The sequence below is a fragment of the Bradyrhizobium sp. WSM4874 genome, from assembly GCF_055811835.1.
In genome coordinates this window covers 225962-281917 of the sequence record NZ_JBVVPR010000003.1, presented here as the reverse complement: position 1 = coordinate 281917, position 55956 = coordinate 225962, and the positions used below count along the sequence as shown (strand labels likewise).

The 55956-nt window shown below is 64.2% G+C and carries 52 protein-coding genes and 1 pseudogene (1 of these 53 running past the window's edge); 29 read left to right on the top strand and 24 right to left on the bottom strand.

What is annotated here, in order from left to right:
- Window positions 1-50: 50 nt before the first annotated feature.
- Window positions 51-1379, top strand: coding sequence for a glycosyltransferase family 87 protein (locus tag AC0L3P_RS05130; RefSeq protein WP_473301169.1), 1329 nt, complete (start codon window positions 51-53; stop codon window positions 1377-1379).
- A gap of 53 nt (window positions 1380-1432) precedes the next feature.
- Window positions 1433-2827, top strand: a complete 1395-nt coding sequence (locus AC0L3P_RS05125; RefSeq protein ID WP_354206843.1) for a M20/M25/M40 family metallo-hydrolase — start codon at window positions 1433-1435, stop codon at window positions 2825-2827.
- A gap of 218 nt (window positions 2828-3045) precedes the next feature.
- Here AC0L3P_RS05125 and AC0L3P_RS05120 read toward each other — a convergent pair whose 3' ends face one another.
- Together AC0L3P_RS05120 and AC0L3P_RS05115 are read right to left on the bottom strand one after the other, a co-directional pair.
- Complete coding sequence (locus tag AC0L3P_RS05120; RefSeq protein ID WP_275167785.1) at window positions 3046-3825, bottom strand: class II aldolase/adducin family protein; 780 nt, start codon at window positions 3823-3825, stop codon at window positions 3046-3048.
- Window positions 3826-4011: 186 nt separating this feature from the next.
- Window positions 4012-5661 (bottom strand): glycosyltransferase family 39 protein, encoded by a 1650-nt coding sequence (locus tag AC0L3P_RS05115; RefSeq protein ID WP_354206841.1) that lies wholly within the window; start codon window positions 5659-5661, stop codon window positions 4012-4014.
- A gap of 312 nt (window positions 5662-5973) precedes the next feature.
- Between AC0L3P_RS05115 and AC0L3P_RS05110 the strand changes: the two genes are divergently transcribed.
- Both AC0L3P_RS05110 and AC0L3P_RS05105 read left to right on the top strand, forming a co-directional pair.
- Complete coding sequence (locus tag AC0L3P_RS05110; RefSeq protein ID WP_354056234.1) at window positions 5974-6846, top strand: DUF308 domain-containing protein; 873 nt, start codon at window positions 5974-5976, stop codon at window positions 6844-6846.
- A gap of 170 nt (window positions 6847-7016) precedes the next feature.
- Window positions 7017-7433: a Ros/MucR family transcriptional regulator gene (locus AC0L3P_RS05105; RefSeq protein ID WP_473301168.1), complete on the top strand. Its 417-nt coding sequence runs from the start codon at window positions 7017-7019 to the stop codon at window positions 7431-7433.
- 5 nt (window positions 7434-7438) lie between these two features.
- On the opposite strand, the gene AC0L3P_RS05100 is transcribed toward AC0L3P_RS05105, so the two are convergent.
- Both AC0L3P_RS05100 and AC0L3P_RS05095 read right to left on the bottom strand, forming a co-directional pair.
- A complete protein-coding gene (locus AC0L3P_RS05100) occupies window positions 7439-7870 on the bottom strand; it encodes a SufE family protein (protein WP_473301167.1) in 432 nt (143 codons plus the stop codon).
- Between the two features lie 68 nt (window positions 7871-7938).
- Window positions 7939-8364, bottom strand: coding sequence for a DUF5330 domain-containing protein (locus AC0L3P_RS05095; protein WP_275167780.1), 426 nt, complete (start codon window positions 8362-8364; stop codon window positions 7939-7941).
- Window positions 8365-8747: 383 nt separating this feature from the next.
- Here AC0L3P_RS05095 and AC0L3P_RS05090 point away from each other — a divergent pair, with 383 nt between their 5' ends.
- From AC0L3P_RS05090 to AC0L3P_RS05080, 3 genes are all read left to right on the top strand, one after another.
- Window positions 8748-10664 carry a PAS domain-containing sensor histidine kinase gene (locus AC0L3P_RS05090; RefSeq protein WP_473301166.1) on the top strand — a complete coding sequence of 639 codons (1917 nt, stop codon included), beginning with the start codon at window positions 8748-8750 and terminating at the stop codon, window positions 10662-10664.
- Window positions 10657-11352, top strand: a complete 696-nt coding sequence (locus AC0L3P_RS05085) for a peptidoglycan-binding domain-containing protein (protein WP_473301165.1) — start codon at window positions 10657-10659, stop codon at window positions 11350-11352. The genes AC0L3P_RS05090 and AC0L3P_RS05085 overlap by 8 nt, the downstream gene beginning before the upstream one ends.
- Window positions 11353-11421: 69 nt before the next feature.
- Window positions 11422-11766: a DUF1491 family protein gene (locus AC0L3P_RS05080; RefSeq protein WP_275167775.1), complete on the top strand. Its 345-nt coding sequence runs from the start codon at window positions 11422-11424 to the stop codon at window positions 11764-11766.
- A 144-nt stretch (window positions 11767-11910) separates the two neighbouring features.
- On the opposite strand, the pseudogene AC0L3P_RS05075 reads toward AC0L3P_RS05080, so the two are convergent.
- Window positions 11911-12911, bottom strand: a pseudogene (locus AC0L3P_RS05075) (DUF2336 domain-containing protein).
- A 253-nt stretch (window positions 12912-13164) separates the two neighbouring features.
- On the opposite strand from AC0L3P_RS05075, the gene AC0L3P_RS05070 reads away from it, so the two are divergent.
- Both AC0L3P_RS05070 and AC0L3P_RS05065 read left to right on the top strand, forming a co-directional pair.
- Window positions 13165-13353 (top strand): hypothetical protein, encoded by a 189-nt coding sequence (locus AC0L3P_RS05070; protein WP_007593508.1) that lies wholly within the window; start codon window positions 13165-13167, stop codon window positions 13351-13353.
- A gap of 15 nt (window positions 13354-13368) precedes the next feature.
- Window positions 13369-14130: a hypothetical protein gene (locus tag AC0L3P_RS05065; RefSeq protein WP_275167773.1), complete on the top strand. Its 762-nt coding sequence runs from the start codon at window positions 13369-13371 to the stop codon at window positions 14128-14130.
- 112 nt (window positions 14131-14242) lie between these two features.
- Here AC0L3P_RS05065 and AC0L3P_RS05060 read toward each other — a convergent pair whose 3' ends face one another.
- The 3 genes from AC0L3P_RS05060 to AC0L3P_RS05050 all read right to left on the bottom strand — a co-directional run bounded on the left by AC0L3P_RS05060 (window position 14243) and on the right by AC0L3P_RS05050 (window position 16505).
- Complete coding sequence (locus AC0L3P_RS05060) at window positions 14243-14836, bottom strand: amino acid synthesis family protein (protein WP_473301164.1); 594 nt, start codon at window positions 14834-14836, stop codon at window positions 14243-14245.
- A gap of 9 nt (window positions 14837-14845) precedes the next feature.
- Complete coding sequence (locus AC0L3P_RS05055) at window positions 14846-15709, bottom strand: fumarylacetoacetate hydrolase family protein (protein WP_473301163.1); 864 nt, start codon at window positions 15707-15709, stop codon at window positions 14846-14848.
- A 94-nt stretch (window positions 15710-15803) separates the two neighbouring features.
- Window positions 15804-16505, bottom strand: a complete 702-nt coding sequence (locus tag AC0L3P_RS05050) for a GntR family transcriptional regulator (RefSeq protein WP_473301162.1) — start codon at window positions 16503-16505, stop codon at window positions 15804-15806.
- Window positions 16506-16616: 111 nt separating this feature from the next.
- Between AC0L3P_RS05050 and AC0L3P_RS05045 the strand changes: the two genes are divergently transcribed.
- The 3 genes from AC0L3P_RS05045 to AC0L3P_RS05035 all read left to right on the top strand — a co-directional run bounded on the left by AC0L3P_RS05045 (window position 16617) and on the right by AC0L3P_RS05035 (window position 19582).
- On the top strand, window positions 16617-17609 hold the full coding sequence (locus tag AC0L3P_RS05045; protein WP_473301161.1) for a zinc-dependent alcohol dehydrogenase family protein: 993 nt from the start codon (window positions 16617-16619) through the stop codon (window positions 17607-17609).
- A gap of 16 nt (window positions 17610-17625) precedes the next feature.
- Window positions 17626-18531, top strand: a complete 906-nt coding sequence (locus tag AC0L3P_RS05040; RefSeq protein WP_473301160.1) for a VOC family protein — start codon at window positions 17626-17628, stop codon at window positions 18529-18531.
- A gap of 73 nt (window positions 18532-18604) precedes the next feature.
- Complete coding sequence (locus AC0L3P_RS05035; RefSeq protein WP_473301159.1) at window positions 18605-19582, top strand: tripartite tricarboxylate transporter substrate binding protein; 978 nt, start codon at window positions 18605-18607, stop codon at window positions 19580-19582.
- A gap of 12 nt (window positions 19583-19594) precedes the next feature.
- Here the strand turns inward: AC0L3P_RS05035 and arsC are convergent, their stop codons facing one another.
- From arsC to AC0L3P_RS05020, 3 genes are read right to left on the bottom strand one after another with little or no spacing between them, the layout of a single operon-like run.
- Window positions 19595-19996, bottom strand: coding sequence for an arsenate reductase (glutaredoxin) (arsC, locus tag AC0L3P_RS05030; protein ID WP_473301158.1), 402 nt, complete (start codon window positions 19994-19996; stop codon window positions 19595-19597).
- Window positions 19993-20697: an aquaporin gene (locus AC0L3P_RS05025; RefSeq protein ID WP_473301157.1), complete on the bottom strand. Its 705-nt coding sequence runs from the start codon at window positions 20695-20697 to the stop codon at window positions 19993-19995. The genes arsC and AC0L3P_RS05025 overlap by 4 nt, the downstream gene beginning before the upstream one ends.
- A complete protein-coding gene (locus AC0L3P_RS05020) occupies window positions 20690-21052 on the bottom strand; it encodes an ArsR/SmtB family transcription factor (protein WP_473301156.1) in 363 nt (120 codons plus the stop codon). Before AC0L3P_RS05020 ends, AC0L3P_RS05025 begins: the two co-directional genes overlap by 8 nt.
- A gap of 124 nt (window positions 21053-21176) precedes the next feature.
- Here AC0L3P_RS05020 and AC0L3P_RS05015 point away from each other — a divergent pair, with 124 nt between their 5' ends.
- The 3 genes from AC0L3P_RS05015 (at window position 21177) to AC0L3P_RS05005 (ending at window position 24215) form a co-directional block, all read left to right on the top strand.
- Window positions 21177-21494, top strand: a complete 318-nt coding sequence (locus tag AC0L3P_RS05015; protein ID WP_354056201.1) for an ArsR/SmtB family transcription factor — start codon at window positions 21177-21179, stop codon at window positions 21492-21494.
- Between the two features lie 53 nt (window positions 21495-21547).
- Complete coding sequence (locus tag AC0L3P_RS05010; RefSeq protein ID WP_473301155.1) at window positions 21548-22918, top strand: NAD(P)-binding domain-containing protein; 1371 nt, start codon at window positions 21548-21550, stop codon at window positions 22916-22918.
- A gap of 115 nt (window positions 22919-23033) precedes the next feature.
- Complete coding sequence (locus AC0L3P_RS05005; protein WP_473301178.1) at window positions 23034-24215, top strand: MFS transporter; 1182 nt, start codon at window positions 23034-23036, stop codon at window positions 24213-24215.
- Window positions 24216-24236: 21 nt separating this feature from the next.
- Here the strand turns inward: AC0L3P_RS05005 and AC0L3P_RS05000 are convergent, their stop codons facing one another.
- Complete coding sequence (locus AC0L3P_RS05000) at window positions 24237-25289, bottom strand: Cj0069 family protein (protein ID WP_473301154.1); 1053 nt, start codon at window positions 25287-25289, stop codon at window positions 24237-24239.
- A 527-nt stretch (window positions 25290-25816) separates the two neighbouring features.
- Here AC0L3P_RS05000 and AC0L3P_RS04995 point away from each other — a divergent pair.
- Genes AC0L3P_RS04995 through AC0L3P_RS04985 form a run of 3 tightly spaced genes read left to right on the top strand, consistent with a single transcriptional unit; the run spans window position 25817 to window position 27930 of the window.
- Entirely contained in the window at window positions 25817-26725 is a 909-nt protein-coding gene (locus AC0L3P_RS04995; protein WP_473301153.1) for a DUF1259 domain-containing protein, read from the top strand.
- Between the two features lie 15 nt (window positions 26726-26740).
- On the top strand, window positions 26741-27400 hold the full coding sequence (locus AC0L3P_RS04990) for a hypothetical protein (protein ID WP_275167759.1): 660 nt from the start codon (window positions 26741-26743) through the stop codon (window positions 27398-27400).
- Between the two features lie 29 nt (window positions 27401-27429).
- The gene (locus AC0L3P_RS04985; protein ID WP_473301152.1) at window positions 27430-27930 is read left to right on the top strand and encodes a GlcG/HbpS family heme-binding protein; all 501 of its coding nucleotides are present in this window, start codon (window positions 27430-27432) and stop codon (window positions 27928-27930) included.
- A 103-nt stretch (window positions 27931-28033) separates the two neighbouring features.
- Here the strand turns inward: AC0L3P_RS04985 and AC0L3P_RS04980 are convergent, their stop codons facing one another.
- Entirely contained in the window at window positions 28034-28273 is a 240-nt protein-coding gene (locus AC0L3P_RS04980; RefSeq protein WP_275167758.1) for a YjiS-like domain-containing protein, read from the bottom strand.
- A 369-nt stretch (window positions 28274-28642) separates the two neighbouring features.
- Between AC0L3P_RS04980 and AC0L3P_RS04975 the strand changes: the two genes are divergently transcribed.
- The 4 genes from AC0L3P_RS04975 to AC0L3P_RS04960 all read left to right on the top strand — a co-directional run bounded on the left by AC0L3P_RS04975 (window position 28643) and on the right by AC0L3P_RS04960 (window position 34179).
- Window positions 28643-29008, top strand: a complete 366-nt coding sequence (locus tag AC0L3P_RS04975; protein WP_275167819.1) for a hypothetical protein — start codon at window positions 28643-28645, stop codon at window positions 29006-29008.
- 102 nt (window positions 29009-29110) lie between these two features.
- Window positions 29111-29503, top strand: a complete 393-nt coding sequence (locus AC0L3P_RS04970; RefSeq protein WP_275167757.1) for a FixH family protein — start codon at window positions 29111-29113, stop codon at window positions 29501-29503.
- Between the two features lie 84 nt (window positions 29504-29587).
- Window positions 29588-31012: an efflux RND transporter periplasmic adaptor subunit gene (locus tag AC0L3P_RS04965; RefSeq protein WP_473301151.1), complete on the top strand. Its 1425-nt coding sequence runs from the start codon at window positions 29588-29590 to the stop codon at window positions 31010-31012.
- Window positions 31009-34179 (top strand): efflux RND transporter permease subunit, encoded by a 3171-nt coding sequence (locus AC0L3P_RS04960; protein ID WP_473301150.1) that lies wholly within the window; start codon window positions 31009-31011, stop codon window positions 34177-34179. The genes AC0L3P_RS04965 and AC0L3P_RS04960 overlap by 4 nt, the downstream gene beginning before the upstream one ends.
- Before the next feature lie 1239 nt (window positions 34180-35418).
- On the opposite strand, the gene AC0L3P_RS04955 is transcribed toward AC0L3P_RS04960, so the two are convergent.
- Genes AC0L3P_RS04955 through AC0L3P_RS04945 form a run of 3 tightly spaced genes read right to left on the bottom strand, consistent with a single transcriptional unit; the run spans window position 35419 to window position 38892 of the window.
- A complete protein-coding gene (locus AC0L3P_RS04955) occupies window positions 35419-36003 on the bottom strand; it encodes a DUF1254 domain-containing protein (protein WP_473301149.1) in 585 nt (194 codons plus the stop codon).
- Window positions 36000-36578, bottom strand: a complete 579-nt coding sequence (locus AC0L3P_RS04950; RefSeq protein ID WP_007593444.1) for a DUF1214 domain-containing protein — start codon at window positions 36576-36578, stop codon at window positions 36000-36002. The genes AC0L3P_RS04955 and AC0L3P_RS04950 overlap by 4 nt, the downstream gene beginning before the upstream one ends.
- Before the next feature lie 25 nt (window positions 36579-36603).
- Window positions 36604-38892 (bottom strand): transglycosylase domain-containing protein, encoded by a 2289-nt coding sequence (locus AC0L3P_RS04945; RefSeq protein WP_275167753.1) that lies wholly within the window; start codon window positions 38890-38892, stop codon window positions 36604-36606.
- A 294-nt stretch (window positions 38893-39186) separates the two neighbouring features.
- Between AC0L3P_RS04945 and AC0L3P_RS04940 the strand changes: the two genes are divergently transcribed.
- The 3 genes from AC0L3P_RS04940 (at window position 39187) to AC0L3P_RS04930 (ending at window position 40960) form a co-directional block, all read left to right on the top strand.
- Window positions 39187-39702 (top strand): YcgN family cysteine cluster protein, encoded by a 516-nt coding sequence (locus AC0L3P_RS04940; protein WP_275167752.1) that lies wholly within the window; start codon window positions 39187-39189, stop codon window positions 39700-39702.
- A gap of 167 nt (window positions 39703-39869) precedes the next feature.
- Window positions 39870-40547 (top strand): matrixin family metalloprotease, encoded by a 678-nt coding sequence (locus AC0L3P_RS04935; protein WP_473301148.1) that lies wholly within the window; start codon window positions 39870-39872, stop codon window positions 40545-40547.
- A complete protein-coding gene (locus tag AC0L3P_RS04930; RefSeq protein WP_473301147.1) occupies window positions 40520-40960 on the top strand; it encodes a hypothetical protein in 441 nt (146 codons plus the stop codon). The genes AC0L3P_RS04935 and AC0L3P_RS04930 overlap by 28 nt, the downstream gene beginning before the upstream one ends.
- A 221-nt stretch (window positions 40961-41181) precedes the next feature.
- Here AC0L3P_RS04930 and AC0L3P_RS04925 read toward each other — a convergent pair whose 3' ends face one another.
- Entirely contained in the window at window positions 41182-41745 is a 564-nt protein-coding gene (locus AC0L3P_RS04925) for a TetR/AcrR family transcriptional regulator (protein WP_473301146.1), read from the bottom strand.
- A 128-nt stretch (window positions 41746-41873) separates the two neighbouring features.
- Between AC0L3P_RS04925 and AC0L3P_RS04920 the strand changes: the two genes are divergently transcribed.
- The 3 genes from AC0L3P_RS04920 to AC0L3P_RS04910 all read left to right on the top strand — a co-directional run bounded on the left by AC0L3P_RS04920 (window position 41874) and on the right by AC0L3P_RS04910 (window position 44859).
- On the top strand, window positions 41874-42572 hold the full coding sequence (locus tag AC0L3P_RS04920; protein WP_473301145.1) for a glutathione S-transferase family protein: 699 nt from the start codon (window positions 41874-41876) through the stop codon (window positions 42570-42572).
- A gap of 55 nt (window positions 42573-42627) precedes the next feature.
- A complete protein-coding gene (locus AC0L3P_RS04915) occupies window positions 42628-43002 on the top strand; it encodes a tautomerase family protein (RefSeq protein ID WP_473301144.1) in 375 nt (124 codons plus the stop codon).
- 276 nt (window positions 43003-43278) lie between these two features.
- Window positions 43279-44859: an MDR family MFS transporter gene (locus AC0L3P_RS04910; protein WP_473301143.1), complete on the top strand. Its 1581-nt coding sequence runs from the start codon at window positions 43279-43281 to the stop codon at window positions 44857-44859.
- On the opposite strand, the gene AC0L3P_RS04905 is transcribed toward AC0L3P_RS04910, so the two are convergent.
- From AC0L3P_RS04905 to AC0L3P_RS04890, 4 genes are all read right to left on the bottom strand, one after another.
- Window positions 44742-46565 (bottom strand): alpha/beta hydrolase, encoded by a 1824-nt coding sequence (locus tag AC0L3P_RS04905; RefSeq protein WP_473301142.1) that lies wholly within the window; start codon window positions 46563-46565, stop codon window positions 44742-44744. The two genes, AC0L3P_RS04910 and AC0L3P_RS04905, sit on opposite strands and share 118 nt — an antisense overlap.
- 18 nt (window positions 46566-46583) lie before the next feature.
- The gene (locus AC0L3P_RS04900) at window positions 46584-49085 is read right to left on the bottom strand and encodes a GAF domain-containing sensor histidine kinase (RefSeq protein WP_473301141.1); all 2502 of its coding nucleotides are present in this window, start codon (window positions 49083-49085) and stop codon (window positions 46584-46586) included.
- Window positions 49086-49199: 114 nt separating this feature from the next.
- A complete protein-coding gene (locus tag AC0L3P_RS04895) occupies window positions 49200-50918 on the bottom strand; it encodes a thiamine pyrophosphate-requiring protein (RefSeq protein WP_473301177.1) in 1719 nt (572 codons plus the stop codon).
- A 130-nt stretch (window positions 50919-51048) separates the two neighbouring features.
- On the bottom strand, window positions 51049-51468 hold the full coding sequence (locus tag AC0L3P_RS04890) for a hypothetical protein (RefSeq protein WP_354056176.1): 420 nt from the start codon (window positions 51466-51468) through the stop codon (window positions 51049-51051).
- Between the two features lie 197 nt (window positions 51469-51665).
- On the opposite strand from AC0L3P_RS04890, the gene AC0L3P_RS04885 reads away from it, so the two are divergent.
- Window positions 51666-53111 carry a hypothetical protein gene (locus tag AC0L3P_RS04885; RefSeq protein WP_473301140.1) on the top strand — a complete coding sequence of 482 codons (1446 nt, stop codon included), beginning with the start codon at window positions 51666-51668 and terminating at the stop codon, window positions 53109-53111.
- 1 nt (window position 53112) lies between these two features.
- Here AC0L3P_RS04885 and AC0L3P_RS04880 read toward each other — a convergent pair whose 3' ends face one another.
- The 3 genes from AC0L3P_RS04880 to AC0L3P_RS04870 all read right to left on the bottom strand — a co-directional run.
- Window positions 53113-53796 carry a class I SAM-dependent methyltransferase gene (locus tag AC0L3P_RS04880; protein WP_473301139.1) on the bottom strand — a complete coding sequence of 228 codons (684 nt, stop codon included), beginning with the start codon at window positions 53794-53796 and terminating at the stop codon, window positions 53113-53115.
- Window positions 53797-53804: 8 nt separating this feature from the next.
- On the bottom strand, window positions 53805-54800 hold the full coding sequence (locus AC0L3P_RS04875; RefSeq protein WP_473301138.1) for a glycosyltransferase family 2 protein: 996 nt from the start codon (window positions 54798-54800) through the stop codon (window positions 53805-53807).
- 176 nt (window positions 54801-54976) lie between these two features.
- Window positions 54977-55956 carry the 3' portion of a hypothetical protein gene (locus AC0L3P_RS04870; RefSeq protein ID WP_473301137.1) on the bottom strand. It continues 583 nt past the right edge of the window, so the window shows 980 of its 1563 coding nt (coding positions 584-1563); the start codon falls outside the window, past its right edge; its stop codon occupies window positions 54977-54979.

The following is a 55956-nucleotide window of genomic DNA, read 5'->3' as shown; positions in this document are numbered from 1 at the left end:
CAAGCGTCCGTCGGTCTGCTAGGTGCTATGGCCCCTGACTGGACCACACCGTGACCTCACCTGAATCTTTCGTTCGACCCGGCGCATTCCGAAACCTGTCGTTGCGTGCGCCGCTTGACCTGCTCTTCCTGCTCTGCTGCTTCATCCTGGCTGCCGACGTCCTTGGTCCCGAGATCTTCGGTCACGGCAAGACCAAGGACTACGGCCTATGGTACTGGGCCGGGCAGCAAGTCTTGAAGGGTGGGCCGCTCTATCCCGGCGACATCCGTGAGTACTTCGAGTTCATCTACCCACCGCTGCCGGCGATCCTGCTGGCGATCCCGAGCTGGTTCGGCAAGATCGCGCTCTACAGCGTGCTGTCGATCCTGAATATTGCGGCGTGGTGGTACACCGGGATGCTCTCCAATGCCATGACCGGTTCGGGCCGCAGGCCCGGCCCTTGGCTGGAGGCGCTGCCCGCTCTCGTCACCGTGACTTTCGTGTTCGACATGTTCGATCTTGGCCAGCCGAACCTCGTCCTGCTGGCGATGATGCTCTACGGCTTCTGGAGCTTGCAGCATCAGCGCTCCTGGCTCGCAGGCTTCATGTTCGCGCTCGCCACCGCCATCAAGGTGTTTCCAATTGCGGTGCTGCCCTATCTGGTCTGGCGGCGAAACTGGGGAGCCGCCGTCGCGACAGTCGCCTTCACCGGCATACTTCTCTATGTCGTGCCGGGCCCCATTCGCGGCTTCGAGCGCAACGCCGCCGAGGTCAAGACCTGGTATCAGGGCATGGTCGGATCGAGTTCGGAAAAAGGATTTGGCCAGCGCGACGAGCAGAACTGGTCGTGGGTGAACCAGTCACTCATTGCCGTCACGCACCGGCTGGTCCGGCCCATCAACTACAATCAGGAGGACCCCAGCAAGCCGCCGCGCACAATGAATGTCATCGACGTCGATTACAGGACGGCGAACTGGATCGTGCTGGCGCTGTCGGCGTTGCTCGGCCTAGGCTTCGTCGCGGTCATGCCACGGCAAGCGCTGCGTACGGCGCGCTCGGACGCCGAGGAGCTCGGCATCCTGTTCTGCCTGATGACGGTGGCGTCGCCCCTGGCGCGGCAATACTACTTCATGTGGCTGTTCTTCCCGATGACGGTGCTGATGCATCGTGCCGCCTTCGACGAGCGGGCCAACGTGCGCCTGGGAACCTGGCTCGCTCTTGGCGCCGCCGGCATCCTCATGCTGCTGGCGCTGCCGTGGTTTCCCAATGTCTTTCAGGCCTGGGGCAATAACCTCGTCGCCACGGCGATCCTCGCAGCTAGTCTCGCATGGCACATCCGGCATCCGCCGGTTGCGGCTGGCCCCGACGCCGCGGCAGCGCTAAAAGCCGATAGTTCTTGAGAAGACATCTTGAGCCCCGACGTCTTGGGATTCGAACGCAGGGAATACGACCAATGGCAAATGCGCAGCTTCAATCCGTGCTCGACCACATCGACAAGGAGTTCGACAACAGCCTGGAGCGCCTGTTCTCGCTGTTGCAGATCAAGTCGATCTCCGCTGATCCGGCCTTCGCGGCCGATTGCAAGGCAGCGGCCGAGCATCTTGCCAGGGACATCGCGAGCCTCGGCGTTGCGACTGAAGTGAGGTCGACCGCCGGCCATCCCGCGGTCGTCGGCAAGAGCGTCGCGGGCGGCCGGCCGCATGTGCTGTTCTACGGCCACTATGATGTGCAGCCGGTCGATCCGCTCGAGCTCTGGCACCGTCCGCCGTTCGAGCCCGTTGTGACCGACCATGCCGACGGCCGTAAGATCATCGTGGCGCGCGGCGCCGAGGACGACAAGGGCCAGGTCATGACCTTCGTCGAGGCCTGCCGCGCCTGGAAGAAGGTGACGGGATCGCTGCCGATCGACGTCACGTTCCTGATCGAAGGCGAGGAAGAAGTCGGCTCGAAGAACTTCGTGCCCTTCATCGAAGCCAACAAGGACGAGTTTAAGGCTGACTATGTCCTGGTCTGCGACACCGGCATGTGGGACCGCGACACGCCGGCGATCACGACCTCGCTGCGCGGCCTGCTCTACGAGGAGCTCAAGATCACCGCGGCCAATCGCGACCTGCATTCCGGCGTGTTCGGCGGCAGCGCGATGAACCCGATCCGGGTGCTGACCAAGATTCTCGGCGGGCTGTTCGACGATGACAACCGTATCACCATCCCCGGCTTCTATGACGGGGTGAAGGATACGCCGCCGGACATTCTCGCGCAGTGGAAGAAGCTCGACTTCACGCCGGACACGTTCCTCAAGCCTGTTGGGCTATCGATACCGGCCGGCGAGAAGGGCAGGCTCCTCGTCGAGCAGGCTTCCACGCGTCCGACCTGTGATGTCAACGGCATCTGGGGCGGTTATATCGGTGAGGGCTCGAAGACGGTGATCCCGTCGCACGCATCGGCCAAGGTGTCATTCCGATTGGTCGAAGGGCAGGATCCGCAAAAGATCCGCAAGGCGTTCCGTGCGTACGTGACGGCGCGCATTCCGGGAGACTGCAAGGTCGAGTTCGGCGACCACTCTGCCGGGCCTGCGATTGCGCTCGACTGGAACATGAAGCCGCTCGCCGCGGCCAAGACCGCGCTGACCGAGGAATGGGGCAAGGAGACCGTGCTGATGGGATCGGGCGCCTCGATCCCGATCGTTGCGGACTTCAAGCGTACGCTGGGGCTCGACTCGCTGCTCGTCGGTTTCGGCCTCGACGACGACAACATCCACTCGCCGAACGAGAAGTACGACCTCCGCAGCTTCCAGAAAGGCATCCGTTCCTGGGCGCGCATCCTCGCGGCGCTGGCCGAGGTGAAGTGACTGCGTAGGGTGGGTTAGCCCCGCGGCTGCGCGAAGCGCAGTCGCTGGGCGTAACCCACCAACTTCTTCCCGCGATCACGGAAGCATGGTGGGTTACGCTTCGCTAACCCACCCTACGAAGCGCACCAAATAAAAACGCCGCCCGGAATTGGGCGGCGTTTCATTCCAAAAGGCGTAGAGGTTCGTTGACCGCTACCCTACATCAAATCCGGAAAATCTCAAGACCGGTATCCCGGAAGCTCGCGGTCGAGCTTGCGCAACAGCGGCGGCCACACGAGGTTGGTCGCGCGTAATTCGGCACGGTCGCGGTTGGCGAGCAGCTCGGTGTTCTTGTCGATCGCGACATCGTCGACCGGATACACCGGCGTGCCCAGCGCGCGTGTACGCACCTGCATCGAGCAGGCGCGCTCGAGGTGGTACATGCGCTCGAAGGCCGAGGCGACCGAGCGGCCGACCGTCATCGTGCCGTGGTTGCGCAGCAGCATGTGGTTGTGGTCGCCGAGGTCCTTCTGCAGCCGCGGCCGCTCGTCGTGGTCGAGCGCGATGCCTTCATAGTCGTGATAGGCGAGGTCGTGGGTGACGAGCTGGGCGGTCTGGTTCAGCGGCAGCAGGCCTTCGGCGCTGCTCGAAACCGCGGTGCCGTCGAGGGTGTGGAGATGAAGCACGCACATCGCGTCCTCGCGCACCTCGTGGATCGCCGAGTGGATGGTGAAGCCGGCGGGGTTGATGCTGTACTCGCTCTCGGAGAGCTGGTTGCCGTGTAGATCGACCTTGACGAGGCTCGACGCCGTGATCTCGTCGAACATCAGCCCGTAGGGGTTGATGAGGAAATGATGGTCGGGGCCGGGCACGCGCGCGGAGATGTGGGTGTCGACCAAATCGTCCCAGCCGTAGAGTGAAACGAGGCGATAGCAGGCGGCGAGATTGACCCGTTGCTGCCACTCGGCCTCCGTCATGTTCGACGGCACTTCCTTCAGGCGCGCTTCCGCTGGCGACATGGCTGATCTCTCCGAACATCGTTGTTGCGGGGAGGGAGGGTAGTCTCGGTGGTAGCTGGCGGCAAGGCGCTGAAAGCGCGGCAGTCCAGCGTAGCCCGCATGGAGCGAAGCGGAATGCGGGACCGGTCCCTGGATTTCGCTTCGCTCCATCCGGGCTACGGCACTCCGGCTCGGGAGAGAAGAATCTTACGGCGCAGGGATCGAGAGCAGGCTGGAAATGCTGCTGCCGCGGATGTCGTAGACGCGGGCGAACACCACGTCGTCGCGCTTGATCTCGACCAGCACGGGCGCGGTGAGGCCCTTGCAGTAGAATTCACCGAGCGTCATGGCGAAATCGGCGGCATTGGAATCCCAACCGATGGTGAAGTCGGGGCCGAGCGCGACCTGGGCGGGACGCTGCGGACCGCACACGGCGACTTTCCACTTGCGGTTACGCGGCGGCACTTCCTGGCGTTCGACCAGCTGCTCGCGCAATTCGTCCGAGGCCTGCTTCAGCGCGAGACCCCAATAATCCAGCATGAAGCGGTCGTCGGCGCCGCGCACGGTGCCGGCGATGTGGTTGAAGTGGGTGTATTGATAAGGATGCAGCCGGATCATCTCGGCGAGCGAGAGCGCAAGGCCAAAACAGAAGGTGGCGAGCACGACCGGCTGCCACGTACGGTGATTGGCGCGCAGGCGCTCCATGGCCCAGCCAAAGGCGACTCCGCCGAGCACCGCCATCGGCGGGATCACGAAGACGAAATGGCGGATGCCGTTGTACAGCGCCGGCCGCTTCACCATCGCGATCACCAGCGGCAGCGTCGCTGCGAGCGTGAGCATCAGCAGGATGGTTTTGCGGCGGGCGGGAACCTCGCGACGCGGCAGCAGTGCGAAGGTGCCGATGACGGCGCCGAACATCAGCACCAGCATCACCTCGGGCAACTGAAGTGCGAACAGCGTCGGCAGGTAGGACCAGGGCATGTCGGGCACGGATACGATCGCGCCGTCGAACATCTCCTTCCAGGGTTTCTCGAAGAAGTGCGAGAAGTAGGTCAGCGCCTCGAAGGGATTGCCGGGCTCCATGATCGACCACGGCCAGATCAGCCCCATCACGAGGTAGCCGAGCACGAGGCCAGGCAGGAGCACGTAGACGACATAGGCGAAGCGTCGGATCGACTCGCGCAGGCCCTCGCTGCGCAGTTCCTCCAGGAACAGCGGCATGAAGCCGATCACGGCATAGACCAGCGCAAGTCCGCCCAGGATGCGGGTGCCAAGCGAGAGGCCGGCACCAAGGCCGACGATCAAGATCGTGCGCGGCGAAGGCTGCGGATATTCCTCGGCGAGCCGGACGAGGCCCAGCATCAGGATGATCATGGCCACCGCGAAGGGTGCATCCTTCGGGTTCATGAACATGTGGCCGTAGAAGATCGGGCAGAGCGCGAGCAGCAAGAGTGAGGCAAGTCCCGCAAGGGGCCCCCCGATACGGCGGCCGAGCCGCCACGTCACCGCAAGTCCGACCACGCCGACGACGGCGCCGACCAGACGGCGCGTCTCGAACAGCTCGAGCGGAATCACCTTGTGCAGGAGGGCCGCGACCATGTCGAAGCCGCCGCCATACATGTAGAGATTGGCGAACGAGAGTGCCGCGGTGTCCTTGAAGCCGGAACCGAACATGCGCAGCAGCAGGTCGGCATATTCGGCGTGGGTGTAGTCGTCCCAGCCGAGCCCGTAGTCGCGGAAGGTCAAGCCAGCAATGACGGCGACCGCAGCCAGCACCAGCATGGCGAGATCGTCGCAAGTCCGTTCAACCGAGCGCCGCAGAGGCGTGTCGATCGCCGAAGTCGTGATGGATGTCATGGCTATTGGTGACCCGGAATCCCCTCTTGGCCCTGCTGGTGCGCGCGGGCCACTTCCCCGGAATCCCTATAGCGCAGTTCCATTACCAAGTAATTGGGCATTATGGCTAATTCCTGATGCAGCGCAGCAAATCCGACCAACTCCTGAGCAGCTTAAAAGTAGCGAGCCGTAGCTGAAGGGAATGTGAATAAGTCCCTGATTTCCTTTCCTTTAGGAACGCAGGCTATAATTCGACGTTGGCGTGGAACACCGGATGACGGTATCGTGGCGTGACGAGTGTCGCGTGTGGATGCGCGGCCGGGGGTGAGTTCGATGACCTTGGCTTTGTTGATCGCTGGGATTTTCGCCGTTTTGGCGGGCCTCCTTGCGATCCTGTTCGGCTTCACCGTCAGAGAATTCAGTCTCGGTAGTACCCTCATAATCTCCGGCACCATCGGCGTCTGCTCCGGACTGTTACTGGCCGGCCTCTACGTCGTGGTCGCGGAACTGAAGGGCATTGCCCGCCGGCTGGCAGGATCAATCGCACCATCGGACGTTCGGGTCAGGCCCGTGCTGCCGGGTCTCGGGATCCCTGGAACGCCCGGCCTCGCGCCTGAGCCGGACGCAGAGAAGATCGAGCCGGCGCCGCCATTGCCGACCGCAGGACCGCCGCCTTGGCAGAACGAAGCCGCCGCGCGCGAGCGTCCGCGCGCCGAGCCTCCGCCAGCGCCCGAAGCTCCGAGCCCGCCCGAGGTTCCGGAACCGCCGCGCCGGCGCAACCTGCTGTTCGCCTCGACCTCCCGCAAGGAGCGCGAGCGCGCGGAGGCGAAGACCGGCGAGGGCTTGCCGCCGCTGCCGCACGCTGAGCCCTCAGCGGAGCCTGCCGCCCCGGAGACGCCCCCTGCCAGCTTCGACGACGCCTGGCCGAAGCCGGACCGTGTGAGGTCTCCGGAGCCGCCGCCCGCCGCGCGGCGCCCGCCACCGCGCTCGCCATCGACCTTCGCGGAGGCCGCCCCGCCAGCTGCACCCGAACCGGCGGCAGCCGCCGAGCAGGCGCCCGTGACCGTGCTCAAATCCGGCATCGTCGACGGCATGGCCTATTCGCTCTATTCCGACGGCTCGATCGAAGCCCAGATGCCGGAGGGGATGATGCGCTTTGCCTCGATCGACGAGCTGCGCTCCCACCTCGACCAGCGGGGCGCTTGAGAGCGGGCGCAGACGAATCTGCAGCCAAGTAAAGCGCTGGCGTTCTTGTTGCTTCGTCAGTAAATCAGCACATACTCCTAGTCGTTCCGTTTCAGCCGAACGTATCGTTGATACGGAATACTTTGGCGTCGTCAATCCCATGCGACGCAAAGTGGAGAAAGGTCGGGCCGATGTCGGATGCCGGGGCTAAGAATTTCATTGAGCTGACGGCGGGCATCGTGTCGGCCTATCTCAGCAACAATCCGACGCCTGCAACTGAGATTCCGAACCTGATCAGCCAGGTGCACGGCGCGCTGGTGCGCGTTTCGTCAGGCCGCACCGAGACGGCGCCGCTCGAGCCGGCGAAGCCGGCGGTCTCGCTGAAGAAGTCGATCGCGCCCGATTATCTGGTCTGTCTGGAAGACGGCAAGCGCTTCAAGTCGCTGAAGCGCCATCTGCGCACCCAGTACAACATGACGCCGGAGCAATATCGCGAGAAATGGGGCCTGCCGGCCGACTATCCCATGGTCGCGCCGAACTATGCGGTGGCCCGCTCGCAGCTTGCGAAGCAGATGGGACTGGGACAGCAGCAGCGGAAGCGGAAGTAGAATTTCTACGACGCTTCCGCGAGCGCCTCTTTCGCGTCGGTCTTGATGCGCTCGACCATCGAGCGCAGGCCGTTGGAGCGCTGCGGCGTCAGATGATCGCGAAAGCCGAACTCGTCGAAGACGGCAATGGCGTCGGTCGCAAGAATCTCCTGCGGCGTGCGGCCGGAGTAAAGCGACAGCACGATCGCGACCAGCCCGCGCACGATGTGGGCGTCGCTGTCGCCGCGATATGTCAGGATCGGCGCGCCGCTATCGCGATGATCGATCAGCTTCTGAAGCCAAACCTGGCTGACACAGCCATTCACCTTGTTCTCGGCCGAATGCTCGGCCTCGGACATCGGTTCCAGGGTGCGGCCGAGCTCGATGACGTACCGATAGCGGTCGTCCCACTCATCCAGAAGCTCGAAATTATCCCTGATTTCGTCGATCGTCGTCATGCTGGCCCAAAGTTCCCGTTCAGGCCAATATAGGGACGCAAAGCGCCGAAATCGATAGGGTTTGGGCGCTAATTCGCTGTCGCGGGCGCCGGGCCGCGCCATTCCAGCGCGAGGTCGTCCTGGGACAGGGTGTCACGCGGCGCCTCGCTCGCAGCAAGATCGCCTTCGCCGGCCAGCGCGATCGAGCCGGTGTGGTCGGGCGCCTTCTTGTCGGTTTTCTCGAGCTGCTCTTTCTTGTCGTTGATGATCTGGTAGATCTTCTTCGCGCCGTCCTGCGCACGCTGGCCGATGATGGTCGCGGCCTGTCCGCCGACCTCGCAGGCCGCCGGCTGGCGCTTGCAGAACTGGGTCATGTCGGAGACGGCTGCGGTCGCAGCCTGCACCGCGTCGGCAGCGCCGATCTGCGGCAGCTTGTCCGATTCCGGCGTCTTGTCCCGCGGCAGGAGCACCAGCACCAGCCCGAGCCAGAATGTGATGCGAAGCAGAAAGCGCATCTTGCGACCTGTATGTTAGAGCCCGCCGCGGCGATCTCCGCGGATGTCGGACCTAGCAACTCTCGATAAATCGCAAGTGATTGCCTTCCGCTTAATTCGCGGAAAATTGACTCAAGAATCTTTGCAATCGACGGTGTCGTAAATTTTCGATTGACGTCCGTGCCGCGAACTCTGCCGGCCACCCGTCCACCATTTCGAAACCATGCGGATCACGGTGAAACCCTGTGTTCACCATCCCTGCTGATGACGTCGTCAAATCGCCTAAAAAGCCGTGCGATGACGCGGTGTCCGGCGGCGCGCCGCGCTGCCTTAGTGTTCGTTTAAGGTCGCTCTGACACGGTGGCTCAACGATAAGGAGGCGTTCCGGCGCGTCTTCCCGACGAATGAGCCGAAGCGCGAGACCCGTGACAGTTTTGAGTATCATCCGCGATTGTCTCGATGCGCTGCTGCATCCCTCCGCGCGTTACGACGCGCTGACGCGAGCGCGCCATCGTGCCTTCATGGCCCCGCGGCTGCTCGGCAGCCTGGCCGCCTTTGCCGCATTCCCGGTCTATCTCGCCATGCGCGGCGCGCCGAGCGCGATCGAGGTCGCGGCGTTCGCCTGGCTGATTGCGCCGATCCTGCTGTCCTGGTTCCTGTCGCGCACCGGCCGTTACGAAGGCGCGCATGTGCTGTCGTCGCTGGCGCTCTCAAGCCTGATCATGGCGGTTGCGGTGACGACCGGCGGCATCGAATCATTTGCCGCGATCTGGCTGGTCGTGGTTCCTCTCGAAGCTGCGCTGTCGGCCTCGCGCCGCGTCGCGGCCTTTGCATCGCTGCTGGCGCTGTCCTGCGCCGGCATCCTGATCCTCGTCGGCCAGCTCGGCTGGCTGCCGATTGGCGACACCAGCGCCGCGGAACGCGGCGTGCTGATGGCGTTCGGCGTCGCCTCGGCGACGCTTTATGCCGCGGGCCTTGCCTTCGGTGCGGAATCGCTCGCGCGCACCAGCGTTGCGCTGCTGTCGCGCGAGGAAGAGCGTTACCGCCTCCTGGCGCGGAATATGAGCGACGTCATCTCGCGGCATCAGCGCAACGGCGCGGTGCAGTTCATTTCACCGGCAGTGGAAGCCATGCTCGGAGTGCCCGTCCCGCAACTGCTCGGCCACGGCCTGTTCGATCGCGTCCATGTCGCCGATCGCCCGGCGTATCTGACGGCGCTGTCCGATGCCGCGCGCGGCGACGTGCGCAGCGTCGAGTTCCGGTTGCGCCGGGAGCGTGCCGGCTCGGAGCGCGGCCAGGTTGATTTCATCTGGGTCGAGATGCGCTGCCGCCCGCTCGACCAGGATATGGGCCGCGATGCAACGCGCGAGGCCGATGTCGTCGCCGTGATGCGCGATGTCACCGACCGCAAGCTCGGGGAACAGGCGTTCGACGAGGCACGCAGCGCTGCAGAGGCGGCCGACGCCGCCAAAACGCGCTTCCTCGCCACCATGAGCCATGAGCTGCGCACGCCGCTCAACGCCATCATCGGCTTCTCCGAGATGATCACGCAGGAGCAGACCTTGATGCTGGGCGCGGCCCAGCGGAGGGAATACGCCCAGCTCATCAACGATTCCGGCCAGCATCTGCTCTCGGTCGTCAACGGCATCCTGGACATGTCCAAGATGGAATCGGGTAATTTCGAGATCGCGTCCGAGCCGTTCGCGCCGCGTGCATCATTGATGCATTGCTGCAATCTGCTGGCGCTGAAGGCGCGGGAGAACGGCGTCGATCTCGTCACCGATGCGCCGCAGGACCTGCCAGTCATGACCGGCGATCCGCGCGCCTTCAAGCAGATCGTGCTCAACCTCGTCGCCAACGCCGTCAAGTTCACCGAGCGCGGCGGTCAGGTCACCGTCACGGCGGCGGTCTCGGGCTCCCAGCTTGCGCTGCGCGTCAGCGACACCGGAATCGGCATCGCGCCTGACGATCTCAAGCGCATCGGCGCGCCGTTCTTCCAGGCCGGCAAAACCTATCAGCGCCGCCACGAAGGCACCGGCCTCGGACTTTCGATCGTGAAGAGCCTCGTGGCGTTGCATCTCGGCGAATTGACAGTACAAAGCAGGCTCGGCGAGGGCACTGCCGTCACCGTCAAGCTGCCGCTCGTGTACACGCCGCAGGCCAAAAGTTCTGAGGCCAAGATGTCCGACAGCAAGGCGAGCGAGAACAAGATCGCGACCTTGACGCCGGTGCTGCGCCAGGAACTTCAGCACAAAGAACTTCAGGACCATGCTCACGACCAAGTTCAGGACCAACCCGCTCTGGTGAAGAAAAGTGCCTAAGAAGTCTGCCAAGGACGAAGCCGCTCCGCGCCGCCGTGGCGCCAAGGCTGCGGTCATCGATGTCGAGACCGAGCGCAATCTCGTGCTGCGCGTGCTGCTGCATAGCCCCAAGGATACGCTGGCCGGTCTCGTCGCCGTTGCCGCCATCGGCGCGATCGTTGCCAATGCGCTGTTCCTCCAGACCGGCCGGCATCCGGCGCCGATGTTCGGCACCGTGATCAATCTTCCCGCACCGTCCTCCCTGGCGCTGTCAAATCCCTTGCCCCGTCCGCGTCCCGTCGGCGCCGATACCTCGCCGCTCGAGCCGAGAGCGACGGAGTTTCGTGCCGAGCCCCGAGCTGCGGACAAGCCGCCGGAGAGGCCCGTCGATGCGACCGCATCGACGCCGCGCTCGGGCGACCCCATGACCAATCTGGTCAAGCAAACGATTTCGGCGCCGCCCTCCGTCGCGCGTCCGCCGGCGCCGATCCCCGTGCAGCAGAGCCCGGCCGCGCGGCGCATCGCCGGCGTGCAGCGCGCGCTGTCCGAATATGGCTACGGCAATTTGAAGATCACGGGCGCAATGGGCGCCGAGACCCAGTCCGCGATCCAGAAATTCGAGCGCGAGCACAAGATGCAGGTCACCGGGCAGGTGTCCGACCGCCTGCTCCGCGAGCTCGGCGCCGCGATCGGCCACCCCGTCGAATAGTCGTTGCGCTTCGCCGAGACCGAAGCCTCAAGGCTGGTGCTCATTACAGCACTGGCTTATCGTACGACCATGCGTTTGAAATCAAACATCTGGGTCTCAGCCTATCTGCGCCGGTGCCAGACCGAGGGCGTGTTCGGCGCGGTGCGCCGTCGCGGCGCGGAGGAGGCGGGTGCGGTGTTCGTGAAGGTTTCGCTGCTCGACGGCAATGCGATGCTCTACGTGCCCGCGCCGCAGACCTCTTATGACGACGGCCGGCCGGTCGATCGCTTCTTCGTGCCGTTTGCGCCGCAGCCGATGCCGGAGCCCGCGGTGGAGGAGCGCCTGACCAAGGAGATCCGCTTCGACTCCGACATCTGGATCGTCGAGACCGAAGACCGCGCCGGGCGGCATTTTCTCGAATTAGCGAAGACCTGATCAGGACGCTGTTGCGTCGTCATGGCCGGGCTTGTCCCGGCCATCCACGATCTTGGTTGCGCCACCGATGAACGTAGATGCCTGGGACAAGCCCGGGCATGACGAGCTTGTGGAGCAAGCGACGGTATCAGGTCGCACTCGCCTCTAGCGATCCGATGATCCGCTGGTGCCGATCCGCACCGCGGGCGCGGAGCCGGGCTGCACGCCCGGGCGCGTCTGGCTTGCGCCCGCACGCGCGCGCTGGCGCTCGCTGTCGTGCAGCGACGGCTGGTACTTTGCGCGGTTGACGGCGAGCGTCGAGCCGCGCCAGGCGGCCAGCATCACCAGCGCCGAGCGGTCGCTGAGCCGATCGTAAAGCCGCGACAGCCGGTACACGTCGGTCACGGAGTTGCCGATCTCCGGCTTGAAGAACAGCAGGATGCGCTGGAATACCGGGCTCGGCATGTCGAGCGCGCGCGCGGCGACCGCGAGCGCTTCGCCGCTTGCATCGTCGACGATCTGGGCTGCGACGCGCGAGGGCAGGATCAGGCTGTCGCCGAGCTCGAAGGTGAAATTCTCGAAATCGCCCGCGATCGCCGCCATCTCGAGGATCTGGATCGCGCGCTTGGCGCGCACGGTCGGAATCCGCGGCGCGGCCTTCAGCGGCGTCTGCGCCAGATTGTGCAGGATCAGCGCGCGCTCGGAGGCGCCGGCGCGGAAGAACATGTCGTGGATATCGGCCGCGTCCTTTGGCTGCATCGCCATGTTCGAGGCCATGCGCAGCTCGGCGTCGGTTGGCGTGCGAACCGGCAAGGGGGCAGGAGGGGGAGCAAAGGCGGGGCAGTGACGGGCGCCGGGATTTCGCGCGCGAGCGGAACCCTGCGGCCCTCCTGCGCGGCCGACAGACCGAGCTTCTGCATGATCGGGACGGGCGTCGACGGATAGATCGCAAGCCGCGCCTTGACGGCCGCGCGCGTCGCGTCGTCGACCTGGTCGATCAGTCGTGTGGCGAGCTCGACGAACTGGCGCTGCTCGTCGTCGCTGTGGGTGCTCGACTGGACATAGAGGTCGGTCAGCACGCGCAGCAGCGTCGGACGGACATCGACGCCTTCGCGACGGGAGAGGGTCATCAGCCCGTCGAATCCTGGAAACAACGACTTGGTCATGGAGAGATACGCGACCTGGAAGAGATACTCGCCGCCACCCTATCGCGGGCTCCTTTAAAGGCTCGTTAAGGAAAACGAGGCGTGAAGCCGAACGCTTGCTTTGAAGCGTTCTCGTGCCGCAACGGGACGGCGGGTCCTACCCGTGCGGTTACGGTTCCGCCGGCACGTTTACACCGCGTTAACCATGAACTGATCTTAATGATCCCATGTTGCAGAGGCGCGCCGGGTCGCGCGGCAATTGAAGAGAGCTGATATGGGGACCATCATCGAATTTCCGGCCGGTCGCCGGGTGAGCGCGTCGGGGGACGTGGCTCCGCGCGCGGACATGGGCACGATTTTGATCCTTCCCGTGATCCGCATCGAGCGCGAGAGCGACGAGCCCAGCGGCGATCACGGGCCGGAGCAGGGCACAGCGCCGGGGCGCCGTCGTCGTCGCCGCTAGCCTTCGGCCTTTGCAATGCCGGAGAACCTCCGCCAGATCCGGCCCGTCGTAACGGCCATCATGCTCGCAGTGCTGGGCGCGACGCTTGCCGCCTGTAGCGGCGGCGATTTCGGCCGGACCCGCGCCGACATGCGCAGCGACGACATGCATCGCTGGCTGGGCGCGGAAGTCACCTCCAGCATCGGCTTGAAGCCATCCCAATTCCAGCTCACCGACGAGGAGCGCCAGCTTCGCGACCTTGCTTATCCGCTGATCGAGCCGCCGCTGTCGCGGCCTGCCTGGAAGAGCGTGTTCGGCGACTACAAGGCGCTGCCCTCGCCCTGGCGGCAAAAGATCGTGTTCGACCGCACCATGTACGGACGCACGCTGATCGACGAGCCGCACCGTTCGCACTCCTCGCGCTATGCGCAGCTGATCGAGGACGTGCGCAACGACATCACCCGCTTCGAGCCGTTCTTCGCCTCCGCGATCCGCGTCATCGACCTCGACAGGAAGCGCAACGCCAGCATGGCGCGTGTCTCCTCCCTCTCGCCGAAGGAGAAGGAGGACGCGGTCGAGCGCATGCAGGAGAATTCGCTGATCATCCAGTGGGTGCAGCAGTGCCTCGAGCAGCGCGTCTCGTCCTATCGCTGGGGTCTGGAGCGGCTGGTGATCCAGGCGCCCGACGGCATGGCCGCCGATGCCGACCGCCTGATCGGCGAACTCGCCGCCCAGACCGCTAACCCGCCGGTCGCGGCCCAGCCGCCCTACGGTCGCGCGGTCGTCTCCAAAGGCTGATCGCTTCAAGAGTTGATCATTTTACGGCTGCGCGCCGGCGCTCGATTGCGTCGGGTTTGGCGCGCTGCCTCTGCAGCGTTCCGGCAAAATCCCTCAGCGCATCGGGCGCTCATCAACGCTGCCCATCGTGCACGGAGATTGCAGACGCCGCGAGGCCGCCGATGCGCGCGTGAGGCCGGCCGCCGGTCGCCATCACGAGCCCGAAGGCAATCTCGTCGCGCCGTGGTGAATCCCACAGCGTCATCTCCGCGGTGCCGAAATGGCTGCGGACATAGGCGGCGTGAACGTGCCCGAGCGGAACCATGAGCCGCGTGCCCGGACCGCCGATGGTCTTCGCCGCCGGAACGATCGCCTTGGACTGACCGAGCACCTCGCGCATGCCCTGGCCGCCGGCCTCGTGCCAGACCGCGCCGTGCTCGAGCTCGCCGTCCTCGCCGACGATGATGCCCTTGCCATAGGCCTCGATCTGCGCGGCACCGCCGAGCTGCGCGATCAGCCGTGTCGCGAGCTCGCGCCCGAGCTCGCGCAAGGATGCCTGAAACGGCATCAGGTCGGGTTCGAAGCGGCCGGCGAACGGATTGCGGATCACCGCGACGGCCGTTCCGACCAGCAGCGGCTTCTCCAGGCGGGGGCCGCGCTCGTGCCAGATGGTCTCGACGCTGAGCGCGCTCTTGCGGATATCATGGGTCGCGTCTTGGGACGACATGCGCTGACTCTAGGCTTCGTCGACGACGGGATTGCGCAGCACGCCGATGTTCTCGATCTCGACCTCGACCACGTCGCCAGGCTTGAGGAAGACCGGCGGCTTGCGGGTGAAGCCGACGCCGGCCGGCGTGCCGGTGGCGATGACGTCGCCGGGGACGAGGTCGAAGATGGTCGAGCTGTACTCGATCAGCCGCGGGATCGAGAAGATCAGCATCGAGGTGTCGGACGACTGCACCACCGCGCCGTTGACGCGCGTCTCGAGCTTCAGCTTGGTGGGATCGCCGATCTCGTCCGGCGTGACCAGCCAAGGACCGAACGGGCCGGTGCCGACGAAGTTCTTGCCGGAGGCGATCTGCTGGGCGTGACGCTGCCAGTCGCGCACGCTGACGTCGTTGTAGATCGAGTAGCCCGCCACGTGATTCCAGGCGTCGGCCTGGTTGATGTGACGGCCGCCCTTGCCGATGACGACGGCAAGCTCGCCCTCCCAGTCGAAATTGTCCGAGACCTTCGGCCGGACCACTGGCGCGTTGTGCGCGACCTGGGAGCGCCAGACCCGGAGGAAGATCGGCGGAAACTCCGTGATCTCGCGCTTCATGCCGAACGCCACGGCTTCATTGTGGTGGTCGAGATAATTGCGCACGGCGCAGACGATCTTCTCCGGACGCGGGATCACCGGCAGATATTTGACGTCGCTCAGCGCCATTGTGGGCTTCTGCCCGGCGACGATGGCGTCGCGCCGCGCATAGTCATCGCTGCCGAGGAAGTCCGCGAGAACAGGGTACTGGGGCAGGGCGCGGCCGAGATCCACGACGCCATTTTCGACAACGGCGCCCCAACTTTCCCGATTTCCGTCCAAGAACGACAGCAGTTTCATGGTTTCGTCCCAAAGGTTAGCATTTTCGATCTTTTACAGTATTTTCGAAAATAGGCCGAAGCGCAAGCCCGCCCCGATAAAAAGCCGGTGCAGCCTATTCGGTATTCAGCAGGTGCGCGGCGTAGGTCGCGACGTTGTCGGCGGTCGAGCGGATATGCGTCTCGATTAGCTGCACCGCGAGATCCGGATTGCGCGAGATGGCGGCCTGCATGATCGCCTGGTGCTCGCCGGCCTTGTCGCGCGGACGCGGCCGGAAATTGGCCGACAGATGCCGATAACGCTCGGCGCGGTCGAACAGCTCGGCGCGAATCGCCAGCAGCGTCGCGGAGCCGCAGGCGGAGACCAGCGCCTGGTGGAACTGGCGATGGGCGATCTTCCACTCGGGATCACGCAGTGGATGTTCGGGATCGCGCTGCTCGATTCGCTTCAATCTGTGAAGGGTCGAGATGACGGCGATTTCCCAATCATCGTCGCCCCGCTCGATGGCGCGGCGGATCAATTCCACCTCGATTAGCACCCGCGCATCGGTGACTTCTACCAGGTCTTGACGGCTGACTGGCGCCACGCGAAATCCGCGCTGCTCCTGCGCGTCGACCAGGCCTTCGGCGGTAAGCGCCGTCAGTGCCTCGCGCAGCGTCGTGAAGCTGACGCCGAATCGCTCGCGCAGGACATCGAACCGCAGCGGCTCGCCGGGCGGAAGCGCGCAGGCAATAATCTCCTCGCGCAGCCGATGAGTGATGTCGGCGGCAACGGTCTTGCCGAATTCCTTGCGGGGGCGAATGGCGCTTTCGGACATGGTCTCTGTCATTGAATCGATGGCTCAACATGCCGCGCAAACGACCATCTTGCAATAATTTTCGTAAACGGTATGATTTTCGAAAATGCGGCTTGGGAGGCGTGTGACATCATGAGAGCGGTGCTGGTGCGTCAGCCGGGTGGACCGGATGCACTCGAACTGGTCGAGCTTCCGGTGCCTATGCCCGGACCCGGCCAGGTGCAGATCCGCGCCGAAGCATTCGGGGTGGGGCAGCCCGATGTGCTGATCCGGCGTGGCGTCTACAAATGGATGCCGCCGCTGCCGGCCAATCCCGGCAACGACGTCGCCGGCCGCATTGCCGCGCTCGGGTCCGGCGTCGAGGGCTTTGCGATCGGCCAGAAGGTGCTGCTGAGCGCGCGCGACCTGTCGCAGCGCGGCGGCTGCTACGCCGACTCTGTGGTCGCGCCCGCGGACGCTATTCATGTGCTGCCCGACAATGTCGATCTGCAAGCGGCCGTGTGCCTGTCGAACTACCAAGTCGCTTATGCGCTGCTGCACGAGTGCCGCCATCCGGGCGCACCGGCGAGCGTGCTGGTGATCGGGGCGGCGGGTGGTGTCGGCACCGCGCTGGTGCAGCTCGCCAAGCTCGCGCACATGAATGTCATCGGCACGGTCTCCACCGAAGAGAAGGCCGCATTCGCGCGGGGCAACGGCGCCGATCAAATCATCTACTACCGCCGCGAAGACGTGGTGGCGCGGACCCGCGAGCTGACCAATAGCGAGGGCGTCGGCCTCGTGCTCGATCACGTCTGTGGACCCGAGTTCACCAGCTATCTCGGCGCACTCGGCAAATGGGGGACGCTGCTGTCCTACAACGCCTTCGCCGGATTGCCGGAAGAAAACCTGATGGCGGCGATGCGCGACCATCTCGACATCTGCCCGGCGATCCGCTGCTTCTCCTTCCACATCTACGACCACGATCGCGACGGGCGTCGCGCACTGATGCGCAACGTGATCGATGCGCTGAGCCGCAATGCGATCAAGCCGGCGATCTCGGCGGTCCTGAAGCTCGACGAGGTCAGACAGGCCCACACGCTGCTCGAGCAGGGCTCCGCGCTCGGCAAGATCATCATGACGCCATGAGGGGGTGGATTGCACGATGACGACACAAGCACCCATTGCACGCTTCACCCGGCTCCGGCACGCGACCTTCGCCTCGCCCGATCCCGAGCGGTTGCTCGACTATTACCGGGCCGTGATCGGTCTCGGCCTCGCCGGCCGCGACGGCAACCGCATCTTCCTCGCCAGCGATTCCGAACAGCTTTCGCTGGTGATCGAACCCGGCGACGCGGCGCTGACGAGCATCGCCTTCGAGATATCTCCTGATGTCCAGATCGAGGCGCTGGGCGCCGCGCTGAAGCAGGCCGATCTGCGGCCCGAACTGCAAAGCGATCCCCTGCCAGGCGTTTCCAAATCGCTGTCGTTCAGCGACCCCGAAGGCACGCGCTTCGAGTTGATCCAGGGCTGGACGCCGACGCCTGCGCAGGAGCGGATCGGTGCGCTTGCCGTCACCAAGCTCGGCCATGTCGCCCTTCGCACGCCCGATCCGCTTGCGACGTCGAAGTTTTGCGCAAGCGTCATGGGTTTGCGGGTCTCCGATTGGGTCGAGGACCGCTTCGTCTTCATGCGCAGTGGCTACGAGCATCACACGCTGAATTTCGCGCGTGGTCCCGCCCGCGGCCTGCATCATCTCGCATTCGAATTGCGCGGCGCCGCCCACATGCAGCAGGCGTGCGATCATTTGGCGCGCCACAAGCTCGATATCCTCTGGGGCCCGGTCCGTCACGGCCCCGGACATAACACCGCCGTCTATCACCGCAACCCCGATGGGCATCTGGTCGAGCTGTTCTACGATCTTGATCGCATGATCGATGAAGAGCTCGGCTATTTCGACCCGCGCCCCTGGCACCGCGATCGTCCGCAGCGGCCGAAGGTCTGGGTCGGGCTGCCGCGCGATGTCTGGGGTCTGCCGCCATCGCCTGAATGCACCGAGTTCGCCCGCTAGCGGACTCAAACTCGACTTGAAGAACGCCGCCTCGTCGCGGCCAAGACATAACAATCAAAGGGAGGACGCATCCATGCGAAGGATGAAGCGGCTTGCTGCGGCGATTTTTCTGTTTGGCGGTTGTCTCGCAACCATCCCGGCGTCGGCGGACAATTATCCGTCGCGTCCGATCCGGCTGCTGCATGGATTTGCCGCCGGCGGCGCGGCCGACACGTTGTCGCGCATCATCGCCGACGGGCTCTCGAAAAAGCTAGGGCAGCCGATCATCGTCGAGGCCAAGCCTGGCGCCGGCGGCAACATCGCCGCGGACGCCATCGCGAAAGCGGCGCCCGACGGCTACACGATCGGGCTCGTCACCGGCGCTCACGCAATTTCCGCGGCGACCTACAAGAGCCTCGCCTACCAGCCGGCCGAGAGCTTCGAGATGATCTCGACGCTGGTCTATTACGCGCTCGTCATCGCCGTGCGTAGCGATTATCCGGCTAAATCGCTGGGCGAGCTCGTCGCCATGGCAAAGCAGAAGCCTGGTGCGCTCTCCTTCGGATCGGTCGGTTTCGGCAGCACGCACCATCTCGCAGGAGAGCTGTTGAACGCAGCCGCCGGCGTCGAGATCGTGCACGTGCCTTATCGCGGCGATTCTCAAGCGGTCACAGCACTGCTCGGCGGAGAGGTTCCGGTGATCGTCGGCACGCCGGTCCTGCTCGCCGCGCAGATCCAGGGCGGTGCGATCCGCGGTCTGGCGGTGACCTCGCCGACGCGTACCGCATTGCTGCCCGATGTGCCGACGGTTCAGGAAGCCGGTATCAAGGGATACGACGTGCGCACCTGGGCCGGCCTGCTGGCCCCGAAGGGAACGCCGCCCGCCATCATGGCCGCACTCAATGCGGCGACGCTGGATGCACTCAGGGATCCCGACCTCAAGCAACGTCTGGAGACCGCCGTCGGCGGCGAGGTTCGTGGCAGCTCGCCGGAGGAGATGAAGCAACTGATCGAGACCGAGATCAGCAAATGGATCGCCGTGGTGGAACGGGCGAAGATCCCGAAGATCTGATCCCAAATAAGCCTATCGCGCTTCGACCACCTCGCCATCCTCCTTCACGAACCGGCCGACGGGATGGTCCAGGAGATCGATGACGGCTTCCGAAGGCCGGCACAAGCGTGTGCCCTTGGGCGTCACCACGATCGGACGGTTGATCAGGATAGGGTGCGCGAGCATCTGGTCGATCAGCTCGTTATCGGACCAATTGGGGTCATCAAGGCCGAGCTCCTTGTAGGGCGTGCCTTTCTCGCGCAGCAGCGCGCGAACGGAGATGCCCAGGGCCTTGACCAGCTCGACAAGCTTTTCGCGGGACGGCGGCGTCTTCAGATATTCGATCACGACCGGCTCGGCGCCGCTCTGCCGGATCATCGCCAGCGTGTTGCGCGAGGTGCCGCAGGCGGGGTTATGATAGATCGTGACGCTCATGAGGTAGTCTCCGCGATTGGGATGGGGCCTCGCGCCTGGGGCCGTCCGAGCAGCCAGTTCATCAACAGCATGGCGGCAAAGGCTCCGCAGAGCTCCGCGAGAATAAATCCGGGCAGGTCGGCGGGACGTATGCCCGAGAACGTGTTCGTCAGCGACCTTGCGATGGCCACCGCCGGATTGGCGAACGAGGTCGAGGCCGTGAACCAGTAGGCCGCCGTGATGTACAGGCCGACCAGCCAGGGGACGGCAGTCCGCTGAAACCGGATCCCGGCCAGGATCGTCGCGATGAGACCGAAGGCGGCGACGGCTTCGGCGAACCATTGCGGTCCGCCGGTTCGCACCTTCGCCGAGAAATCGAGCAGCGGCAGCCCGAACATCAGATGCGCCGCCATCGTTCCCGCAACGCCACCGGCGATCTGCGCGACGACGTAAAGTGCGGCGTCGTTCACCGGCAGCTCGCGCTTGCCGGCGAAGACCAGCGTGACCGCCGGATTGAAGTGCGCGCCGGAGATCGGTCCGAGCACGGTGATCAGGACGACGAGAATGGCCCCGGTCGGCAATGTGTTGCAGAGAAGCGCAAGCGCGACATCCCTGGTCAAGGATTCCGCCATGATGCCGGAGCCGACCACCGCGGCGACGAGAATGCCCGTGCCGAGCGCCTCGGCCGCGAGCCGGCGCGGAAGATCGAATTGATCAGGCACGGCTCCGCTCCTTTCGTTTCGGAGAGCAGCAGGCTTGGATGCTCTCGACGACCGGCGCGCAAACTTCCGGCCGCCCTTCGCAGCAATCCCGCAGCAGGAAAACTGCCACGTCTCGAAACTCGCTGAGATTGGCGCGGTAGACGATCGAACGACTGCGCCGCTCGGAGGTGACGAGCCGCGCGCGCGTCAGGATCGACAAATGCGCCGAGAGCGTATTCTGAGGGACCTCCAACAGCCGTGCGAGATCGCCGGCCGCAAGCCCGTCGGGCTCGTGCCGGACCAGCGTCCGGAAGGCCTCCAGACGGGTCGACTGGGCCAAGGCGGCGAGTGCCAGAACGGCTTCTTCTGTTTCCATATATCCAGACTTATGGAATTATAGGGAGCGCGTCAATCTGGAATTCGGGCGACCGAGTGAATACTTCGAACATTCTAGAAATACAGTTTGACAGTTTGGCATGCGCAGGCGCATCTTGGCGGCCATGAAAATCGATGACGCAGCAGCACGCCTCGAAGCCCTTGGCAACCGGACGCGACTCCAGATCTATCGTGCCTTGGTGCGGGCAGGGCACAAGGGCATGGCCGTCGGCCGCCTGCAGGACAAGCTGAAGATTCCGGCGTCGACGTTATCGCATCACATCAAGACCCTGGTCTCGGTCGGGCTCGTCAGTCAGGTCCGGGAATCAACGACGCTGATCTGCCACGCGAACTTCGACGCGATGCGCGGCCTGGTCGATTTCCTGGCGGCGGAGTGCTGTGCCGACGAGGTCGGATGCAAGGACACGCAAACGGCGGCCTGATCATTTTTTCGGGTCAAGTTATTCGATGGTCCTAGAATGACGGGAGTAACGGCATGAGCGACGCAAAGACGGTAGCCATCATTGGGGCAGGCCCTGTCGGCCTGGCCGCGGCCGCGCATGTGCTCGAACGCGGCATGTCGCCCGTCATGCTCGAGGCCGGACCAGAGGCGGGGCACGCGGTGCGCCAGTGGCAGCAGGTCCAGCTCTTCTCGCCATGGGAGTACAATATCGACAAGGCCGCCGCGCGCCTGCTCACGCCGACGGGATGGAATTCGCCGGACCCGAGCTCATATCCGACAGGTGGCGAACTGCTCGATCGATATCTGATGCCGCTTGCGACGCTAACGGCACTGCGCGAGGTGATCCGGACATCCAGCCGTGTCACGGCCATCAGCCGCGTCGGCTTCGACAAGGCGAAGACGAAGGGGCGTCAGCAGGTGCCGTTCGAAATCCGCTATCAGAACGGCAAAGGTCCCGAAGTGCTGCGCGCGGATGCCGTGATCGATACGTCAGGCACATGGTTCTCGCCCAATCCAGCCGGAGGTAACGGTCTGGCCGCGATCGGCGAGCGTGAATGCGCCGGCCACATCGCCTATGGCATGCCCGATGTCCGTGGTGCCGGGCGCGCCAGATATGCCGGGAAGACCGTTGCGGTGCTCGGCGCTGGCCATTCCGCGGTGGGCACGCTGATCGATCTCGTGCATCTCGCGGATGAGGCGCCGGGGACGCAAGCGATCTGGCTGTTGCGCGGCGCCGATCCCGCCAAGGCGTTTGGCGGCGGCCGGAATGACAAGCTCGCTGCGCGCGGAGAGCTCGGCAGCGCGTTCGCTGCGCTCGTTGCCACCGGGAAGATCAAGGTCGAAGCCGAATTCGGAGTCACGCGTCTCTCGGACTCCGAAGGCCGCCTCGAGATCGCGGCCGGCTTGGGTTGCGGCGGACGAAGCGTGATCGTGGACGAGCTGATCGTCTCGACGGGCTTTCGTCCCGACTTTTCGTTCCTGTCCGAATTGCGCCTGCGGCTCGATCCCGCCATCGAGGCGCCGGTCGCGCTGGCGCCGCTGATCGATCCCAACGAGCACAGCTGCGGCACGGTGCGCCCACACGGCGCGCGCGAGCTCTCGCACGATGAGCCCGGCTTCTACATGGCGGGCATGAAGTCGTATGGCCGCGCGCCGACCTTTCTCATGATGACAGGGTATGAACAGGTGCGCTCGATTGCGGCCGATCTCGCCGGCGACAAGAAAGCCGCCGCAAGGGTGGAGCTCGTGCTGCCGGAGACCGGCGTTTGCACGCGCGGTGGCGTCGAGTCCACTGAAGCCGCATCAGGTTGTTGCGGCGGGCCGGTGAAGCAGGAACCGACGGCGTGTTGCGCCGCCGACGAAGCGGCAAAGAAGGCCGGCGCTTCGGGCTGCGGTTGTTCATGAATTTGGTTCTTGCAGGTGAAGCCGGAGAGTTGCCCATTGTGGTTGGTGCGCCGTTTCGGCCCGGGGGCGGGAGGACAGCATTCGTGACTTGAGCGGCCGGTCTCTGATCGCGGTGATGTGCATCGGCCAGGTCGGCAATCTGCTGCCGCATGTGACGCTGTCCGCGAATTTGGCGCAGCATCTGATGCCGGCGTGGGGACTGTCGGCGGCCGAAGGCGGCTTGATGGCGAGCGGTTACGCGTTCGGCTACATGCTCGCCGTGCCGTTGCTGACGACGTTGACCGACCGGATCGACGCACGGCTGGTCCTGCTCTGGGGCTCGATCGTCAGCGGACTGGCGACCGCCGCGTTCGGAATCTTCGCGCAAGGGTTTTGGTCCGCGACCGCGATCTGGTCCCTGGCAGGGCTTGGATTTGCCGGCGCCTACATGCCGGGCCTGAAGGCGCTGACGGACCGGCTGCCCGCCGGCGACACCTCCCGCGCCGTCACGCTGTACACGTCGAGCTTCTCGGTCGGCGTCGGCCTGTCGTTCCTGATCGCGCAAGTGATCGCCGACCGCTGGGGATGGCGGACGGCTTTCCTTGTCACCGGCTTCGGTCCTATCGCAATGGTCGTCGCGTGCCTTCTGATGCAGGCGCAACGGCCCGCGCCGAAGGCCGGACGTCTTTTGAACTTCGCGCCCGTCTTCGCCAATCGCGAGGCGCTCGGATACATCTTCGGCTACGGCGCCCATTGCTTCGAGCTCTACGGCATCCGCACCTGGCTGGTCGGGTTCTGGACCTTTGTCGTCGCTCATCAAGGCGCGCCGTCGTGGTTGAGCCCCGTCGTGCTGAGCTTCTGCTTCGCGGTGATCTCGATGCCCGCCAGCATCCTCGGCAACGAGGCCGCTCTGAAGTTCGGGCGCCATCGCGCGATCACGGTCGTGATGATCGCGTCGGCCTGCGTCGCACTGATCATCGGGCTCAACGCGACGGCGCCGGCATGGGTGCTCGCACTGCTGCTGCTCGTCTATGGCCTGACCGTGCCGGCCGATTCGGGCGCATTGACCGCCGGCATGTCGGCCGCGGCTGTGTCCGAACATCGTGGCGCGACCCTGGCCCTGCATTCGACGGTCGGCTTCGGCCTGTCGGCTGTCGGCGCCTGGGGCACCGGCGCCGCGCTCGACGCAGCCGGCGGCCCGCAGAGCGCGACCGGTTGGCTGTTGGCGTTCAGCGTCCTTGCCGCCGGGATCGCGCTGGGACCGTTGGCGCTGCTGTGGGCGCGGGCGCAACCGTCTCCGAGCCGCAGCGCGGGATGACGCTATGCGCCCGCCGGCGGTTCATTTGGCCGAACTCGCTCTTTGCGTCTGCGTAAGCCGCTGCTTCACCGTCCGCGCGATCGCTGCCAGGGCCTCCTCGGGTATCGCGAAGCATGAACTCGCGTTGATCTCGCACAGGACGTAGGCGTCGGCCCCAGTCGTGTCTTTCGGACCATACAGGAAGTCCGCGTCCCAAATGACCGGGAGCGAGCCTTCGTCGATCTCCAGTGTCTTCATCATTCCAGGGGTCCACTCATCTTCCATCAATCGACGCAGCCGCTGGAAGCGCGGGTCTGCGTTCGAGGTGTAGAGGCGCGGTCCCGCCTCGGAACGGGCGGCCGGCGAGTCGACCAGGGCTTTGACTTTGTGATAGCCGAAGCCGGCACAGCGATTGCCCGACATATAGCAGCGCACCACGCCTTCGCTCAAGCGTGGCTGGAATGGCTGATCGACCACGCTGCCATTTTCGAAATATTCGGCGCAGCGACCGAGAAAACTATCCAGCGTCAGTTCCTCGGAGCCATCCTTGGTCGCGTCCAGCACCTTTATCATCGGGGAATTCAGCAGCCTCTCGACCTTCCACACGCCTTGGCCGCCGTTGCCGCGGTTGCGCTTGATCACGCGCGGACCGGTGGCGAGCCGTGTCGGCAACTCGGCGCGCATGGCCTCGGCGGTTTGATACAAAGCCGTGTCGCATCCCCACCCCATCGAGCGGGTACGATAGAGTACCTCCTTGGTGCCCATCTTGAGAATGACGTCCGGATGAGCGCTGACCCACACGCCCCGTGCGGCGACGTCGCGCAGCAGGGGATCAAGCTCGACACGCGTCTTGCCCTGGTGGATCGGATCGACCCAGACGAGCACACCGCTGGCCGCAAGCAACTGCTCGCGGACCGCATCGGCGAAGCTTTCGTCGTAGATCGCCGGGCATGCCTCGATGCCGACGGCGGCGAGTGCTTCGAAGACGCGGACGAAGCGGCTGTTTTGCGCCGTCGCATCCCGGCGCGCGGCAGCGTCGCCGCGTGAGAGGATAGCGACGGTGTGTTGGTGAGAAGGGTGTCGTTCGGTGTCCATGCGCAAGCTCCACGAATGGCGTGCTGCGCAGAGCTTGGACCGAGGCCTCACGGGGAGTCTGCTTTGTCCCCACGCAAAGGACACTAGCGAGCCCGTTCGCGAGTTTCAAGACGTGGCTGGCGCGGTTCCGCGGAGCGGTGAACTCTTTGTGACGGTCGCCCGCGGCTCCGGTGGGCAGCCCGATGCACGCGCCCGTTGACAGCTCCCACCTTCGGGTTTTTATTTGGGGCTCGGGGATGTGCGATCTCCCCGTGAGGCGACATGCCCAAGCATCGCGTCCTGATCACCAAGGGCGCAGCATGTCATCATCATACATTCCCTACTTCATCCGGCAGATAGGCTCGATTTTTCGGCTCGGCTCCCGTGCCGATCGCAGCACCGCTGCGCGCGTTGATGCCCGCGCTTTGTCGCGCCTCGTGGGCGTGATGTAGGGGAAAGATCGCGAACCGGACTTCACTTGGGGCGGGTCCGTCGTCGACAGCGGCGACCGGGTCAAACAGCGAAACCAAAGCCTGAGGAGTAGCACAATGAAAAGAATCATCTGGGCCGTGGTCGGCATTGGTGTTTGTCTGCTTGCATTTCGCTTCGGCCTCTTCATCCCGGCATATGCCCAGGATGCCGAATGGCAGAAGGTGGACGAGACCCTGGGCCGCAAGCCCGCCGTCTCGGACGACGTCCGCCGTTACGGCTTTCCCCGCAGCGATCTCTCCGTGACGTTGGACGGGGTTCCCATCAAGCCGGCGCTAGCACTCGGCGGTTGGGTTGCGTTCAAGCCTGTGCATGGCGGCGCAATGATCATGGGCGACCTTGTGCTGCTCGAGACCGAGATCAATCCCGTGATGGCGAAGATGATCGCGAGCGGGCTCGAGATCACAGCCGTGCACAATCATTTGCTGCGTGCGAGCCCGGCAACGTTCTACATGCACGTCGCCGGACAAGGCGACCCCGTCAAACTGGCCTCGGCAATCCATGATGCGCTGGCCGAAAGCAAGACCCCGTTGACGGTCACCGCACCAGCGAGCCCGCCGCCCGCCATCGACCTTGACACGGCGAAGCTCGACCAGATCATTGGAGTGAACGGGAAAGCGAATGGCGGCGTCTACCAGTTCAACGTGAAGCGTCGCGACCCTATCACGGAAGACGGCATGTTGCTGACCCCCGTCGCCGCGATGGGCGTTGCGATCGCCATCAATTTCCAACCGACGGGCGCGGGGAAGGCCGCCATCACCGGCGACTTCGTGCTGACCAGCGACGAGGTGAACCCCGTCATCCTGGCGCTTCGGACCCACGGCATCGAGGTGACGGCGCTGCACAGCCACATGCTGGACGAACAGCCGCGGCTCTTCTTCATGCATTTCTGGGCGAACGACGACGCCGTCAAGCTTGCAGAGGGCCTCCGTGCGGCGATCGACAAGACGGCGAGCACGAAGGGCTGATGCATGGACAAACTCATGGACAAGCTCATGGACAAGCTTGCGTTGGCTTCCATGCTGGCCTTGTTAGTGGGAGGGAACGCCGTGGCCGAGACCCTGAATTTCGACAACGCTGCTGCCGGAAGTTCGCCCGGCGGGTGGACTTTGACGATGACCGGCAAGGGACAGCCGAAATGGACCGTCGAGGCCGAGGCCACGGCGCCCAGCAAGCCGAACGTTCTCAAGCAATCCGGACGGGCGACGTTTCCCCTCGCCATCAAGCGCGATACCGCCATCCGCGACGGCTTCGTCGAGGTGAAATTCAAGGCCGTCGCCGGCTCCGAGGATCGCGCGGCGGGAGTTATTTGGCGTGCGAAGGATGCCGATAATTACTACGTGGTGCGGGCCAACGCACTGGAGGACAATGTCGTGCTGTACAAGACGATCAAGGGCGTTCGAATCTCACTTGATATCGTGGGTCGCAAAGGCGGCTATGGCGTCAGCGCGCCGGTGTCGTCCGGGCAATGGCACCTGCTGCGCTGCGACTTCGCTGGAAGTCGGTTCAAGGTGAGCTATGACGGAAAGAAATTGTTCGAGGTGGAAGACGCCACCATTCCGGACGCCGGCATGATCGGCCTGTGGACCAAGGCAGATAGCGTGACCCTGTTCGATGATCTGACATATGGTGAGACCAAATAGGCGTTTGGTCACCTGTGCCGGAGATTGCCATGAACGTTCGATGCCTGTCGGTCGCGACGGCCCTGCTGATTGCGTCCATCTGCCCGGTACGGGCTGAGGAAAGTCTGGTCGCCTACAAATCGCTCGGTCCGGAACTGGCGCTCGATCTTGCGCGCGCTGCGCTGGCGAACTGCCGCACCCGTGGATACCAAATTGCAGTCGCTGTCGTCGACCGGTTCGGCGTCACGCAAGTGATGTTGCGCGACCGCTTTGCAGGTCCTCACACGCCCTCGACGGCAGCCGGCAAGGCGTGGACTGCTGCCTCCTTCAAGACCAGCACGACCGAGCTGAATGCGATCAGCCAGCCGGGCATGATGCAGGCGGGCATTCGCAACCTTCCCGGAGCAGTCGTCATCGCCGGAGGACTGATCGTTGAAGCGGGCGGCTCCCTGGTCGGAGCGGTCGGCGTGTCCGGCGCTCCGGGCGGTGACGCGGACGAAGCGTGCGCGAAAGCCGGAATTGATGCCATACGCGACAAGCTGGACTTCTGAGAGCCTTTTCGCGAGCCTGGCGCGGCCGTCTGATCCACAGGGATGAGCAGACGCGCCGCCTTCGCATGCTCAGGTGTGACCGCTCATCGAGCGGATATGACAATCACCGATCGTCACGCCAACCTGAGAAGTAACACTGTCGAGCTTCCCCAACGATTGTTCTCGATAAGCCGATGTCCGCGAGAAGCCGGTCGTCCAGTTCGAGAAGCTCGTCGTATTGGCGGCGCCGTGTGATGCCGTCCAGCAGCGCGAGCGTTAACTTCCAGAACCATCGAGGGTTTGGAGAGGGGGCGAAGGCTGCGCTGGATGTGCTGATTGAGCCAGTGGTGCTGTCGCAAGACATGTTTCACCTCCGTAATGGAGCGAAACAACGCTTGGCTCGAAAGCTGGTCGGGCGGTTGTGTTTGACCCGATGGCCGTTGCTATCATGCTGGTCTTTGCCGCACAAGCGACCCTGATCGTGTCTTGATCGTGAGCTGCCTCCGGGTGCTTGCGCCCCGGAACGCTCCGCTTGCGCCCGGGATTTGTCCGCCGAATTTAGACGAGCCGGTGCCGCTGACGCTGGTCGGACCGTCGGTCGTCCGCTGGGGGACGGACCCGGCCGCCGTTCCGGCCTCGGTCACGAACCCTTGACCAAGATCAATGACTGTTTTCGATGCTCGAATATGTTACTGAGGCGGTGTTCCGGCCCGAAAGTGAGATTTAATATTTGATGCAGTTCGTCCGTACCATCCAGGCATTCGCCATCGCCATATCCTTGGCGATGTTGCCGGTTGGCGCGTCCGCGGCGAACCTCGCAATCTCGTCGGACGACATGGCGACGACCATGCACATGAGCGGCGACGCGGATATGTCGATGGACGATTGTTGTCCCGACATGAAGGGAACGGGCTCCCACACTGGTGGCGACAAGTGCGGAATGGGCTTCTGCTGCGTTGGCGGGATCATCGCGCTCGGTGATGTCAGGCCCGTCGCTTTTGCATATCTCGCTGTGACGGCCAGCAAGTTGACCATTCCAGCCGATCAGGTTGTCTGCTTCCGCGGCGCCAGTCCTCCTTTCCGACCACCTCGAATCTGATCTCGCAAAGCCCGAGACGCGAGCGGCATGCCGGCTCGCGACGATGACTGACGTGCGCGCTTCCCGCGCCACGGCGATAGATCAATTCATGAGGACAGGACAATGCTTTCCAGATTCAGCACCGCGGCTCTCGCGGCCACCCTTTCGCTTGCCGCTTCCGCCGCGCTTGCCGGCGCCGGCGACTACGCCTTCGACCCCGTCAATCCGCAGATGAAGAAGGGTGAAGACGTCACGCTCGCCGTTCGCTTGACGAACAAGCAGACCGGCAAGCCCGTGCCGGACGCGGTCGTCTTCAAGACCCGCGTCGACATGGCCCCGGACGGGATGGCCGAGATGGAGTCGCCGGTCGCACCGCTGCCCTCCAAGGAACCCGGTGTGTACGCCTTCAAGACAGACCTGCCGATGGCCGGCCGCTACCAGATCACGCTATCGGCGAAGGTGCAGGGCGAACCCGAGACCGTCATCGGCAAGGTGATCGTCACCGCGACCAAGTGAGCGTTCGGGCGCTGCCCGGCGGCGCCCGACATTCCCTTTTTTCATTCACATGGAAGCGCGCTCCCGGGCGCGCGGATACACCACATGAAAACGCTGCGTCTCCTGACTGCTCTTGCGCTGGGCGGCGGCCTGGCCCTGGCCGGCTACTGGCATTTGAGCCGTGCGCGCGGGCTCCTCGATGCCGACATCATATCCGCTGCCGCTGCCGCCGAGCCAACTCCGCTCTATTACCGCCATCCGGGCGGCGCGCCGCTTTGGTCTGCTGGTCCGAAGAAGGACGAGCGCGGCCGGGACTACCTGCCGGTCTATGACGACGATCAGGCGGTCCGGGCCGTACCGAAGCCGCAGCAGGCGTCCTCGCGGAAAATCCTCTACTACCGCAATCCCATGGGGCTGCCCGACACCTCGCCGGTGCCGAAGAAGGATTCGATGGGGATGAATTATGTCCCCGTTTACGAAGGCGACGACACCGACGACGGCACCGTGAAGCTGTCGCCCGGCAAGATCCAGCGCACGGGCGTGAAGTCCGAGCCGGTCGAGCGTCGCTCGATCCGGGTCTCGGTGAAGGCGCCCGGTACGATCCAACTCGATGAGCGCCGCGTGTCGGTGATCGCGATGCGCGCCGAAAGCTTCGTGCAGAAGGTCGCCGACGTGACCACCGGGACGCGCGTGAAGGCGGGCCAGCCGTTGATGGAAATCTACAGTTCGGCGGTCGCTTCCGCCGCGGCGGAATATCTCGCGACGATCACCTCCAAGACGGTCGGCGGCGTTGAGACGTATGGCCGCGGCTCGCGACAGCGGCTGATCAATCTCGATGTTCCCGACGCGGTTATCGCGGAGATGGACAGGACGCACACCTCGCCCGTCACCATACGCTGGTCTGCGCCGCGCGATGGGATCGTGCTCGAGCGCGGCGCGATCGAAGGTATGCGGGCCAATCCCGGCGACGTGCTGTTCCGGATCGCGGACACCTCGGTCGTCTGGGCGCTGGTCGACGTGGCCGAGCGCGATCTCGGCGACATCGCGGTGGGGCAGTCGGTCGCGGTACGCGCACGCAGTTTCCCCGGCCGAACCTTCACCGGGAAGATCGCCGTTGTCTATCCGCAGGTGAACCGCGACACGCGAACCGTTCGTGTCCGGATCGAGCTTGCCAACCCGGACGCGGTGCTGCTGCCGGACATGTACGTCGATGCCGACATCGACACGGCCGACGCCGCGCCCGTCCTGGCGATACAGGACAGCGCGGTGCTCGACACCGGCAGCCGGCAGAGCGTCCTCGTCGACACAGGGGAAGGGCGTTTCGAGCCGCGGGAGGTTAGGCTGGGCCGTCGCGGCGGCGGTTATGTCGAGGTGCGGGAGGGTCTTTCGGTCGGCGAGGCGGTGGTTACCTCCGCCAATTTTCTGATCGATGCGGAAAGCAACCTCAAAGCGGCGCTGAAGGGTTTTGGTGAGGCGGCGTCCCCCGTCACCGACGTCGGCCCTGGTAACGCAACGGGAGATCGCAAATGATTGCCCGTGTCATCGCCTGGTCGGCGCGCAATCTGTTGCTCGTGCTGTTCGGTACCGGCTTCGCTGCCGCCGCCGGCCTCTATGCCCTGGTTCACCTCCCGCTGGATGCGATCCCGGACCTCTCGGACACGCAGGTCATCGTTTACACCGAGTATGCCGGGCAGGCGCCGCAGGTGATCGAGGATCAGGTCACCTATCCGCTGACGACGGCGATGCTCACCGTGCCGAAATCGAAAGTCGTGCGCGGCTTCTCGTTCTTCGGCGTCTCTTTCGTCTACGTGATCTTCGAGGACGGCACCGACATCTACTGGGCCCGCTCGCGCGTGATGGAATTCCTCAACGGTGCGTCGTCCAGGCTTCCTGCCGGTGTCACCCCGACCATCGGGCCCGACGCGACCGGCGTCGGCTGGGTCTACCAATACGCCGTCATATCGAAGGAATTGAACCTGGCGGACACGCGCACGATCCAGGACTGGAATCTGAAGTTCGCGCTGGCCAAGGCCGATGGCGTCGCCGACGTCGCCAGCATCGGCGGTTTCGTCAAGCAGTATAACGTGGTCCTCGACCCGCAGCGGATGCGCGACCGCGGCATCAGCATGCAAAAAATACGCGAGGCGATCCGCGCCAGCAACGCCGATGTCGGCGGGCGCACCGTCGAGCTCTCCGAGTTCGAATACGTCATCCGCGGCAGGGGCTACATCAAGAGCATCAACGATCTCGGCAACATCGTCCTGAAGACGAGCAACGGCACGCCGGTGTTGCTGCGGGACGTCGCCAACGTCGAGCTCGGACCGGACGAGCGGCGAGGCATCGCCGAATTGAACGGCGAGGGCGAGGTTGCAAGCGGGATCGTGCTGCAGCGGTTCGGCGTCAACGCACTCGACGTCATCGAAAACGTCAAGAAGCGCTTCGGGGAGATCGCGAGCAGCCTGCCGAAATCGGTCGAGATCGTGCCGGTCTACGACCGGTCGAACCTAATCTACGCGGCCATCGATACCCTCAAGCACACCCTGTTCGAGGAGAGCATCGTCGTTGGGCTCGTCTGCATCGTGTTCCTTCTGCATGTCCGCAGTGCGCTCGTCGCGATCTTGATGTTGCCGGTCGGCGTGCTGATGGCGTTCGGTGCCATGAAGCTGCTCGGGCTGGGATCGAACATCATGAGCCTCGGCGGTATCGCGATCGCGATCGGCGCCATGGTGGACGCCGCCATCGTCATGATCGAGAACGCACATAAGCACCTCGAACGGGCGAGGCCTCATCAGTCTCGCGTGCAGATTCTGATCGACGCAGCATCCGAGGTCGGGCCTGCGCTGTTCTTCAGCCTGCTGATCATCACCGTGTCGTTCATGCCGATCTTCACCCTGGAATCGCAGGAGGGGCGATTATTCAGCCCGCTGGCGTTCACGAAGACCTTCTCCATGGCCGCTGCGGCCCTGCTGTCCGTCACCCTGGTGCCGGCGCTGATGGTGATCTTCGTCCGCGGCAGGATTGTCCCGGAGAGCAGGAACGTCATCAATCGCTTCCTGATCTGGGTCTATCGTCCCGTGATCAAGGGAGTTCTGCGCGCCAAGACTCTGGTCATCCTGGCTTCGCTCGTCGTGCTTGCGGTGACAATCTGGCCGGCGCGCCAGCTCGGCACGGAGTTCATGCCGGCGCTGAACGAGGGAACGCTGCTCTACATGCCGACGACGCTGCCCGGCATTTCGGTCACCAAGGCAGCCGAGCTGATGCAGATGCAGGACCGCATCATCAAATCGTTCCCGGAAGTCGCTTCGGTCTACGGCAAGGCGGGGCGAGCCGCCACTGCGACCGATCCCGCGCCGACGGAGATGTTTGAAACAATCGTCAACCTCAAGCCGAAAGAGGCGTGGCGTTCCGGCCTTACCGTCGACGGCCTTGTTGCCGAGATGGACAAGGCGTTGCAATTTCCGGGCGTCTCCAACGCCTGGACCATGCCGATCAAGGCGCGCATCGATATGCTCTCCACCGGCATCCGCACGCCGGTCGGCGTCAAGGTCATGGGAACGGATCTCGGCGAGATCGACCGGCTCGCGAAGCAGATCGAACGCGTCATCAAAACCGTGCCCGGCACGTCGTCGGCCTACGCCGAACGCGGCATCGGCGGCTATTATCTCGAGATCGTTCCGGATCGCGAGGTGCTCGCCCGTTACGGCATATTGATCCAGGACGTTCAGGACACCATCGCTGCCGCGCTCGGTGGTCAGACAGTCACGACGACCGTGGAAGGCCGGCAGCGGTTCACGGTGAACATGCGCTATCCGCGTGACCTCCGCGACAATCCCAAGGCCATCGCCAGCGACATCCTGGTGCCGATGCCTTCGGCCGGCGCCGTGCCGCTCGGCGAGGTCGCCAAGGTCGAGCCGGCACGCGGGCCGACCTCGATCCGGACGGAGAACGGCCAGCTTGCCACCTACATCTACGTCGATATCCGGGATCGGGACATCGGGAGCTATGTCGCCGATGCGCAGCGCGCCGTCAGCGAAAGCATCAAGTTTCCGGCCGGCTATTACGTGATCTGGAGCGGCCAATACGAATATCTGCAGCGCGCCGCCGCCCGCCTGAAAATCGTCGTTCCGGTGACGCTCACGATCATCTTCCTGCTGCTGTACCTGAACTTCCGGGCGATGACCGAGACGCTCATCGTGATGCTGTCACTGCCGTTCGCGCTGGTCGGCGGCATCTGGATGATGTGGTGGCTCGGCTTCAACCTGTCCGTTGCCGTCGCGGTCGGCTTCATCGCTCTCGCCGGCGTTGCCGCCGAGACGGGCGTGGTGATGCTGATCTATCTCGATCACGCGCTGGTCGAGACAAAAGCCAGGTGTAGCGCTGACGGCAGGGTCTTTACCCGACGAGACCTTCACGATGCCATCATGGTGGGTGCGGTCGAGCGCGTGCGGCCCAAGATGATGACGGTGGTCGCGATCATGGCCGGTCTGCTGCCGATCATGTGGAGCACCGGGGCCGGATCGGAGATCATGCAGCGCATTGCGGTGCCCATGATCGGCGGCATGACGTCATCGACACTGCTGACGCTCGTCGTGATCCCCGCGATTTTCGGCCTGGTGAAGGGGCGGGGGCTTCCACCGGGCGAACGATCGGCTCTTGCCGATGAATGGACCATGCGCGTTCCGCAAGCCGCCGAATAGGTGGGCGGCGAAGGTCGTCGTTCTCGGCAACGTCTCCGCCAACAAAAAACCCGCGGCGGATTGCTCCGCGCGGGTGAACTTTCGATGATGCCATTCTGCCAGTGTTTTGCCCGACGTGTCAAAGGCGGAGGCGCGCTGCGCGGAGGATTCGCATCGCCGTCCGGTTTTCCACAACGCGAGGGGTAGTGGTGTTCGGCCGTTCCGGCCCCCCAACAATCGATAATTTGTCATCGCGAGCCGGGCCGTCTTCATAGGAGGGACGTTCCGCTCCGCCTGTCCACATGATCAAGCTGACCGCAACGCAAAGCATCACCTCGTACAAATGGGTGCATCCGACCGAAGAGCGGTAGGATTGGGCAAACACCGAGCAGCGCACAGCAACGCGCTAGCGACAGATCAGAGCTCCGACGCAAAGAACAAGCATCGTCAAGCTGAGCGCAATGGTAACGAGGGCGCGCTCGGCTCTGCTGGTAAGCTCTTCTTCGCTCATGACAACTTTCCCTGCCGCAAGGTCAACCTGCATGCCCTCACCTTGTTCCCCGCACGATCGGGATGCGTGAAGCTTGGTGACTCCAACCTGATCCATGCACGCTGCAGGAGGAAGTGCCGCCAACGTGAACCGCTCTCTGCCGCTTGTGTGCAATAATGCGCTGACGGAAGCTTCCACCAATATCTACGTTCCGACGTCACCGCCCGATCAGTGGCTGTTATCGGTGATGAGAACGCCTGCTTGCGCTCCCGCCTCCTCCGGAACCGATCGTGCAGTGAGCCAGCGGCGCAAGATCAATGAATCCCACGAAGAGGGGCTTGCAGAAATGGCCGTTCGTCTTCGCTCAGCCGCGGAACTGCTCCCGCCAGGGCCAGTGAGAGATGCCGCCCTCAGACGCGCACGCTGGGCTGAAACAAGCTTGTCGTTAGATGATTGGCTCAACTCGCCAGGACTACAGCCACCGACCTGACGGTGACACCGCCCTGCAGGGATTCAGGCCATGTTCGGTGAGGCTCCAGCAAGAAAAAACCCGCGGCGGATTGCTCCGCGCGGGTGAACTTTCGATGCTGCCATTCTGCCAGTGTTTTGCCCGACGTGTCAAAGCTGAACAGCGCGACGGGCAGGGATGGATGGGTCCGGCAAACGCCTATTTGGTGCAACCAAAATGGCGAATGATTTCAACACCCTCGCTACTGTGCATGGGGTTGTTTTCGCGCTTTTTGTTTTGCGGCCTGCCGAAGCGACGCGCTTTAGCGCCGTCCGCGCGGCGCTTCCGCCTTGGCCGGCGGGTCGGTCTGCGGTCCGCAGCTCGCGGCCGCGAGCGAGCCTTGCGCCTGCGGCATCAGGCCGGGCTCTGGGGCGAGCGCCTTCATCACGATCAGGCCGGTGGTGCTGGGGGAATCGATGATCAGGCGGTCGGCGGCGGTGATCTCTTCGTCCTCGGGCAGCTCGTTGTGCTGCGGCTCGGTCATCAGGTCGAGCTCGATCACCTTCTTGCCGGCCGAGCGGTCGTTGATGGCGTAATAGGCGATCTCGTTGCGGGTGTAGAACGACACCGAGGTGTAGGCCTGGCTGACGGGGACCGTCAGCTTGATCGGCCCGTTCGACAGATCGTAGCGGCAGATCGCCAGCGCAAAGGCCGGATCCATGAACGGCATCGGCGAGGTGCTGGGATCGGCAAGCGGAAGCTGCGTGACGCCGTTGAGCTTGGTCATCGGCGTCAGCCGCGAATAAGCGTCCTGGGTCGCGATCCGCGGCAGCGCCAGCACGCTGACGAGATGGACCACAAGGCCCAGCACCACGCCGGCAACGATGGTGAACAACAGCCGGATCATGAGCAGCCCGCCGTCGTGATGGTGGGCATCGGCGCATCGCGCTGGGTGCGCGTGGCAACGCCGACCGGGGTGTCGTAGAGCCGCAGCATCAGCGCGTAGCGCTCGATGCCGCCGGTCGGCAGCCAGTTGCCGGCGCGCGAGCGCGAGGCGATGCGGATCTCGAACGAGCCGTCGGACTGCCGCACGATCTCCTGGCTGGTGAAGCCGTAGCGCTGCAGCGAATTGGGGACGAGATGACCCTTGCGGTCGTAGAGCGTCAGCGTCCAGAACCGCGCCGGCGGCGTCACGCCGGAGACCACGACGTCGCAGCGGCCGTCGAGCACCTTCTTCTTGTCGTCGGCGGTCGCGGTGAAGGCGACGCCGTCGCCGGTGCCGATCGGCAGCTCGCCGTTGCGCACGATGGTGGCGCGCGAATAGGGATCGACGTCGGCGGTGCCGGTGCGCGGACGCGCGGTCCAGGGGCCGATGGTCAGCGCGCCGATCTCGGTGCCGCGCGTCGTGGTCATCCAGGTCGCGCCGACGCCCACCACGGTTGCGAGCAGAAGGGCCGTCAATGTGATCAGGATCAGCCGCACTTGTTTCGATCAGTTCTTGTTTCGATTAGTTCTTGCGCGGGGCGGATGCGTTCGCATTCTCTTCCGCATAGTTCTGCGGGAAGGCGAGCGCGCTCGTGGACGATGCCGGCTTGGCTTGCTTGGGATCGGTGGCCGCCGATTTGGTCGCGGTCCTGGCCGCGTCATCCAGCAGCTTCTCGACGCGGACCAAAACGTCGGCGCCGCGCTTGGTCAATACCGGCGGCGGACCGGGCTTGGTCTCCAGCACCTTCGGCGCCGCATTGGCCTGCGCGTTGGCGATCCGCTCGGGCGGCAGCTTCTGGCCCATGCCGATGCCGGCGATTTCCCGCACCTCGACGCCCTGATGCGCCGCGAGCATGATGTCGTGCCAGGTCTGCGCCGGCAGCGAGCCGCCGGTCATGCGGTTGGTCGGCGAATAGTCGTCATTGCCGTACCAGACCGCGCAGGTGAAATTGCCGGTGTAGCCGACGAACCAGGCGTCGCGATACGCATTGGTCGTGCCGGTCTTGCCCGCGGTCGGGATGCCGTCGAGGGCTGCGCGACGCGCCGTGCCTTCGCTGACGACGTGGCTCATCATGCCGGCCATGTCGGCGGCAACGGAGGCGGGAATCGCCTGGCGCGGCTTCGGCCCGTCGCGGTCCCAGCGCCAGACCGGATCGCCGGCGCCGGTGCGCACTTCCAGCACGGAATGCGGCGTCACCGCCTTGCCGCGGTTGGGGAAGGTCGCATACGCCACCGCGTGCTCGAGCACGGTGACTTCGTCCGAGCCGATCGGCAGCGACGGCGTGTCGGGCAGCGGCGCCTTGAGGCCGAAGCGGCGGGCGACCTCGACGATCTTGGCGCGGCCGACCTTGGCCGGGTTCTGCGCTTTGGGCTCGTTCTTCTGGCCGATCGCGATCGACAGCTTGACGGGCACCACGTTGATCGAACGCGTGATCGCCTGCGTCAGCGTCACCGAGCCGGAATAGGAATGGCCATAGTTCTGCGGGCACCAATTGCCGATGCAGACCGGGCCGTCGACCACGATCGAATTCGGCGTGAAGCCGTTGAGGAGCGCGGTGGTGTAGACGTAAGGCTTGAACGACGAGCCCGGCTGGCGATAGGCGTCGGTGGCGCGGTTGAACTGGCTGGCGCCGTAGTCGCGGCCGCCGACCATGGCGCGGATGCCGCCGTCGAGATCGGAGACGACGGTCGCGGCCTGGGTCGCGTGATAGTCGCGGCCGAACTGGCGCAGCTGGTTCTCGACCGCGTCTTCCGCCGCCTTCTGCACATTGGTGTCGATCGCGAGCCGGACCACGAAGACGCGCTCGGTGTAGGATTTCGGGAAGGTGTCGACCAGCTTGCGCATCTCGTCGAAGGCGTAGTCGAGATAATAATTCGGCGACGCCTCGTAGCGGCGGTCGACCGCGAAGGCGGGATTGCGGCGGGCGCCGAACACCTGGCCCTCGGTCATGAAGCCGGCGTCGACGAGATTGTCGAGCACCACGTTGGCGCGGGCGCGGGCGGCGGGCAGGTTGATGTGGGGCGCGTATTTGGTCGGTGCCTTGAACAGGCCGGCGAGCATCGCGGCTTCGGCGAGCGTCACGTCGCGTGCCGACTTGTTGAAGTAGAAATGCGCGGCGCCGTCGACGCCGAAGGTGCCGCCGCCCATATAGGCGCGGTCGAGATACAGCTTGAGGATCTCGTTCTTGGTCAGACGCCATTCCAGCCAGACCGCGAGGAAGGCTTCGTTGACCTTGCGCTCGATGGTGCGCTCGTTGCTCAGGAACAGGTTCTTGGCGAGCTGCTGGGTGATCGAGGAGCCGCCCTGGCGGACGCCGCCGGCTTGGGCGTTGGTGACGAGAGCGCGGGCGGTGCCGGCGATGTCGATGCCGAAATGCTCGTAGAAGCGGCGGTCCTCGGTCGCGAGCGTCGCCTTGATCAGCACGTCCGGAAAATCTTCCAGCGGGATCGAATCGTTGTGCTTGATGCCGCGGCTGCCGATCGGGTTGCCGTAACGGTCGAGGAAAGTCACCGCGAGGTCGGACTTCTTCAGCCAGTCCTCGTCCGCGGTCTCGCGGAAGGCGGGGATGGCGAGGGTTAGCATCACAACCAGGCCGCCGAGGCCGAGGGTCGCAGCCTCCGACAGCGGCTCGATGAATACCCAGCGCTTCCACCGCCCGACATAGAAGCGGTCCATGAAGGTCGAGTAGCGCTCGTAGAGCTCGCGGATGCCCTTGGCCGAGGAGAACAGCGAGGAGTCGATGCGCGCATCGAGATCCAGGAAGAAATTCCGGATCCGGGCTTTCCAATGCGGTGGTATGATCTGGCGCACCTAGAACCCTTGCGGCTTGGTTCGAAAGCGTTCAAGCACCCGGCCGGGGCGGCATCGAGACGTCTTGCGGGAGTGTTGCGGCAAACCCAAGGCGCCCGGCCAGCGACGGTGGGGACTTGCTGTTCCTTCTAGCCGAGCAGGGCCTATAAACCAATGGTCACGCTTGCGATTTTGAACAACAGGCCTAATTGACCCCGGTTCATTACGGGCCTCACGCGGGCGTTGCTTGCAGCCCCAGGGCGGCACGCCCTAGATGGCACCAGCCGTAGCTCTTTCGAACTTTTGTTGAGGCGCATGACCGCAGCTCCCAAACGACCTTCAGGCCAGGAAGGATTCTTCTGGAAAACCAAGACGTTGGAAGAGATGTCGGGGCCCGAATGGGAGAGCCTGTGCGACGGCTGCGGCCGCTGCTGCCTGAACAAGCTCGAGGAAGAGGGCACCGGCGACATCTACTTCACCCATGTCGGCTGCAAGCTGCTCGATGGGGTGACCTGCGGCTGCAAGGACTATGCGAATCGTTCCGACAAGGTTCCGGACTGCGTCCGCCTGACCCCGGCCAATGTCCGCACCCTGAACTGGCTGCCGCCAAGCTGCGGCTACAAGCTCGTTGCGGAAGGGCGCGACCTCTATTGGTGGCATCCGCTGGTGTCAGGCGATCCCGACACGGTGCATGAGGCCGGCGTCTCCGTACGCGGACGGGTCGAAGGCAGCGAGGTGGAGATCCCGGACGAGGAGCTCGAGAACCACATCGTGCAATGGCCGGCGCAGCTGCCGAAACGGGCCCGCCTGAAGCGACGTCCGAAGGACTGATCCGGCTGCGAGATTGAGGTCGCGCCGGAGCGGACGCCCAGCCCTTGGCGCAGCATATTGATACAATCTGAGATTGTGATAGACTGGCGTCGTTTTACGATGCCGTTTTTTCTGTTGCCTTCTGTTTTCAGTCCCCACCCGGGGGCGCAAATCTTTTGGAGATGCATATGGCAAAATCGCAAAAGCAGGCGAAGAAATCTCCCGTTGTCAAAAGTCAGGCCCGGCTATTTTGTCAGAACGGCCCGAGAGTCCCGCCGCAACTCAGTCCGGCTGTCATGGCCGACCCACTTCGCGCACGTGCGATTCTCGCGAGCCGATCCAAGTGGGTGAACGGCACGGTCCTGCACTACTGCTTTTTCACCTCGGGTCATTTTGAAGTTCCCAGGGCCCACGCGGACGCGGTACGCAAGGCCTTCGCGAAGTGGAAGGCGGTAGGCATCGGCCTCGAATTCCAGGAGGTCTCCCAACTCGCTGAAGCCGAGGTGCGAATTGGCTATTCAGTGACAGACGGATCGTCGGCGTCGCAGGTTGGCAGGGACGTGCTGCAGGTATCCCAGACCGAACCGACCACCGTGTATGGCTGGGATCTGACCTCGCAATATGGCAGCGGCACTGCGCTGCACGAACTCGGACACGTGCTTGGCATGGAGCACGAGCATCAAAACCCTTCGCCGGCATCAAGTGGGATGAGGAGGCTGTTTACAAGCCGCTGGGCGCTCCGCCCAACAAGTGGAGCCGCTCGACGACGTTTCACAACATTCTGGAGAAGCTCACCCCGCAGCAGGTACAGGGTTCAACATGGGACCCGGATTCCATCATGGAATACGAGTTTGAGCCGGGGCTGATTGCGGAGCCGAAGCCATACGAGACCAATGGTCTGGTTCCTCCGGGGACGCTCTCCGCCGGAGACAAGCAGTGGATCCGCCGTTGGTATCCGCCGCTACAGCCGGCCTTGACGACGCTTCAGCCCTTCCATCCGGCCGTGGTCGATCTCGCCGCTGGTCAGCAGATGGACTACGCGATCAAACCCAGCGCCTCACGCAAATATACCATCGAGACCAAAGGGCCGTCTGACGCAACGTTGGTTCTCTTCGAGGACGTGAACGGAACGCCGCGGTTTCTCGCGGGTGACGATGATAGCGGCGAGGATCGAAACGCGAAGATTTCCTACAAATTGTTCGCCGGCCGAGGCTATATCGCCCGGTTGCGACTGGTGCATCCAGACCCCTCGGGCAAGACGGCACTGATGTTTTCCTAAAGTTGCCCTGGGGCGTCGCAGGGCAGGCTTTGCAAAAACCTGATCGGGAGATGGCGTCGCCACGGCCGCTGTCTGGTAAGCCGACCTCCTGAAATTCGCTTGGGGCGGAAACCTGCCGGAATGCCGGCTCGTCTCGCAGCGCCGTTCGGGCGGGCTTGAAGCCGCTCTTGGCGAGAACCGTCGGGCGGCGCCGACACCTGTGCCGGGGCCAGAAGCCTTGCTTACCCTGGCAGAAGGCCCGCCGCGTGATAGCTCTCGATGAGCGAGTCAAAGAGGGAGATATTGGAGCGACTCCTCGCGACGATTTGAGCACCGGCGACGGCAGCATAGATCGCGCGAGCTCTTGCCTCACTCTCTTCGGGCTTGATCACCTTCGCAGCCGTCAGTTGCTTGCTCAGCCATGCGACATTGACGTCGGCAAAGGCCTGGACCTCCTTCAATACCGCTTCGGGAAGCTCGTCGTATTCGGTGGCCATGAAACTGCTAAGGCAAATCCTATTATCGCGCTCAAGCGACGCTCGGAAAATATCAGGGTAACGGCGCAAGGCGACGATCGGGCTTTGAGCCGCGGCCGTGATCGCGTCCAGGTCGCGGGCGATATCTTCCCAATAACGCTTCGCAACGGCCTCGCCGAGCGCGGCCTTGTTGGCGAAATAGTAGTTTATGCTGGCGGCCTTGATACCCACGGTTTGCGCCAGATCGCGGAAGTTTATGCCGCCATAGCCGTACGCCATCGCCGCTTCCCGCGCTGCCGTCAGGATCGCTTCCTTCGCATTCTCTTTCATCGTTCTCGCCATATTCGAATGTCACCTACCATATGACAGATAGGGGTTGACAGGACAAGTTTCGAGTCGTAGTCAGTTACCTGTCATCTGACAGGCAGGTGATTTGCCAGCACAAAGCGAGACTCGCCATGACCGACAAACTCAAGCTCTTCACCTCTCCCTCGGCCTTTCCCAATCCGCAGCGTTTGCGCATCTTCATGCACGAGAAAGGTATCGCCGATCGGTTCGATGAGACGATCTACGATATGTCGCCGGTCGGCGAGCAGCGCGGCTGGAAGCACCTCAAGATGAACCAGTGGGGCGAGACCCCGACCCTGGCGCTCGCGGACGGCGCCTTTCTCAGCGAGACCTCCGCCATCGCGCGTTACCTCGACGACACCTTCGACGGTCGCAAGATTATGGGCGCAACGCCCCACGAGCGCGGCCTCGACCAGATGTGGGACAACCGGGTGTGGGTGCACATCCTCTATCCCATTGTCACCGCCTTCCATGTGCTGCACCAGGGTCTCGGGCCGAAGCTGGAACTGACCAGCAATCCGGCGTGGGGCGAGCATTCCCGCAAGGTGGCGCTGACTCACGCCGCGCTTGTCGATCGGCATCTAGCGGACGGCCGCGAGTGGCTGCTGGGCGGCGACGCACCGACCTTCTCGGATATCACCATGGCGACAGCGATCGCCTTCTCGAAGTTTCCGGTGAACGCCACTCCGCTCGACGAGCGCTTCGAGCACATCGATGCCTTCTGGCAGCGTTGGCAGCGCCGGCCGACCTTTCTGGCCGCCTATGCCGACCGGAACAGTGGCGTGCCCGAGCTCGATAATCGGGCCTGAACGCTCACCCCCTCGACCCACCCTCAATCCGAAACTCAATCTGAAGGAGGCTACCATGCCGTTCGCACGTATCGATCTGATCCAGGGTAAAACCCCCGAATACCGCGCCGCCGTGGCCGACATCGTCTACACGGGCATTATCGATATCCTTAAGGCGCCCGACGGTGACCGCTTCGTGGTTGTCGGTGAGCACACCGGCGACAACCTGATCTATGATCCTAAATTTCTCGGCTTCAGTCGGTCCCCCGACTTCATGCTGATCCAGGTGACCAGCACTGTCGGAAACCAGAGAGACACGAAGTTAGCCTTCTACCGGTTCGTCGCCGACGAGTTGAAAACCAAGCTGGCCGTCCGCCCAGACGACATCATGATCAACATGGTCTTTGTGGACAAAGAGGACTGGTCGTTTGGCGACGGCCAGCCCTGGTGATCGGCTGAGTCTGAGCCGTAACGGTGAAGAGGGAGGCAAAGCCTCCTTCGTTCCATCAGGCGGCTCGCATTTATTCGTCGTGGCGAATGCGGGCCGCTTAGGGCTGCCGGCAGCGACCGGGGTCCTGCGGCTCTCACACCAAATCGTCGTGATGGCCCGACTTTGGGATGCTCCCATGCGCCGCAGTGCCTGCCTGAGAAGAACTTTGCTGTCTACATTGGGCTGCATAGAACGAATCCTTCGCGGCGTTGCGCCGCCTCATGGCCCCCGATCGAGATGAACAAGTTCGAGCGGCAGAACAGTTCTGCCGACACCCAGACATTGCCCGACGATATCGCCGAGGAATTGTCGCGGCTTCCGAGCGAGGTCTTGAGCGTCGATGACGCTCCCTCGCTTGCGCCGCCGGCGCCACTGTCGCAGGACGAGGTCCGCACCATCGTCATCAGCCTGATGCTGACGATGTTCCTGGCCGCTCTGGACCAGACCATCGTCGCGACCGCACTGCCGACCATCGGACGTCAGTTCCACGACGTCTCCAATCTCTCCTGGGTCATCACCGCCTATCTGCTCGCCTCGACCGCGGTCGCGCCGGTGTTCGGCACGCTCAGCGACATCTACGGCCGCCGCGTGATGATCATCATCTCGCTCAGCCTGTTCGTCGCGGGCTCGGTGCTGTGCGCAATCACTCCGAACCTGCCGATGCTGATTCTTGCGCGCGGGCTCCAGGGGCTGGGTGGCGGCGGCATCATGCCGGTGGTGCAGACCGTGATCTCCGACGTCGTGAGCCCGCGCGAGCGCGGCCAATATCAAGCCTATTTCTCCAGCGTCTGGATGGTCGGCGGCATTCTCGGCCCGGTCATCGGCGGCGTGTTCGCCGAGCATCTGCACTGGTCGATGATCTTCTGGATCAATGTGCCGCTCGCAGCTGCTGCGATCGCGCTGCTGTTGCCCAGGATGAAGAAGATCCCGGTGTTCCACCGCAAGCGCAAGGTCGACTGGCTGGGTGGCGTGCTGCTGATGGCCTCCGCCGTCGTCTTCATGCTGGTGCTGACTTGGGGCGGCACGCGCTTCCCGTGGCTCTCGCCGACCGTGCTTGCGATGGTGGGCGGAGCCGTCGCGCTCGCGGTCACCTTCGTGTGGCACGCGCGCCGCGCGGACGAGCCGTTCCTGCCGCTGCCGCTGCTCGGAGGATCGGTTGTGCCGTTCGGGCTTATGGCCGGCGGCTGCGCGCTCGGTGCGATCACGGGCCTCACCGTGCAGCTGCCGCTCTATTACGAGGCGGTCTATCATCTCAGCGCCAGCGAAGCCGGCCTTGCGCTGATCCCGCTCGCGGCGGTCTCGACCGTCGGCGCAGCCGTCGCCGGTCGCACCATGGCGCGCGCCAAGCACTACAAGCGGGTCGCCATTGTCGGAACGTCCTGGGCTGCGCTGTGCGGCCTCGGCCTCACCTTGACGACGTTGCCGCTATGGGCGCTGCTGACGCTGATGGCTGCATTTGCGCTTGGCCTCGGCACCACCTTTCCGGTCTGCGTGGTCTCGGTGCAGAATTCGGTCGCCCGTCCGCAGGTCGGCACCATCACCGGCGCGTTGAACTTCTTCCGCTCGCTGATGTCATCGTTCACGGTCGCGGCGTTCGCGGCCATCCTGCTCATCGCGCTCGGTGCCGACGTTCCGCTCGCCGGCGAGCATCACGGCGCCGTCAATGCGATCCCCGCCGACGACATGCGGCATGCGTTCCGTTACGTGTTCGGCGCCGCCACGGCGCTGATGGCCGGCGCCGCGCTCTGCCTGATCATGATGGAGGAGCGCCCGCTGGCCGGTCCCTCCGTCACGCAGCAGGTGGAGATGGCGGAGTAAGGGTTAGCCACCGCGGTCGGGATCGTCGTCGCCATTGCCCGCGCCCGTCTTCCGCGCTTTCGCCGCGAGCTCTGCTTGAGCCGTGCGAGCGCTTCGGCAGACCAATCGCCGACATCTGTGACCGCGACCCAGCCATCGACGTAGTGTTCGGGCGCGTAGACATGGCCAAAACCCATCGGCGTGTTGGTTGCGACCGCCATGTCGAGAGCGAGCTGCAGCATCGTGACGATGGGGTACCATCGCAGTTCCGACGATACGTCAGGCCCGCGCGGCGCGTCCATCCAGGCCGGCGCCCGATAGGCGTCGCCGTAGCCGAAGAATGTGATCGCGTCACTGGCATATTGCAGATAGACCACGCGCATCGGGCCCCAGGGCGTATCCGGCGGCACCGGCGGCCCGTTCTGGTTCATGAAGCGCACGAAGCGGCCGTCGCGGAATTTTGGCAGCCACGCCGGTGATCCTGGATTGCGGTTATCGGTAATCGAGCGCCAGATGCGGCTCTCGAATGGCGCTCCGCTCCATAGTGCGCCGGCGATGGGATCGCCGATTGTTTCGAACAATTCTGCGGATTTTTCCGAGTTCATGGCGCCGAGGCTGAGCCCGTGCAGATACAGCTTTGGCCGCCTGTCCTTGGGCAAGCTCGTCCAGTAGCCGTAGATTTCGGCGAACAGCGCACGCGACGCCTCCGCTCCGTATTCGGGCTGAAACAGCAGCGACAGCGGGCTGTTGAGATACGAATATTGCATCGCGACGCTCGCGACATCGCCATGGTGGAGATATTCCACCGTATCCATCGCGGAGGGATCGACCCAGCCGGTGCCGGTCGGCGTAATGACGATCAGGACCTTGCGTTGAAAACCGTGCTGGCGCTTGAGCTCCTCAAGCGCAAGCCTGGCGCGCGCCTGGGCCGTGTCGCGGCTGCCGAGACCGACATAGACGCGCACGGGATCCTGCGCGGGCTGTCCCGTAACGGCGCTGATCTCTGTCGCGTTCGGGCCCGAGGCAATGAACCGGCGCCCCATGCGCCCGAGTTCCTGCCACTTCACCAGCGACGCAGAACTCCCGGTTCGATCGGGGGCGGCCGGTTGCGGCCGCTCGGGCTCCTGCAGGGCGTCGAGTTCGCGGAAGGAGGAGTCGAGCGCGTTGAACGCGGTCCGGACCAGGACGTTGCTGGCGATCGACCAGAACAGCAGGCCTGCGATCAGCACGCCGAGGACATTGGCGAGCTTCCGCGGAATGACGCGCTTTGTGCGTACGGCGAGGAAGCGGGCGACAAACGCGAACAGCCGGTACAGCACCAGCAGAACGGCGAACGTGATCAGGGCGATGACGCAGACCTTGAGCGGATGCGCGGTCTCGACCGGCATCATCTTCATCACTGTGCGGATCGAATTCTGCCATTCGGCGGTTCGCCGCAGGAAGATAACGACGACCAGCAGGCAACCGACCGTGACCAGCGCATTCGCAATCGATCTCGCCCGCGGCGAAGGTTCGGGCAATTCGAGATAGTGCCATAGCCGGCGCCACAGCACGCCGGCGAAATAGCCGATCGCAAAACAGCCGCCGGCAAGCGCGCCTTGCGTGAGATAGCTCCGAGGAATCAGCGTCGGCGTCAGCGCGGCAGCAAAGAACAGAGCGCCCAGCATGAGGCCGACACCGGACAGCGAGAGCAATTGCCGTCGAACGAGCCAAGCCAGATTCGTCACGGCATCCTCCGGGCGAGTCTATCTCTTGTTCTTGTCTGAAAAACTGCTCTGTCGCGGCAGCCCGATCGTGAATTCCGTGAACTTGCCCGGCTCCGTCGCGACGTCGATGGTGCCGCCGTGCTGCTTGACCACGATATCGTGGCTCATCGACAATCCGAGGCCGGTGCCTTCGCCGGCCGGCTTGGTGGTGAAGAACGGATCGAACATCTTTTCTTTTACCTCGTGCGGAATGCCGGTGCCATTGTCGCGGATGCGGATCTCGATGCTGTCGCCCCGGTCGCGTGTCGCGGCGATCACCACCGGCTCGTAATCGGCGGCGCCGTCATCCGACTTGCGCTTGGCCACCGCGTGGAAGCCATTCGAGATCAGGTTCAGCAGCACCCGGGTGATCTCCTGCGGAAACACTTCCGCTTGCCCGGCCGCCGGATCGAGCTCGCGCTTCAGCGTCACGTCGAACTGCGGCTTCTCGGCGCGGGCGCCGTGATAGGCGAGGTTGAGGCTCTCCTCGACCAGCGCGTTGATGTCGCTCAGCCGATGCTCGCCGCCGCTCTCGCGGGAATGCAGCAGCATGTTCTTGACGATGGAGTCGGCGCGCCTGCCATGCTGCACGATTTTCGCGAGATTGTCCTTCAGGAGCCCGGTCAGCTCGTCGACCTCGCTGCGGACGTTGTCAGCGAGCGGGAGCGGCGCCAGCGCCTCGTTAAGTTCGTCCGTCAGTTCGGCGGAGAGCGATGCAAAATTGTTGACGAAGTTGAGCGGATTCTTGATCTCGTGCGCGATGCCAGCGGTGAGCTGGCCGAGCGAGGCCAGCTTCTCGGTCTGGACCAGCCGGTCCTGGGCAGCGCGCAAATCGTCGAGCGATTTGGCGAGGTCCCTGGTGCGGTCCTGCACCTCGTTGAACAGGCGCGTGTTCTCGATGGCGATCACGGCCTGGTCGGCAAAGGTCTTGAGCAGGGCGATCGCCTTGTCCGGGAAGGGACCGGCCTCCGGCCGCGTCACGCCGATGGTGCCGATCGCGACGCCGTCGCGGAGCATCGGGATCACGAGGATGCTGCGATAACCTCGCGTCCGCGCCAGCTCTCTCATGGCGTCCGTGAGATCGGGCTCGTTCTGCATGTCGCTGCGGAATGCGAACTCTCCGCTTCTTGCCACGCGGCTGTGAATGCCGGACGCCGACAGCGGCGCCGGGAACGAGCTGAGCAGCTCTTCGTTGCCGGCTGCGTTGTCGGTGCTGAAGGCGGCCAGGTGCAGCAGGCCGTCGATGACGCGCGTGACGGTGGAGGAATGTCCGCCGACCAGGGACTTGGCGCTGTCGGAGATCGCCTGGAACACCGGCGTCACATCCGCGGGCGAGGCCGCGATCACCTTGAGGATGTCGGCGGTCGCGGTCTGCCGTTCCAGCGCCTCCCTCGTGGTATTGAACAGGCTGACATTCTTGATCGCGATCACCGCCTGGTCGGCGAAGGTCTGCAGCAGCCGCACATGATGCTCGCCGAACGCGCCGGTCGCGCGCCGCGTGGCGATGATGATTCCGATGGCCTCGCCGTCGCTCATCAAGGGCGCGAACAGCATGCTGCGGTAGCCGCGGGCGCGTGCGATGTCGCGAGCCGCCGGTTCGACCTCGGTGTCGGGCAATTGCGCCGCTACACCATCGGCGACGAGCTGGTAGGGCGGGAATTGCGCGAATGGCACCGGGAACGAGGCCTGCAGCACGCGATCGCCGGCGGGATCGGTCGGCGTGAACGCCGCAAGGTGCGCGGCGCCGCCGATATAGCGCAGCACCGCCGTGGAGAAGCCGCCGATCAGCCGGTTGGCATTGGCGGCAATGGCATCGAACACCGGCTGTACGTCGGACGGTGAAGCGGCCATCACTTTCAGGATGTCGGCGGTGGCGGTCTGGCGCTCGAGCGTCTCGCGTGTCTTGTTGAACAACCGCGCATTCTCGATCGCGATCACCGCCTGGTCGGCAAAGGTCTGGAGCAGCTGGACGAGGTCGGCTGCGAACGCGCCGGGCTCCGCGCGCGTGACGCTGATCATGCCGACGGGCGTACCCCGATTCATCAGCGGCATGAACAGCACGCTGCGGAAGCCGCGCAGCCGCGCAAGGTTCCGGTTCAGCTCCGGGACCTCCGCGGCTTCGCTATCTGGAAACTGGATCGTCTCGCCGCCACGCACCAGCGCGAAGGTCGGAAAGTCGGCAATCTTGCGCGGGAACGACGCCTTGAGCCCTTCGTCCGCCTCGGGGCTGGTTGGTGTGAACGCCACGAGGTGGAGCTCGTCCTCGATGAACTGAAGCACGGTGGCCGAGAAGCCGCCGAGCAAACGCCTGGAGCTGGACGCGATCGCCTCGAAGACCGGCCGGGCATCGGACGGAGAGGCCGCGATGGTGCGCAGAATCCCGGCACTGGCGCTCTGACGATCGCGCGCAGTCGCAAGCTCGCTTCGAAGCTGCGCGTTTTCGGCTGCTGCCGACTGCAACAGGCGCTCGAATTCCTCGATGTCGTCGGAAGGGGTGGTCATTCGCAATCCGGCTTGCTGCCGCGACATGCGCGGCACCAACGCGGATTATCACATCTCCTGCGGCCGGAGCCAGCGTCCGCGACAGCGAGTTTTGTGGCCAGAATCCGGCCAGTTTTACGTGCCCGGCCGCGACACCTCGGTCTCCTTGCTGGTGATGAACTCCAGCAGCACGGGAACGCCTTCCTGCGTCTTCTGGATGCCGCGCCTGATCGCGGGGATGATGTCCTCGGGTCTCGTCACCCGCTCGCCATAGCCGCCGAAGGCGCGTGCCATCGCGGCGTAGTCGCCGGAAATGTCGGTCGACCGATATTTCTCGGTCGAGACCGGCATCACCTTCAATTCGATCGCCATCGAAAAATTGTTCAGCAGGATCGACATGATCGGGATGCGCTCGCGCACCGCGGTCTCGAAATCCATTCCGGTGAAGCCGATCGCCGCGTCGCCCCAGACATTGATGCAGAGCTTGTCGGGCTTTGCGAGTTTCGCGCCCATTGCGAGCCCAAGACCGTAGCCGAGTTGCGTCGTCTTGCCCCAGCCGAGATAGGTGAGGGGCTCGACCGACTTCCAGAACGGCGAGAGCTGGTCGCGCGGACTGCCGGCATCGTGGGTGATGATCGTGTTGCCCACGTCGACGGTGTGTTGCAAGTCCCACAGTACGCGATAGGGGCTCAAGGGCGCATCATTGCTGGTGAGCTTCGGGATCCATTTCGCCAGCCACTCCTTGTGCGAGGCCGCGATCTCGGCTGCCACCGCCGATGCGTCGCGATCCGCGGTGACGGTCTTGCCGATTTCCTCCAGCAGCGCGTCGAGCACGAGCCCGGCATCGCCGACGAGGCCGATCCTGGCTTCCACATCCTTGTTGAGATGGTTCGGATCGAGCGTCGAGTGGATGATGGTTTTGTCTTTCGGCATCGCAATGCCGAAGCTTGTTTCAGTGAAGGAGCAGCCGATGCCGAAAATGACGTCGGCGTCGGCCAGAAACTTCGGCACCGCGCGCGGCACCGCAAGGCCGCCGGAGCCAAGCGAGAGTGGATGCGTTTCCGGCAAGGACGATTTGCCCCCAAGGCTGGTGGTGACGGGAATGGCGAGCCGTTCGGCCAGCCGTTTCAACTGCGGCCAGGCCTGCGCGTAATGCACGCCCTGGCCGGCATAGATCACCGGGCGCTTGGCGTTGACGAGCAGGTGGGCCGCCTCCTTCACATGAACGGGGTCCGCGCCGTAGCGGGTGCGCAGCACAGGCGTGTAGTTCAGCGGCTCCGGTACATCTTCGTTCCACATGTCGGCGGGGATCTCGACGATGACAGGCCCGCCGCGGCCGTTTTTCAGCTTGGTGAAGGCGCGGCGAAAAATGTTGGCGACTTCCGCGGCGAGGATGATCGGTTCCGACGATTTCGAAAACGCCTTCATCGCCTCGCTGGAATTGAAGTTCGGCTCGATATGCGCAAGCCTGCGCTGATAGCCCATCGGCAGCACCAGCACGGGAACGGATTCGCCGTAGCATTGCGCGACGCCGCCCATCGCATTCTCCGCACCGGGGCCATGCTGCATGCAGAACGCGCCGATCGAGCGTCCCGATGTCACCCGCGAGATCGCATCCGCCACGTGGATGCCGACGCGCTCCTGCCGTACCATCACCGGCCGGATATCGGCCTTCGCCGCATGCTCGATCAGATGGTTGACCGGATAGCCACAGAGGATCTCGATCCCCTCGCGCTTCATGATTTCCGCAATCGCGGTGCCGAGCTTCATGGCGTCTCTCTCCCTGGGGCAGGCCGGTTGGTCCGGCTGATTAGGGGAGAGAGGATCAGGAAATTGGCGTAGGGTAAAGCACAGCTCGATGCCCGCGGAGGTAGGTCAGCCATGCAGCAGGCTGCCGTAGCCCGGATGGAGCGCAGCGCAATCCGGGGCCGTTCCACCGGAAAGACCAATGACGAATTTCGCTGCGCTCCATCCGCTACGACTGCTACTTGCAGCTTTGGCAGATCATCAGCTTGCGTTTCAACGCCTCGTCTTCTTGATCAATCAGTTGCTCAGCGGCGCCTTTAGCACCCGGATCGGCTCTGGACCCCTTCGCCGTGCGAGACCTCACCGGCGGGACTAGCAGGCTCGAGGTGTCATTGCCGTCGCCGGCGCCTACGCTGAAGCCATCGTAGTCGACGGCCGGGTTCGGCGCCGATGGAAGCCCGCCGATGACCGGCGGCGAAGCCTCTCTGATGGATGCTGCCGGCGGAGGTCTGGAATTTTTAGCGCCCGCATGCGGCGGCGATGCATTGGGCGGAGAAAGCGAAACCGGCGGCGCGGCCGAAGTCTGTCCTCGCGCGCTGTCCTGCGACCAGACGCCCACAAAGATGAGGCTGAAAGCCAAAAGCATCACGCTTCTCATCCGCATCCTTCAAGCAGCTGTGGTTGGTGGATTGACGTGTGAAGGGTATCAGGACTCACATCGTCCTCAAAGCGCCGCAGCCCGGATTTCGTAGCCGGGAGTATGGTTCACAAAGCGTGACCGGCCCGCCGCGCACCAAGCCAGGCGCGGTCAAGTCAAAGAGGAATTTAACGCTTGCGCCCTAACTTGCGCTCGCCATGAGTGACCAGGTCGTCCACAGCGAGGTTCAACCGTTTTCGGCGCGTGCGGCGCTCCCTTGGCTGGTGAGCCTTGGCGTCTATGTCCTGCTGCTGATCCTTGGACCGCGGCTGCTCAATGATCCCGACAGCTATTCTCATATCGAGGTCGGGCGCTGGATCATCGCGCACGGCACGCTGCCGGCGAGCGACCCATTTTCCTTTTCGAGGTACGGCGCCCCCTGGATCACCTTCGAATGGCTCTCGGAGATCATCTACGCCGGAGCTTACGCGCTTGCCGGCTGGCAGGGCGTCCTCGTCGTCGCCGCCGCGGCGATAGCACTCGCCTTCGGCCTGTTCACGTTCTTCCTGCTGCGCGAGCTTTCGCCAATCCACACGCTGCTCATGGTGATCGCGGCCGTCATCCTGTTGGCGCCGCATATGCTGGCGCGGCCACACGTGCTGGTGCTGCCGTTGATGGTGACCTGGGCGGCTGCCCTGGTACGCTGCATGGATCGTGGTGGACCTCCGCCGTATTGGGCTCTTCCGCTGCTGGTCGTGTGGGCCAATCTGCACGGCAGTGTGGTGCTGGCGCTTGGACTGATCGGGCCAGCGGGGCTCGAGGCGCTGCTGCGCGAGAAGCGCAGCGAATGGCCACGCGTATTCCTGCGGTGGCTGCCATTCACGGCGCTTGCGGTCGCGGCGTCCTGCCTGACGCCCTACGGGCCGGAACCGCTGCTGATGCCGCTGACCACACTCGGCCTCGGCCCCGCGCTCGGTTGGATCGCGGAATGGCGGCCGCAGGATTTCAGCCACATAGGCTTCTTCGAGTTGCTGCTGCTGGTCGGCATCTTTGCGCTCTCGCGTGGCGTGACGCTGCCGGTCGTGCGGACCCTGGTCGTGATCGGCTTGCTGCATTTCGCGCTGGCCCAGATCCGCAATGCGGATCTGCTGGCCATGCTGGCGCCGCTTTATCTGGCGGCTCCACTGGGGGGGAAGTTCGGTGGACCGGTTGGGGAAGATGCCGCCGGCTCGTCGCGCGGCCTGAACCTGGTCGCGCTCGGTGTGTTGATCGTGGCGAGCGGGGCGACACTGGCCCGTGATATACGGCCGGCTCCAGCCATTACCCCTCAGGCTGCCATCGCTGAAGCCAAACTCGCCACGGCGGGACACGTGCTCAACGATTATTCCTTCGGCGGCTATTTGATCTTTGCCGGCATTCCCACCTTTATCGACGGTCGCGGTGAACTGTACGGCGGAGCGTTCATCAACCGCTACAATCGCGCCCTGGCGCTGCTCGATCTCGGCGACTTTCTCAAATTGCTCGACGAATACAACATCGGCGCGACGCTGCTCGCGCCGGGGACGCCCGCGATAGCGATGCTGGACCGGCTGCCCCAATGGCAGCGCGTCTACAGCGACGACGTGGCGGTCGTGCACAAGCGGCGGGACATGCCGCAAAGATAGATCAAGCGGTCCCGAAGGCGGCGTATTGGCCGCCGAGCGGCACGCCGCTCAGGGTCGCTTCGAGGCGCCGCGCCGGCCTTGTGTCCCAGGGCAGCAGCAGGAAGTGGCGCGCACCGATCTCGTGCAGGCCGCCGGAAGCCATCAATTTTCGGATTGTGCCGGCCCCGAGCAACACGGCGTCCCGGTCGAACTCACACCGCGCGACGGCAAGGCGCGTCAGCGGATTGTACGGATTGTGCTCGATGACGCAGACGAGTCCCCCGGGACGCGTCACGCGCCGCATCTCCGCGATGAATTGCGCCCATTCGGTTGGCACGACGTGGTGCATCACGCAGACGGCCGTGACCAGATCGAAGCTGGCATTGTCGAAAGGAAAGGTGCGGCCGTCAAACTCGCGGTAGTCGACCCTGCCGTTGTCAGCGCGTGCCTGCGCCAGGCTGGCCGAAGAAACGTCGATACCGCTCAAGCGGCCGACCATGCCGTGCAGCAGGGGATGAAGGCTGCCGACGCCGCAGCCGACGTCCAGCATATCCGGCCTCTCCGTGTCGAGCCGCTGCGCGATCAGATTGCCCAGGAGATCGGCCTTGGCGCGCATGAAGAAATGATGCGGCAAGCCGGAGAAGTCGATCGAGGATTGGACCACGTCACGGTAGTTGTCGTGATAACCGTCGAAGAGTTCGGTCATGCGCTGGGTCACTGGTTGACGGCGTGGATCGCGGGTGCGGCCGCCGCCTCGTTGCGGTCGAAGCCGGCGCGGGTCTGCACGACGTAGAGCGGGCGACGTTTCACCTCGGCGTGGATGCGGCCGACGTAAAGCCCCACGATACCCGTCATCAGCATGTTCATTCCACACAGCAGGGACACGACGACCATCGTCGAGGACCAGCCGGTGACGAGATGACTATCGTTGCTGAGCCACAACAGGATCACCCAACCGCCGTAGAGCAGTGCGAGTCCCGAGACCGTCAATCCGCACCAGATTGCGAGCCGCAAGGGCAGATCGGAAAAGCCGAGCGCGGCGTTCATCGCGAGCCGCACCATCTTGAACAGCGGATATTTGGTCTCGCCCGCTGCACGCTCGAGGCGGTGGAAGGTGACCTCGGCCTGCCGGAAGCCGAGCCATGCGATCATGCCGCGTACGAAGCGGTCCTGCTCCGGCATCTGCCGAAGCGCGTCGAGCACCTTGCGATCGATCAGGCGGAAGTCGCCGACATCGGCGGGGATGCCGACCGAGGACATCCTGCCGAGGAGCCGGTAGAACAGATGCGCAGTCGCGCGCTTGAATCGGCTTTCGCCGTCGCGCGACAGGCGGCGGGCGTGGACGATGTCGTTGCCTTCCTGCCATTTTGCGATCAATTGCTCGATCACTTCGGGCGGATCCTGCAAATCGGCATCCATGACAATGATCGCTTCACCTTGCGCGGCGTCCATGCCGGCGGTGATGGCGATCTGATGCCCGAAATTTCGCGACAGGCCGATATAGCGAAAGCGCGGGTCGCGCGTGGCGAGCGCCTGTAGCACGATCGAACTGGAATCGCTGCTGCCGTCGTCGACGAAGATCGCCTCTGCCGGCCCGTCGAGCTGGGACAAGACCAGGTCGAGCCTGCGCAGCAGCACCGGCAGCACGGCTTCCTCGTTGAACACGGGGATGACGAGGCTGTAGCGGATCGACTGGAAATTGGCCGCCATGCGAGAGAGTCCAACTCGTTGCAGGAGCGGAAGTCTATGCCGGCGGTGGTTAAGGTCGCCTTGCCACAACCATTAAGGATATGGGGGACCGGGGGTGGCTTCCATTGAGTCGGCGCGGATGGTGATGCCCGATTAACCACGCTGGGCAGCCGCGGCTTTGGCCCAGGACTTGCGACTTAGGACTTACGGCGTATCTTGTAGAGAACAAATCGCTCCGAGGTGTCCAGCGCTTCGAGCAGATCCGGCAGCGGGTTTGCGACCCGCGGCCCGAGGACGTAGAGATAGTCGTAATCCTGGTGCCAAGTGCGGACGAACGGCGGAACGCCAGCCGGCGACCGGCTTGCCGCAATCGCGGTCAGCACGCCCAGCGGCACCGGCCCCCCGTAGGGAATGGCAAGACGGCGCACATCCTCGCGGGCCCGCACGGGCTGCTTGCCCGCTTCCGTGAATAGATTGGGCACGAACGCGTTGGCATAGTGCACGGCGAGCGTAGGCGCATAATACATCGGATAAGAGGTGAGGTCGGCGAAGGGCGGGTCTCCATTGTCGTCCGTGCTGGCGACGAGAATGCGCGAGCCGCGATCGATCTTGTGGAACGACGCGACGATGGCCGCATAGTCGGTGCGGTAAGGCAACCACACCGCGAGCACGACGGCGAGATTGATCAGTATGACGCCACTGATCGCGGCGAGCGCTGCCATTCTCCATGTCCGGCTGGGCAGCGTCAGCGAGCAGAAGGCCGGCAGGATCAGAGCCGCAGCGGGGATCACGCGAAGGTCGACGAACGAGGTTCCGAACAGCTTCGAGGGAATGACGACGTAGAGCAACGCGAAGCCGATCGCGAGCCAGATCCCGGCTGCTTCGAGCTTGAGGACGCCGCGTCTTGCGGTGAAAAACAGCGCGATCATCAACGCCAGCCCGGTCGCCGCCGCGACCGTCAGATTGTAACCGTTCATGATGCGCAACGGCCAGATCGGCTTGAATTCGAGGAACCAGCTCGTTCCTTCGCTTCCGATCGATCCCGCGGTCATGCGCATAATCCCAAACAGGGCAAGCGCCGGTATGGCCAACGCGCCGAGCCGCGCGGCGGCGACCCCGTACGAAATTCGCCCATGGCGGATGCGCGAGAGCTCGTAGAGCCCGAGCGTCGCGCCAT

Coding starts and splice junctions, on each gene's coding strand:
- AC0L3P_RS05035 (WP_473301159.1), top strand. CDS start 18,605: ATGCGAAGGATGAAGCGGCTTGCTGCGGCGATTTTTCTGTTTGGCGGT.
- AC0L3P_RS05120 (WP_275167785.1), bottom strand. CDS start 3,825: ATGTCGCCAGCGGAAGCGCGCCTGAAGGAAGTGCCGTCGAACATGACG.
- AC0L3P_RS05010 (WP_473301155.1), top strand. CDS start 21,548: ATGAGCGACGCAAAGACGGTAGCCATCATTGGGGCAGGCCCTGTCGGC.
- AC0L3P_RS04965 (WP_473301151.1), top strand. CDS start 29,588: ATGAAAACGCTGCGTCTCCTGACTGCTCTTGCGCTGGGCGGCGGCCTG.
- AC0L3P_RS05040 (WP_473301160.1), top strand. CDS start 17,626: ATGACGACACAAGCACCCATTGCACGCTTCACCCGGCTCCGGCACGCG.
- AC0L3P_RS05065 (WP_275167773.1), top strand. CDS start 13,369: ATGCCGGAGAACCTCCGCCAGATCCGGCCCGTCGTAACGGCCATCATG.
- AC0L3P_RS04890 (WP_354056176.1), bottom strand. CDS start 51,468: ATGAGAAGCGTGATGCTTTTGGCTTTCAGCCTCATCTTTGTGGGCGTC.
- AC0L3P_RS04920 (WP_473301145.1), top strand. CDS start 41,874: ATGACCGACAAACTCAAGCTCTTCACCTCTCCCTCGGCCTTTCCCAAT.
- AC0L3P_RS05020 (WP_473301156.1), bottom strand. CDS start 21,052: ATGGAAACAGAAGAAGCCGTTCTGGCACTCGCCGCCTTGGCCCAGTCG.
- AC0L3P_RS04885 (WP_473301140.1), top strand. CDS start 51,666: ATGAGTGACCAGGTCGTCCACAGCGAGGTTCAACCGTTTTCGGCGCGT.
- AC0L3P_RS05005 (WP_473301178.1), top strand. CDS start 23,034: ATGTGCATCGGCCAGGTCGGCAATCTGCTGCCGCATGTGACGCTGTCC.
- AC0L3P_RS04960 (WP_473301150.1), top strand. CDS start 31,009: ATGATTGCCCGTGTCATCGCCTGGTCGGCGCGCAATCTGTTGCTCGTG.
- AC0L3P_RS04935 (WP_473301148.1), top strand. CDS start 39,870: ATGGCAAAATCGCAAAAGCAGGCGAAGAAATCTCCCGTTGTCAAAAGT.
- AC0L3P_RS05080 (WP_275167775.1), top strand. CDS start 11,422: ATGCGTTTGAAATCAAACATCTGGGTCTCAGCCTATCTGCGCCGGTGC.
- AC0L3P_RS05100 (WP_473301167.1), bottom strand. CDS start 7,870: ATGACGACGATCGACGAAATCAGGGATAATTTCGAGCTTCTGGATGAG.
- AC0L3P_RS05055 (WP_473301163.1), bottom strand. CDS start 15,709: ATGAAACTGCTGTCGTTCTTGGACGGAAATCGGGAAAGTTGGGGCGCC.
- AC0L3P_RS04980 (WP_275167758.1), bottom strand. CDS start 28,273: ATGTCTTGCGACAGCACCACTGGCTCAATCAGCACATCCAGCGCAGCC.
- AC0L3P_RS05105 (WP_473301168.1), top strand. CDS start 7,017: ATGTCGGATGCCGGGGCTAAGAATTTCATTGAGCTGACGGCGGGCATC.
- AC0L3P_RS04910 (WP_473301143.1), top strand. CDS start 43,279: ATGAACAAGTTCGAGCGGCAGAACAGTTCTGCCGACACCCAGACATTG.
- AC0L3P_RS04955 (WP_473301149.1), bottom strand. CDS start 36,003: ATGATCCGGCTGTTGTTCACCATCGTTGCCGGCGTGGTGCTGGGCCTT.
- arsC (WP_473301158.1), bottom strand. CDS start 19,996: ATGAGCGTCACGATCTATCATAACCCCGCCTGCGGCACCTCGCGCAAC.
- AC0L3P_RS04975 (WP_275167819.1), top strand. CDS start 28,643: ATGCAGTTCGTCCGTACCATCCAGGCATTCGCCATCGCCATATCCTTG.
- AC0L3P_RS04915 (WP_473301144.1), top strand. CDS start 42,628: ATGCCGTTCGCACGTATCGATCTGATCCAGGGTAAAACCCCCGAATAC.
- AC0L3P_RS04985 (WP_473301152.1), top strand. CDS start 27,430: ATGAACGTTCGATGCCTGTCGGTCGCGACGGCCCTGCTGATTGCGTCC.
- AC0L3P_RS04875 (WP_473301138.1), bottom strand. CDS start 54,800: ATGGCGGCCAATTTCCAGTCGATCCGCTACAGCCTCGTCATCCCCGTG.
- AC0L3P_RS04995 (WP_473301153.1), top strand. CDS start 25,817: ATGAAAAGAATCATCTGGGCCGTGGTCGGCATTGGTGTTTGTCTGCTT.
- AC0L3P_RS05125 (WP_354206843.1), top strand. CDS start 1,433: ATGGCAAATGCGCAGCTTCAATCCGTGCTCGACCACATCGACAAGGAG.
- AC0L3P_RS04990 (WP_275167759.1), top strand. CDS start 26,741: ATGGACAAGCTCATGGACAAGCTTGCGTTGGCTTCCATGCTGGCCTTG.
- AC0L3P_RS05090 (WP_473301166.1), top strand. CDS start 8,748: ATGAGCCGAAGCGCGAGACCCGTGACAGTTTTGAGTATCATCCGCGAT.
- AC0L3P_RS04900 (WP_473301141.1), bottom strand. CDS start 49,085: ATGACCACCCCTTCCGACGACATCGAGGAATTCGAGCGCCTGTTGCAG.
- AC0L3P_RS05070 (WP_007593508.1), top strand. CDS start 13,165: ATGGGGACCATCATCGAATTTCCGGCCGGTCGCCGGGTGAGCGCGTCG.
- AC0L3P_RS04880 (WP_473301139.1), bottom strand. CDS start 53,796: ATGACCGAACTCTTCGACGGTTATCACGACAACTACCGTGACGTGGTC.
- AC0L3P_RS05060 (WP_473301164.1), bottom strand. CDS start 14,836: ATGTCGTCCCAAGACGCGACCCATGATATCCGCAAGAGCGCGCTCAGC.
- AC0L3P_RS05050 (WP_473301162.1), bottom strand. CDS start 16,505: ATGTCCGAAAGCGCCATTCGCCCCCGCAAGGAATTCGGCAAGACCGTT.
- AC0L3P_RS05015 (WP_354056201.1), top strand. CDS start 21,177: ATGAAAATCGATGACGCAGCAGCACGCCTCGAAGCCCTTGGCAACCGG.
- AC0L3P_RS05000 (WP_473301154.1), bottom strand. CDS start 25,289: ATGGACACCGAACGACACCCTTCTCACCAACACACCGTCGCTATCCTC.
- AC0L3P_RS04930 (WP_473301147.1), top strand. CDS start 40,520: ATGGAATACGAGTTTGAGCCGGGGCTGATTGCGGAGCCGAAGCCATAC.
- AC0L3P_RS04970 (WP_275167757.1), top strand. CDS start 29,111: ATGCTTTCCAGATTCAGCACCGCGGCTCTCGCGGCCACCCTTTCGCTT.
- AC0L3P_RS04925 (WP_473301146.1), bottom strand. CDS start 41,745: ATGAAAGAGAATGCGAAGGAAGCGATCCTGACGGCAGCGCGGGAAGCG.
- AC0L3P_RS05045 (WP_473301161.1), top strand. CDS start 16,617: ATGAGAGCGGTGCTGGTGCGTCAGCCGGGTGGACCGGATGCACTCGAA.
- AC0L3P_RS05095 (WP_275167780.1), bottom strand. CDS start 8,364: ATGCGCTTTCTGCTTCGCATCACATTCTGGCTCGGGCTGGTGCTGGTG.
- AC0L3P_RS04940 (WP_275167752.1), top strand. CDS start 39,187: ATGACCGCAGCTCCCAAACGACCTTCAGGCCAGGAAGGATTCTTCTGG.
- AC0L3P_RS05110 (WP_354056234.1), top strand. CDS start 5,974: ATGACCTTGGCTTTGTTGATCGCTGGGATTTTCGCCGTTTTGGCGGGC.
- AC0L3P_RS05115 (WP_354206841.1), bottom strand. CDS start 5,661: ATGACATCCATCACGACTTCGGCGATCGACACGCCTCTGCGGCGCTCG.